Origin of the sequence: Aequorivita echinoideorum (genome assembly GCF_018476645.1) — a bacterium.
Taxonomy (GTDB): domain Bacteria; phylum Bacteroidota; class Bacteroidia; order Flavobacteriales; family Flavobacteriaceae; genus Aequorivita; species Aequorivita echinoideorum.
The window spans coordinates 692,057-749,727 of the sequence record NZ_JAHCTB010000001.1; the positions used below are offsets into that span (position 1 = coordinate 692,057).

Below are 57,671 nucleotides of genomic sequence, written 5' to 3' on the forward strand. Positions count from 1 at the left end.
GGGAAGTATTATCGGCTTGATTGAAGGGATAATTTACCTCACAAAAACCGATGAAGAATTTTACCAAACCTATCAAGTTGGGAAAAAAGGATGGTTTTAAAATTTTCAGTACTAAAGAAAATTTGAAATTAGAAAATGTAGGAATATCGAAAGCAATTGTAAGGCTTCGGAATTAATAATCTATTTCAGAAAAGTAAACTTAAAAGATAAAGCTATGAGAATAATATTTTCCATCCTTACCTCGCTTTTGCTTTGCATAGGGTGCAAAAATCCAAAAAGTGAAGAGCAATCACCAGATAAAGATGAAAGTGTGGCTATCGAAAAGTTGTGTTTCAGAAATGAATATCCTTTTCCCGATAGTACCGAAAATATAGATGTTCTTAGTCTTGACCTTAAAATACAGGGAGATTCTGTTACGGGAAATTATAATTGGCTTCCTGCATTAAAGGACCAGCGAAATGGAACATTGGTGGGAACAATAGAAAATACCGTTATAAGCGCTACGTATGAATATACGCAAGAGGGAATCGAAGAAAAGGCGGAAATAACAATCGTTCTTAAAGACGACAAAGCCGTTATTAAGGGAAATAACTCTGAATCTGGTTTAGATACAGAAGTTTCGAGAATTCCGTGCAATTGATTTCAAAATAATTTTTTCAAAGTTTTTGAACCGCACTATAGCTGAAGTACCGAGACTATCTTTGCAACATTCTTCTTTTCAAAGAAGTAAATGGTCTTCACTAAATATTTCAGAAGAAAACTTTTTTGAGTGATTATTTTTTCTGCCAGAAAACCAATGGCAGTGTCACGTTTTTTAAGACATTCCAATTTTTTTGGAGAAAAATGGTATTCATTGGCAAAAAGCCAAGCACCATCGCGCGCTATGTTTATGCTGAAGCTTACCAATTTATCCTCACGGCCTTTCCCCACTTTATCCAAAAGCCCAAACAGTGGTGAAACGGAAATGATCTTTGCTTCCACGCTGGCAATCATTGAGGCCAATATTTCATTGATTTTGTTGAAATCGTTTTCAAAATCCATCAACTCGCCATCTTTGCCCACGGTCTCCGCAACAGCAATGCCCAGGTCCAGATTTATGTGGGCGTTGATGCCCAAAAGTAGATGTTGCATAATGAGCATTTTTCCCGTTTTGGCGGCATCAAAGGCATTTTTCCAGCTTTTAGTGAAGGGTTTTTTGTCAATGGAATTTTGATAGGCTTCAATATATCTATTGGCAAATATTACATCCAGCTTTTCCATTCGCTGGTTGTTTTCAAATTCATTTTTCAGAATTCCCTCTTTGATGCGAACCGTAACTTTTCGGTATAAAATGGGAAAATACGCCATACACGAATTTTGGGCGCATTCAAAATTGATAATTTCATCCAGCTGAAAAATTACCTCGTCAATAGTTTTGGCAGGCATAACACATTGGGTTAGTTGCCACTAAGTTATACTATTTTGAAATTTTTTTGAGGAATGTTTCTAAGTAATTTTGGAACGGATTACTTATCGCCGTTTTGCGAGGAATCCGCATATTTTTTCTCGAGTTCTGCCTGAAATTCTTCCATAACGGGTTTTACGGTACTCTCCGGTAAATCTGCAATGCGTATGTACATTAAGCCGTCCACGGCATTGTTAAACAGCGGATCTACATTGAATGCCACCACTTTCGCGTTCTGTTTGATGTATTTTTTGATAAGCACCGGCAACCGAAGACTTCCAGGTTCCACTTCGTCAATTATTTTATCAAACTTATTCAAATCTGCCTCGCTTTCATCGAAGATAAAATCCTTGTCCGCATCTTTCAGCTTTACCTTAAATTCCTTTTTCGGATTAATGTATTGCGCTACGTACGGGTCATAATAATTGGATTTCATAAACTCAATCATCAAACTTTTAGAGAATTCAGAAAATTTATTGCTTATGCTGACCCCGCCAATCAAAAACCTGTGCTCTGGGTAGCGAAGTGTGGTGTGCACAATCCCCTTCCAAAGCAAAAATAGCGGCATAGGGCGTTGTTGGTATTCACTTATAATGAAGGCCCGACCCATCTCGATACTGGAGCTCATCATATCATACAATTCTGGCTCAAAACGGAAAAGGTCCTGCAAATAAAAACCGTCTATCCCAAAGCGTGAAAAAATTTCAGATCCCAGTCCCATCCGGTAAGCTCCGGCAATTTTTTGGGCATCGTTGTCCCAAAGAAACATGTGATGGTAATAGCTATCAAATTTGTCAAGATCCGTACTATTGTTGGTTCCTTCGCCCACCTCGCGAAAGGTAATCTCCCGCAAGCGCCCAATTTCCTGCAGAATATATGGAATGGTATTGGCGCGCGCCAAGAATACTTCGTAATTTTTGCTTACCAGCAAGCGCTTGTCATTCTCACGGAGTTTTTCAATTTCTGCCTCCATCGATTTCAGTGGAATGGGACCTGCAATCTTTTTTGGCGGCTTCGGAAATTTGAGGGTTTTTGGAATGTTATCCAGCAATTTTTTCTTCTGAAAAGCATTGGAAAGCATATAGGTTTTCTTCCGAAGAAATTCAGTAAAAACAGATAGCGACTCGTGTTCCTTTTGGTCTTCCACCGAAATGGGATTGCCTATTCGCACTTTTATGAGCCGTTCCTTTTGCGTCAACAATTCTGAGGGAAGTTTTGCCGTGCGCAAGGTGTCGCTCATTTTTGCCAAATGGTAGAAAAGTTTGCTGTTTTTGGCATGAAAATAAATGGGAACCACTGGAACTTCAGCCCTTTTTACCAGTTTCATCGCGGCTTCCTCCCACGGTTTGTCAACCAATAGTTTGCCATCCCGATACGTTGAAACCTCGCCCGCGGGAAAAATGCCCAATGGGTGACCGTCCTGTAAATGTTTCAAAGCTGCCTTAAAACCACTCACGCTGGATTTTACATCCTTTCTGTCCTCAAAAGGATTTACGGGCATTACATAAGGCTTCAAGGGTTCAATGCGGTGCAAGAGAAAATTGGCTACAATCTTGAAATCCGGGCGGTGTTCCAGTAATAATTTGAGCAACAAAATACCGTCAATTCCACCCAATGGATGGTTTGAAATAGTAATAAAAGCTCCTGTTTTTGGGATTCGGCGAAGGTCTTCTTCGGGAATTTCGAATTTGATTTCAAATTCCTCAATCAACCCATTTATGAAATCAAGATCTTTTAAATGCTTGTTTTCGTCATAAATTTTATTGAGCGTGGTAATGTTGAGAATTTTCATCAGTGACCAACCCATAAAAGTGCCAAAAATGCCGAATTTATCGACATTTATTGCTTTTGCAACTTCTTTGGCGTTGACCAATCCCATACCGTTTTTGAATAATTACTTTGGGCAAAGATAGCGAATCGAATCCATACTATTCTTGAATGACAAGTTGCACGGTCTCACGGCTTTCCTGTTTCAGCAATACTTTTTTATTTTCTGAAAGTGTTTTTATTTCAGTAGGGTTAAAATGCCGAACGGTATAGAGCGTCACATTTTCATTCCAGTTTACACTGAATTTTTCACGGAGTTTCGCCAAAAGCGCTTCAAGGTTTTTGAATTTATCATTGATGCACACCGAAAAACTAATGGCAGAATTTTGAATGAGCTCTACTTTCATTTTATGCTTATGCAACCACTTAAATACATCGCCAATGTTGTCTTCCATCATAAATGAAAAATCTAAAGATGAAAGCGAAATAAGTACCAAATCCTTTTTCAAGATAAAGCACGATATCATTGGATCCAGCGTTACGCCTTTGCCCACACAGGTTCCGGCGGCAGTGGGATTTAAAAATGACTTCACATAAAGTGGAATTTCCTTTCTTTGCAAAGGTTGCAGGGTTTTTGGGTGGATGACCGATGCGCCGTAAAATGCCAGCTCAATCGCCTCCCGATAGCTGATGTGGTTTAATAATTGCGTCTGGGCAAAGTATCGTGGGTCCGCATTTAAAACACCTGGAACATCTTTCCAAATAGTAACGTTTTCCGCATTTAAACAATACGCAAAAATTGCGGCGGTGTAATCGCTCCCCTCACGGCCCAGCGTGGTTGTAAAATTATTGGTGGTTTCTGAACCCAAAAAACCTTGGGTTATGGTTATGCCCGAATTGTGAACGTTTTTGAGAATTTCTGTTTGCGTTGCCTCCCAATCTACATTGGCATCACGGTAACTGGCATCCGTTTTTATGCATTTGCGAACGTCGAGTAATGTATTATGAATATGTATTTCTGAAAGATAGGCAGAAACAATGGTGCTTGAGACAATCTCCCCGAAACTTACTACTTGGTCATAGACAAATGCGTGATTGCTGGATTTATTGGTTTCCAAAAAAGAATTCAATTTTGAAAAAATTTCAGAAATATTTCCAAATATGGAATGATTTGGGTTTTCAAAAAGCCCGTTTAATATTTGAAAGTGGTTTTCCCTGAATTCCGAAACAAATTCCTTGCATAGTTCTGAGTTTTCCTTTAAATATTCGGTGACTACGTTTTCCAGCAGATTGGTGGTTTTTCCCATCGCCGAGACAACAATCAGTAAATTTTTTTCAGAAGTTATTTTTAAAACCTCTGCAAGATTTTGCACGCCCGCCGCATCTTTAATCGAGGCTCCCCCGAATTTGAAAACTTTCATGTATCGTTTACTTTATTAAGAATTTATATAATCCCGCAATCCTTTTTCGTCCATATGGACCACACGCCATGTTTTCAAAACATTGGCTCCACTGCGTTCATAAAACCGAATTGCTCCAGTGTTCCAGTCCAGCACATCCCAAGCTACGCGCTTCAGGCCGCGATCAAAAGCAAATTGCATCACTTTCTTGTATAATGCCTGGCCAATGCCCTTGCCGCGATGTGCTTCCTTCACAATTAAATCTTCAAGATGCAGCGTTCTGCCTTTCCAAGTTGAAAATCTGAAGTATACCAACGCAGCTCCCACCGTTTCTCCATCCATTTCAGCAACAAAGCACGTAAACAATGGGTTTTCACCGAAACCTTCCCTTTCTAAATCTGCCACGGAAATCTCCACGGCTTCCGGTTCTTTCTCAAATACCGCAAGCTCTTTTATCAATTCCAAAACTTGGGGCATGTCTTCTCTTAAAGCTTCTCTTACTATCATTTCCCAGAAAATTAATTAGAATTGCAAATATCGGTTCAATTTCTTAAAAATCCCGATATTTGCGTCTAAATTCAGAATACCAAAGCTTCACATGGCAAAGAAAAATCAGTCTCTCGGGGAATTTATTATTGAAAACCAAAATGAATTCAAATATTCTTCCGGAGAACTTTCGCGATTGATAAATTCAATTCGTTTGGCAGCAAAAGTGGTAAACCACGAAGTGAACAAAGCCGGTCTCGTAGATATTCTGGGCGCCGCCGGAGATTTGAATATTCAAGGGGAAGACCAGCAAAAACTGGATGTGTATGCAAATGAGGTTTTTATAAAAACATTGACAAATCGCGAAATCGTTTGCGGAATTGCCAGCGAAGAGGAGGACGATTACATAACGATAAAGGGCAGAAACGAGAAGAATGATAATAAATACGTGGTCTTGATTGATCCTTTGGACGGTTCTTCAAATATTGATGTAAACGTTTCGGTTGGCACCATTTTTTCCGTTTACCGCCGGGTAACCCCTTCCGGCACACCGGTTACAATGGATGATTTTCTACAGCCCGGGATCAATCAAGTTGCCGCTGGTTATATTGTTTACGGGACTTCCACGATGATTGTATACACAACTGGGCACGGTGTTAATGGTTTTACGTTGAATCCCGCCATTGGAACATACTATCTATCACATCCATTGATGAAATTTCCCGAAACCGGCACAATTTACTCTGTGAATGAAGGTAATTACATCCATTTTCCGCAGGGCGTGAAGGATTATATTAAATACTGCCAAAAAGAGGAAGAGGACAGGCCCTACACCTCGCGCTATATAGGTTCTTTGGTTTCAGATTTTCATAGGAATATGATAAAAGGCGGAATATACATTTATCCGAATACTTCAAAAAATCCAGATGGCAAACTACGGTTGTTATATGAATGTAACCCAATGGCAATGATTGCCGAACAGGCCGGCGGATTGGCTTCAAACGGTTTTAAACGTATTTTGGAAATTCAGCCTATATCACTCCACCAGCGTGTTCCCTTTTTCTGCGGAAGTAAAAAAATGGTAGAAAAAGCGGAGGAATTTATGGCAAATGCCAAATAAAAAAACCCGAAGCTTTCACAAAGGGTTTTATAAATTCGATAATCCAGAATTAATCTTTTCTATTCAATAAATAGCGATAGTCTTCTAAGCTTAGACCGCCGCTGTATATTTTAATGGATCTTTTTATCAAATCCTGCGCAATCTCTGCGGAATAGCCCAAGCCGATTGCATATTTTTCAATCAAGAAACGTTCGTGATCATCAATTTCATGATCTGCAAAAATCATTTCAAAAAGATCGTGAATTCGCTCTAAACGTCTTTCGGAATCGTTGGGCGGATTGATGGGATATTTGGAAGGATTTTTCAAAACCGCTTCATATTCCTGTTCATCAATATCCAGTTTTCTGGCAAAGCGCTTTAATAATTTTTCCTCTTCGGCATTAATTTCCCCATCAATGGAAGCAATATTCGCAATGGATGCGAAATGACCTAAGTTTCGGGAATGCTCCCCGCTCTCAAATAAATCTGTAAATGACATAATTTGGTTTTAATGTGCAAATATAAAACGAAATGGGAGCAAAGCGAAGCAATAACTTCACGTTTTTCACCATTTTCTTTCGAAACCCCGCACCCTAAACTTTTCTTAACGCTGAATGGTGTGAAATAATCCTTGAGTACTTTTAAAGTGCTACTGAAAAACTTCAGAAAAATTGAAAATGGACACACCCCTATTGGTCTTCAACGAGAAGGGAATATATTGCGAACAGGCAGACGTTTACATAGATGCCTGGCGGCCTGTGGACAAATGCATCGTCACCCACGGTCACGCAGACCACAGCCGTTGGGGGCATAAACAATACATTACCCAAACCAATAACGTTCCTATCATAAAACATCGGTTGGGCGAAATCTCCGTAACGGGAAAGGATTGGAACGAAACCTTCACGATAAATGGCGTAAAATTTTCATTGCATCCCGCTGGGCATATTATGGCATCGGCGCAGGTTCGCGTGGAATATAAAGGCGAAGTCTGGGTTTTTACGGGCGATTTTAAAACCGAGGATGACGGCTTGGCAGAAATTTACGAACCCGTGAAGTGCCACACGTTTATAACAGAATGCACGTTCGGCTTGCCTGCTTTTAAATGGGAACCGCAAGCGGAAGTTTTTAAGGATATCAATAATTGGTGGGCAACGAATAAATCTGAAGGCAGAACTTCGATTTTGTTCGGCTATAGTTTGGGAAAAGCCCAGCGTTTGCTGAAGCATTTGGACACTTCCATCGGAAAAATCTATACCCACGGCGCTGTTGAAAATATGACCGAAGTGGTTCGGGAACACTACAAACTGCCGGAAACCACAAGGATTACCCGAGATATTTCAAAAGAAGAAATTAAAGGAAACATCATCGTTGCCCCACCAAGTGCCCACGGCAGTACGTGGATTCGCCGATTTGTACCCTATGTAACAGCTTCCGCCAGCGGTTGGATGACGTTTCGCGGGGCACGGAGAAGACGCGCAATTGACCGCGGTTTTGTGCTCAGCGACCACGCAGATTGGGAAGGTTTGCTGAATGCAATTGATGCCACAGGCTGTGAAAAAGTAATCGCAACCCACGGGTATACCGATATTTTTGCGCGCTATTTACGGGAAGAATTAGGCTACGACGCCCGCACCGAAAAAACGCAATACGAAGAGGAAAGCGCCGAAATTGATAAAAAAATTGAAAATGAAGATTGAAAATGAAATAAAACTTCCCTCACCTTTTGGGGGAGGGATTGAGGGAGGGGGCTTATGAAACAATTTGCACAACTCATAAAAAAGCTCGACAGCACCAACAAAACCAATGAAAAGGTTTCGGCGCTAACCGAGTATTTCCAAAATGCGAATGATGCCGACAAGCTTTGGACCATCGCCATTCTTTCGCATCGTCGGCCGAAACGTCCCGTAAACACAACATTGCTTCGACTTTGGGCTACGGAAATAAGCGGGATTCCGCTTTGGCTTTTTGAGGAAAGCTACCATATTGTTGGTGATTTAGCCGAAACGATTGCGCTCGTTTTGCCTACTTCGGAAGAACATTCCGAGAAATCCCTTTCACAATTTGTTTCAGAAATTATTGAATTACGAACACTTCCCGATGCAGAAAAAAAGAAATACCTGCACGATAATTGGCTGGCACTGAATTATTTTGAACGCTTCGTTTTCAACAAAATCCTTACCGGGAGTTTCCGCATCGGCGTGAGCCAAAAATTGATGACGCGCGCCCTTTCAAAAGCTACGGGCATCGATGAGGATATTTTAGCCTATAAATTAATGGGCGATTGGACGCCGGAAAAGACCACATATAAAAAGCTGATTCTCGAGCAAAATGAGGAAGATTACCTCAGTAAACCCTATCCTTTTTATTTGGCGTATGCGGTGGAAGATAATTTTCAGGAGGATTTGGGACCGATTTCCAATTGGAGTTTTGAGCATAAATGGGATGGTATTCGCAGTCAGGTAATCATCAGAAATGATGAGGTTTTCGTGTGGTCGCGCGGTGAGGAACTGGTTACAGATAAATATCCCGAATTTCAAAATTTTCTGAAGGAAATTCCCAACGGTACTGTCATTGACGGCGAAATTCTGCCCTTCGGAAAAGGGGAAATTGGAAATTTCAATGCGCTTCAAACGCGAATTGGACGGAAAAACATTTCAAAAGCATTGCTGAAAAAAACGCCAGTAATCTTGAACGCGTACGATTTATTGGAATGGAATGGCGAGGATATTCGGCAAAAACCTTTTTCGGAACGAAGAAAGATTTTGGATGAATTGATTCAAAAATGCAACTGTAATGAAATAGGTCTTTTTTTGAGCGAAACGATGCATTTTGGATCGTGGGAGGAAGCTTCCGCGGAACGCGACCTTTCCCGAGAAAAACGAAGCGAAGGATTGATGCTGAAGCGAAAGGATTCGCCATATTTAGTGGGAAGAAAAAAAGGCGATTGGTGGAAATGGAAAATTGATCCCTTCACTATTGATGCAGTTTTAACCTATGCAATGCGAGGCCACGGAAGGCGCGCAAATCTTTATACAGACTATACTTTTGCGCTTTGGGACGAGGGCGAATTGGTAACGTTCGCAAAAGCGTATTCCGGCCTAACCGATGCCGAATTTCGGCAAGTGGATGCGTGGATTAAACGAAATACGTTGGAGCGTTTTGGTCCGGTGCGAAGTGTAACGCCACAACACGTTTTTGAAATTGCTTTTGAGGGAATCGCGGAAAGCAGTCGGCATAAAAGTGGCATCGCCACCCGTTTCCCGCGAATTCTTCGTTGGCGAAAAGACAAACCGATCGAAGAGGCCAATACGCTGGATGATTTAAAGGCATTGATCCCAAAATGAAACGGTCCGAGCTCATTTCTTTGGCCGAGAATTGGTTCCAATCCAAAAATTGGAAGTCCTTCCCCTTTCAACAAAAAACTTGGAAAGCGTTTCTCGATGGCAAACACGGACTGTTGAACGCTCCAACGGGAAGCGGAAAAACATACGCGCTTTGGGTGTCCATTGTACTTCAATATATAAAGGAAAATCCTGACTATAAAACGAAACATACCAAAGGATTAAAAGCAATTTGGATTACGCCATTGCGTGCACTTTCAGTAGAAATTCAGCAAGCGGCGCAACGTTTTGCGAACGATTTGGAAACGGGTTTGACCGTTGGAATCCGCACGGGCGATACCCCACAAAGTGAACGCGCAAAGCAAAAACGCCAAATGCCCGATTTGCTCATTACAACGCCCGAAAGTTTGATGCTGTTGCTGGCTTCCAAAGGCTATGAAAAAACTTTCAAAACCTTAACGGCCGTTGTGGTGGACGAATGGCACGAACTTTTGGGAAGCAAGCGTGGCGTACAAATGGAGCTCGCGCTTTCACGGTTGAAAACCGTTTCAAAAGAATTGAGGATTTGGGGAATTTCAGCCACAATTGGAAATCTCGAAGAAGCGCAGGATGTGCTGTTAGGGATGGATCCCGAATTCAGAAAAAATGCCGTTCTTATAAAATCTTCGGAAAAAAAGAAAATTGAAGTCCGCTCCATCATCCCGGAAAAAATGGAAACCTTCCCGTGGCGCGGGCATTTGGGTTTGCATCTTTTGGAAGAAATTGTTCCCATCATAAAAGCCAGTAAAACCACGCTTATTTTCACGAATACGCGTAGCCAAAGCGAAATCTGGTTTCAGAAAATATTGGAAAAACACCCTGAATTTGCCGGAGAAATCGCGATGCACCACGGAAGCATCGGCAAAGACACCCGGCTTTGGGTGGAACAGGCAATCAGAAATGAGTCGTTAAAGGCCGTTGTCGCCACTTCAAGCCTTGATTTGGGCGTTGATTTTGCTCCTGTGGAAACCATTATCCAAATCGGTGGGCCCAAAGGAATCGCAAAATTTCTGCAACGCGCCGGCCGAAGCAATCACCGCCCGGGCGAACCTTCGGTGATTTATTTTTTGCCCACGCACGCGCTGGAATTGGTGGAAGCTTCGGCATTAAAACGCGCGGTGAAAGAAGAAGTGATGGAAGATAGAATCCCATATTTGCTGAGTTTTGACGTGCTTATTCAATATTTGGTGACGCTCGCTATCAGCAACGGCTTTTTTCCGAAGGAAATTTTCCCCGAAATAAAAAGCACGTTTTGTTTTCAGGGAATTACGGAAGAACAATGGAATTGGTGCCTCAATTTTATCACCTTGGGAAGCCAAAGTTTGCAAGCCTACGACGAATATAAAAAAGTAGAGGTTACAGAGGAAGGCCTTTTTAAAGTGGAAAGCCGGCAAATTGCAATGATGCACCGTTTGAGCATCGGCACGATTGTGAGCGATAGTATGATGCTGGTAAAATACGTTTCCGGCGGATTTATAGGGACTATCGAAGAATGGTTTTTAAGTAAAATGAAACCTGGCGATACTTTTGTTTTTGCGGGACGAACGTTGGAATTGGTACGGCTTCGGCAAATGCAGGCGCAAGTTCGAAAATCGAGTAAAAGAACTGCAAAAGTGGTGAGTTTTATGGGCGGACGATTGCCACTTTCTTCACAAATGAGTAAAATTCTTAGGGAAGAATTGCAAAGCGAAGCGGATCACAAACGGAATACGCCGGAATTAAAAGCGCTGAGCCACATTTTTGACAGACAGGAAAAGGAAAGCATCGTTCCCGGCGAAAATGAATTCTTGATTGAAACCTTCAAAACCCGCGAAGGGTATCACACGCTTTTTTATCCGTTTGAAGGGCGATTTGTGCACGAGGCGATGAGCAGTTTGTTGGCGTACCGAATTAGTTTGTTGGTGCCAATCACATTTTCTTTGGCGTATAATGATTACGGTTTTGAATTGTTGAGCGACCAATTTCTGGACGTTCAAAACGTGATTGATAACAATCTTTTTTCTTCGGAATATCTGTTTGACGACCTTCAAAAAAGCTTGAATGCTACCGAATTGGCGCGTCGAAAATTCCGTGATATTGCTGTTATCAGCGGAATGGTCTTTCAGGGTTATCCAAACAAAGTGATTAAAACGAAGCATTTACAGAGCAATAGCCAATTGCTATTTGATGTTTTTAGGGATTATGAACCGGACAACCTTTTGTACCTGCAAGCCTATCGCGAAACGTTTGAGCATCAATTGGAAGAAGGCCGATTGCGCTTGGCCTTAGAGCGCATCAACTCACAAAAAATAATTTGGAAACAATGCAAAAAAGCAACGCCTTTCAGCTTCCCGATAATCACGGACAGACTTCGTGAAAAGCTTTCTTCAGAGAAATTGGCGGATAGAATTAAGAAAATGACATTGAAATTGATGAAGTAATATCAATTTCAATAAAGAATATTTCAGAAATATACTACAACGCATTATCAATAATCTCCTGCACCACTTCCGGATTCAATAATGTGCTGGTATCGCCCAGATCCTTAATATCTTTTGAAGCGATTTTCCGAAGAATTCTACGCATAATTTTCCCCGAACGGGTTTTTGGCAACCCGCTTGTAAATTGAATTTTATCCAGTTTCGCAATGGGCCCAATTCGGTCCGAGATCATTTGGTTTATCTCCTTTCGAAGATTATCCTGATTTCTGGATTCGCCAGATTCCTTTAAAATCACGTAGCCATAAAGCGCATTTCCCTTCACCTCGTGCGGAAATCCAACAATCGCGCTTTCCGCAACAGCCGGATGTTCATTAATGGCATCTTCTATGGGCGCAGTTCCCAAATTATGGCCAGAAACGATTATAACATCATCCACACGCCCCGTAATTCTGTAAAAGCCCGTGCTATTGCGCAATGCGCCATCACCCGTAAAATAACTATTTTCAAAAGTTGAAAAATAAGTTTCGCGGTAGCGTTCGTGGTTGCCCCAAATGGTTCGCGCCATTGCTGGCCACGGAAATTTAATGCAAAGCCTTCCGCTTACCTGATTTCCTTCTAATTCTTTCCCGTTTTCATCCATCAGTGCGGGTTGAATTCCCGGTAACGGTAATGTGGCGAACGTAGGTATGGCAGGGGTTGCGTACGGTATGGGCGAAATCATAATCCCGCCCGTTTCGGTTTGCCACCACGTATCAACAATTGGGCATTTTTGATGGCCGATTGCATCGTTGTACCAGTGCCACGCTTCCTCGTTTATGGGTTCGCCAACGGTTCCCAATACTTTAAGCGAGGAAAGGTCGTGTTTTTCAACAAAATCTATTTTCTCTTTTGCCAAAGCACGAATCGCGGTAGGCGCGGTGTAAAACTGTGTAATTTTATGTTTTTCAACTATTTCCCAAAACCTGCCGTGATTGGGATAGCTGGGAACCCCTTCAAACATTACAGTTGTTGCGCCGTTTGCCAAGGGGCCGTAAACAATATAGCTGTGGCCAGTAATCCAGCCAATATCTGCAGTGCACCAATAAACATCCGCTTCGCGGTATTGAAAAACATTTTTAAAAGTATATGCCGAGTAAACCATATATCCGGCGGTGGTATGCACCATTCCTTTAGGTTTTCCCGTGGAACCGGAGGTGTAAAGTATAAATAGCGGATCTTCCGCATCCATCATTTCTGCGGGACAGTTTGATGAAGCCTCATCTAATAATGGTTGTAGCCAGACATCGCAACCTTCCTTCATTTGTACTTCGGTGTTTGTTCTTTTCGCCACTAAAACGGAACTTACGCCGTCGCAGGATTTAAGCGCTTCGTCCACGATTCCTTTTAAATCGATGCTTTTGCTTCCGCGGAAAGACCCATCACTGCTTATTACAATTTTACAATCGCAATCGTTTATTCTCGTGGCCAGCGCGCTTGCGGAAAAGCCCGCAAAAACCACAGAATGTATGGCGCCAATGCGCGCGCAGGCCAAAACTGAAACAGCTAATTCCGGTATCATTGGCAAATAAATACACACCCTATCGCCCTTTTTAACTCCCTGGTTTTTTAGCACATTTGCAAATTTGCAAACGCGTTCGTGCAATTCGTTATAGGTTATGTGCTGCGCTTTTTCGGAAGGGTCATTCGGTTCAAATATAATTGCGGTTTTTTCTCCCCGCGAAAATAAGTGGCGATCTATGCAATTTTCGGTGATGTTCAATTTTGCACCTTTAAACCACGAAACTTCGGGTTTGCTGAGGTCATATTCCAAAACCTTGTCCCACGTTTTTCGCCAAAGGAAATTTTCTTCGGCAATTTCGCCCCAAAAATTTTCAGGGTTTTGGACGGATTTTCTATATACCTGAAAATATTCTTCCAGGTTTTTGATGTGGTAATTGCTCATATGCGTAAAAAACTATTTCAAAAAAAATGAGGGTATAAATTACAAAGAATTTTTTCTGAACTAATCGTAAAACGTAATTTTATGTCGTGCAAATAACGATAGAAATAAGTCAAAACCATTTTTCGCTTCACCCCAGTGGTGCCATTTTTTGGGAAGAGAAAGCTATGTTGCTTATTGCCGATGTGCACTTGGGAAAAGTTTCCCATTTTCGAAAACACGGATCGGCCATCCCCGCACACGTGGCGTATAAAAATTTGGAAAAACTGACGGAAATCGCCAATCAATTCCAGCCGAAAACCATTTGCTTTTTGGGCGATCTTTTCCACAGTAAATTGAATGAAGAGTGGCAGGATTTTGAGAAATGGGTGGAATATACAAAGGCCGGAGTGATTTTAATTTCGGGCAACCACGATATTATCCCAAATTATTTATATGAAGATTTGGGCATAAGGGTTTATGACGAATGGGTATTGGATGGATTTCATTTAACGCATCATCCTTCAGAATTGACGGGTACTTTTAATTTTTCCGGCCACGTGCATCCCGGAATTATGATGAAGGGAGTGGGACGGCATTTTTTGAAATTCCCGTGTTTTTATAAAACCGAAAGTCAGCTTATTTTGCCCGCATTTGGTAACTTTACGGGGAAGTACATTTTAACACCCACTGAAATGGATGAGGTTTTTGCGATCGTGGAGGGCGAGGTGATTTGTGTCTCAAAAAAATAATGTCTGGTCGAGCGCAGTCAAGACTTAAAAAATAATCGCAAAAAGTTCTCGACTGCGCTCGAACGGACACTAAATTCACTCTATGAAAAAAACGCTACAAATTGCGAATATAATTGCGTTCATCACTACTGTTTTCATCAATTATCTCGGAAGTTCCGGTGCCATCAACGGAACGACAATGGGCGATATTTCTGATCCGCTCAAAAATCTTTTTACGCCCGCAGATTATGCCTTCTCCATTTGGGGATTTATCTATATGTTGCTTTTGGGCTTTATTATTTACCAAAGCCGAAGTCTTTTCACCAAAGTGCGCGACGATGCATTTATTATCCAAACCGGCTGGTGGTTCGTGCTGTCCTGCTTTGCCAATATTATGTGGATTATTTTCTGGCTCTATGGTTATATCGAATTTTCAATTATTGCCATTTTTGTATTGCTTTTTGCACTTTTGAAAATCGTCATGAAAAACCGAATGGAACTTTGGGATGCGCCCATTTCAGTAATTGCATTTCTTTGGTGGCCGTTCGTGTTTTACAGTGGTTGGGTTACCGTTGCAGCCATAACAAATGTTTCCGCCTATCTCGTCAGTATTGATTGGGATGCTTGGGGTTATAGTGAAAGCTCTTGGGCAATTACGATGATCATTATCGCCGGAATAATAAATATGGTGGTAACTTGGAAGCGCAACATGCGGGAATTTGCATTGGTGGGAGCTTGGGCCTTGGCTGCCATTGCCGTCACAGATTGGGAAATTAGCCGAAGCGCTTCTTACGCGGCAATTGCGGTAGCTGCGGTTTTATTTGTAAGTAGCGGCTATCACGGTTTTAAAAATCGCGGAACAAGCCCGGTGAATAAGTGCAAGGAATATTTTAAAAAGACCTAAGACGTAAGACCGCTTTGCTGAAAGACAAAAAACAAAAGGACAAAAGGACAAAAGAGAAAAAGACAAATAATTCAAAAATCGTAAATCAACAATTCCCCTACACCATTCCTTTTATATCATTTCCCCACGTGGGGTAAGCAAAAATCATCTCTTTTATATTTTCGCAGGTCAGTTTGCCGCACATCGCGAGCACAAATAAATTAATCATTTCGCCCGCTTCCGGAGCAATGATGTGGGCACCTAAAATTAAGTTCCGCTTTTTGTCGACCAACGTTTTATAGGCATACGTCTTCTCGTTTACACGCTTAGCGTTGAACCACTTGGGGACACTTTTATATTCTACCACAAAGTCATATCCTTTTTTCTTTGCTTCTTCTTCTGTTAACCCTATTGAGGCAACTTGCGGAATGGTAAAAACGACGGAAGGTACGGGCGGAAAATCCATTTTGGTGTGGTTCCCTTTTCTTATATTTTCTGAAACAATTCGCGCTTCCTGTGAAGAAACAGGCGTTAACGGCAAACTTCCGCTCGCCGAAACATCGCCGCAGGCATACACGGATGGATTTTTGGTATTTTGAAGAAATTCATTAACCGAAATTCCTTCTTTTTGGTAGGCAACATTTCCTTTTTCCAAATCGAGCTCGCCAATGGAAGGCACACGTCCCGCAGTATTGAAAACCATTCGGGCGTCAATCGATTCGGTTTTTCCATTTTTTTCGAAAGAAACACGGAAATTCTTTTGAAGTTTTTCCACTTCGGAAACTTTTGCGTTGAAAATAAATTTGATTCCAATTTCTTCAGAAGATTGTACCAAATGTGAAACAATGTCTGCATCAAATGGTGCAAGCGGATACTCCCCAAATTCAACGACCGTTACTTTTGCACCGCAACGTGCCGCGATATGCGCAAATTCCATCCCTATGTAACCAGCGCCTACAAAAACAATGCTTTCAGGCAGTTCTTCCAAATCCAGAAAATCATCGCTTTCTTTTAGATGTTCCCGACCAGGGATTTTTAGTGCCATTGGTTTTTGTCCGGTCGCGATCACAATTTTTTTTGCTTTCACAGTTTTTCCTTCCACGGAAAGTGTGTTTTCATCCAAGAATTTGGGGGATTGATGGTACATCTCAATGCCTGCTTCTTTCAAGTCGCGTTCCGTGGAATAGGGAATGGCATCGGTAAAAGTTGACTTGAATTTTTGAAGTTCCTGCCAATTTATTTCCGGTACTGAGGCAATTCCTTTTCCCTTTAAATTTTCAGAAAGATGTAGGGCTTCGGTAATTCCAACCAATACCTTTTTAGGATCGCAACCGCGGTTTGCACACGTTCCGCCAAATTCGCGATTATCAGCGATGGCGACTTTCATTCCTTCCGCGGCACAATCGTACGCTACGGTTTTTCCGGCAGTTCCGGTTCCTATTACAAAAACATCATATTCTTTAAAAGCCATAAAATTCAATAAATAGTTTTAACCACACCGCCATCTACGCGCAATGATGCGCCATTTGTGGCCGAGGAAAGCGGGCTCGCCACATAGGCAATCATATTTGCTATTTCCTGTGGATCTGTGAAACGTTGAAGTAAACTTGTGGGCCGTTCTGTTTTGAAAAATCGCTTTTCTACTTGCTTTCTGGATTTTCCATCTTCAATTCCGGTCATTTCCTTTACCCCATCAGAAAAAGTTGGTCCTGGCAACACGCTGTTTACGGTAACATTTGTGCCTTTTGTGGTCTCTGCAATGCCGCGGGAGATTGCAAGTTGCGCTGTTTTTGTCATTCCGTAATGAATCATTTCCACGGGAATATTCACACCGCTTTCCGAAGAAATAAAAATGATGCGCCCCCAATTATTTTCCATCATTTTTGGCAAAAAAGCGCGAGAGAGCCTTACACCGCTCATCACGTTTACCTCAAAGAAATTTTGCCAATCGCTGTCGGGGATTTCCAGAAATTCCTTCGGATCAAAAATACCTACATTGTTTATCAAAATATCGACCGAACCCATTTCCTCGATAAGTTTTCCTACTTCCACGGTATTTCCAAAATCGCAAGCAATCCCGTTAATTTTCCCGTTGGCAACTTCTTTTTTTAGCGATTTTAAAGCCTTGTTTACTGAATCCTCACTTCTTCCGTTAATAATAACCTCAGCGCCCTCTTGAGCAAGTGTTTTTGCAGTTGCATATCCTATTCCTTTGGTAGAGCCGGTAATCAGGGCTTTTTTATTCGATAATTGTAAATCCATTTTATTTTTTGTCAAGCGCTAATGCGTTGTGATTTAAGTTTTTAATAAGCAAAAAGATGAAAATCGCATAGACCATTTGCGTGCTTACAGCCGTCCAATCTTCCTTGATTCCAGAGCCAAAAATGAGAATGGCAATGAGAAATCCTGATGCCGTTAGCGAATTGCGTGTTTTATGACCGAGTAACAGTAAAAAACCTAAAATCAATTCTACAAAAGGAAGAATGTACGCAAACGGCAACACCAAAAATTCTGGAAGCGGACTTGTTTCAAAACCTTTTGCCATTCCTTCGGCAAAACCGGAAAGTTTCGGGATTCTAATTGCACCGTGAACAAATAGATTGATTCCCAGAATTATTCTTCCCAAGAAAAAGGCAAGCTGGTCGTTAGTTAGATTTTTCATCTGCCATAAAATTATACATTCAGAATTGCGGATGATGTTAGTGAAATGATAAAGTTCCACATTTCTATTTTCAGAAATTACGGAACATACTATATTTGCCGATCGATGAGTAAAAGTCTTGTAACTGCCCTGTACGCACAGTCTCCCCAAACACGGAAACTGGGGGGATCTATTGCTTCTTCTGAAAATAAAATCGAGGTTTCGGGCCTCGTGGGTTCATCGGTTTCGCTGGTTTTGGCTGAAGTTTTTACCTCCGAATTACTCGGAGCGGAAGCTCCTTTTCTTTTAATTTTGAATGACAAAGAGGAAGCCGCCTACCATTTGAACGATCTCGAAAATCTTCTTGGCGAAAAAAATGTGCTTTTCTATCCGGCAAGCTACCGAAGACCATACGATATTGAAGAGACCGACAATGCCAATGTGCTGTTGCGGAGCGAGGTCTTGAACCGGATCAATTCCCGAAAAAAACCGGCGTTCATCGTCACCTATCCCGAAGCGCTTTTTGAAAAAGTGGTCACGCGGAAGGAACTGGAGCGGAATACGCTGAAAATTGCCGTAAACGACCAACTTTCCATTGATTTTGTGAATGAGGTTTTATTCGAATACCGTTTCAAAAGAACTGATTTTGTTACCGAGCCGGGTGAGTTTTCGGTACGTGGGGGAATTTTGGATGTTTTCAGTTTTAGCAATGACGAGCCGTACCGCATTGAGTTTTTTGGCGATGATGTGGACAGCATCCGCACGTTTGATGTGGAAACGCAACTTTCCAAAGAGCAAGTGAAAAAAGTTTCCATTATTCCGAATGTGGAAAACAAAATGGTGGATGAAAGCCGCGAGAGTTTTCTGAAATATATCGCTTCCAAAACCGTGGTTTTTCTGAAAAACGAGGAACTTTTCAAAAGTGCCATCGACAATCTTTTTAAAAAAGCGACCGAGGCTTACAACAAAATCGATTCTGAAATAAAGCGCGCAAAACCTTCGGATTTGTTCTCTACTTCAGAATTGTTGAAAGAACAATTGAATGATTTCACGAAAATTCAATTAAAGAATACCCTTCGACAAGCTCAGGATAACACGATAGTATTTTCCACCAAACCCCAGCCATCTTTCAACAAACAATTCAATTTACTGATTGAAAATTTGAATGAAAATTCTGAGAAAGGCTATAGAAACTACATTTTCTGCAGTACCGAACAGCAGGCAAAACGTTTCCACGATATTTTTGAGGATGCACAGCAAAATGTGCAACAGTTTGAAACCATTGTGTTCCCACTATTTCAAGGGTTTATAGATGATGATTTAAAGATTGTTTGCTACACCGACCATCAAATTTTTGAGCGCTACCATAAATTTCAACTGAAAAACGGCTATGCCAAAAAACAGGCGATCACTTTAAAGGAAATAACCAATCTTGAAGTGGGCGATTATGTAACGCACATTGACCACGGCATCGGGAAATTTGGCGGTCTTCAGAAAATTGAGGTTGAAGGAAAAATGCAAGAAGCCATCAAACTTTTTTACGGCGAGCGAGATATTCTCTACCTAAGCATCCATTCGTTGCATAAGATTTCAAAATACAATGGCAAGGACGGAAAGGAGCCCAAAATCTACAAACTGGGCAGTGACGCGTGGAAAAAACTGAAGCAGAAAACCAAAACGCGCGTCAAGGAAATCGCTTTCAATTTAATTGAATTATACGCCAAACGCCGCACGCTAAAAGGCTTTGCGTTCGATCCCGATAGTTATTTGCAGGCAGAGTTGGAATCTTCTTTTATTTATGAAGATACGCCAGATCAAAGCTCCGCCACCGAAGACGTAAAAAAAGATATGGAAAACGAGCGCCCAATGGACCGATTGGTTTGTGGCGACGTGGGTTTCGGGAAAACGGAGGTTGCTGTTCGCGCAGCTTTTAAGGCGGTAGACAATGGGAAACAAGTGGCGGTTTTGGTGCCTACCACCATTTTGGCGTTTCAGCATTTTAAAACTTTCAGCGAACGTTTGTCCGAAATGCCCGTAAAAGTTGATTATCTCAACCGTTTTCGGACTGCCAAAGAACGAAAAACAGTTTTGGAGGAATTGAAAAACGGCAAGCTCGACATTGTAATCGGCACGCATCAATTGGTAAACAAATCGGTTGAATTTAAGGATTTGGGACTTTTAATTATTGACGAAGAGCAGAAATTTGGCGTGGCCGTAAAAGATAAATTGAAGACCATCAAAGAAAATGTGGATACGCTCACGCTCACGGCGACGCCCATACCGCGTACGTTGCAGTTCAGTTTGATGGCCGCGCGCGACCTTTCGGTCATTACCACGCCACCGCCCAACCGTTACCCCGTGGAAACGCACGTGATTCGATTTGGAGAGGAAAGCATTCGCGATGCCATTCGGTATGAAATCTCGCGCGGCGGACAGGTTTTCTTCGTTCACAACAGGATTGAAAACATAAAAGAAGTCGCCGGAATGCTCCAACGTTTGGTGCCGGATGCGAAAATTGGCATCGGTCACGGGCAAATGGACGGTAAGAAATTGGAAGATTTGATGCTTCGGTTTATGAACAATGAATTCGACGTTTTGGTTTCAACCACCATAATTGAAAGCGGACTCGACGTGCCAAATGCGAACACCATTTTCATCAATAATGCGAATAATTTCGGTCTTTCCGATTTGCACCAAATGCGCGGTCGTGTGGGCCGAAGCAACAAAAAAGCATTCTGTTATTTCATCACTCCGGATTATTCGGCGATGACGGACGAGGCGCGAAAACGCATTACGGCTTTGGAACAATTTAGTGAATTGGGAAGCGGGATCAACATTGCGATGAAAGATTTGGAAATCCGCGGTGCGGGTGATTTGTTGGGTGGCGAACAAAGCGGGTTTATCAATGAAATCGGTTTTGAAACCTATCAAAAAATTCTTGCCGAAGCCATTGAGGAATTGAAAGACAAAGAATTCAAAAGTCTTTATGAAGAAACGGAAGGGCCGAAGAAAAATTTTGTCAAGGAAATGACTATCGATACCGATTTCGAATTACTGTTTCCCGATGATTACGTCAATAATATTACGGAAAGACTCAATCTCTACACGAAACTCAACGAGCTTAAAAACGAGGCCGAACTTCAGAAATTTGAAAAGGAATTGCTGGATCGTTTCGGCGAAATGCCCAAACAGGCCGAGGATTTGCTGAACAGCGTTCGCATAAAATGGATTGCTATTGCAATGGGCTTGGAACGCGTAATTATGAAACAGAAAAAATTGGTCGGTTATTTTGTGGCAGACCAGCAAAGCAGTTTTTACCAAAGCGAAGCATTTACAAAAGTGTTGCAATACGTGCAAAGCCATCCCCAAAAAGTAACGATGAAGGAAAAACAGACCCGTACCGGATTGCGACTGTTGTTGACTTTTGAAGAAATTTCTTCCGTTGAAAAAGCTCTTCGGGCACTGGAGCCATTTGTTTAAAAATGATAGAAAGCATTTTCGAAATGCTGCAACTTTTCTTCTTTTTGGTTCTTCAGAACGGCAATAATATCGAAACGCACTTCGGCATTTAGGTTGTTTGAAATTATATATTCATTGGCGGCCTTAACCAAAAGTTTGATTTTATTTTTGGTTACAAATTCCTGCGGATCTCCAAAAAATGCGCTGTTTCGCGTTTTTACTTCCACCATTACAACGGTATCTTTTTCTTTTTGGGCAATGATGTCAATTTCGGCTTTATCAAAATAAAAATTTCGGCGCAGAATACTGTAACCATTCTTCAGAAGATATTGGGCGGCTATTTCCTCGCCAATTTTTCCAAGTTCGTTATGTGTTGCCATAGTTCGATTTCTTCTTTAAAGCATTTATAAAGTGTTTGTTCCTTTGCCCAAAAATTGTTCAACACTATTAAATATTAGTTAAACATTATTTTTTGATAGTATTACTTTTAATTTTGCAAGTTCAAAAGTGATTTGTGTGAAATTATCGTGTATAAATATAAGCGTTGATGATTCATTATTCATCAAAAATCCAGAAACTACTGATCTTGGAAAGAAGATAGTGGAAAATGGGATTTCATTGATGGTGGAACTGGGGTATGAAGCGTTTACTTTTAAAAAGCTGGGCGAGGCCATTGGTTCCAATGAAAGTTCCATTTATCGGTATTTTGAAAGCAAACATTCCCTGCTGTTATATTTTGTAAACTGGTATTGGTCGTGGATTGAGTACCGTCTTGTGTTACAGACCCACGCTTTGCAAGATAAACAGGAAAAACTGAAAATTGCTATTAAAATACTTACCGAAAAAGTCACCGAGGACAAGCAGATTTCATTTGTAGATGAGGCGAAGCTATACAAAATTATTATGTGCGAAGCTACAAAGGCCTATTACATCAAGGAAGTAGATCAAGAAAATAAAAAGGGATATTACAGAGCATACAAAAGAGTGGTGCAACGTGTAAGCGATATGGTTCTGGAAATAAACCCAGAATTTAAATTTCCGCATATGTTGATTTCGACCATAATTGAAGGCTCACATAACCAATATTATTTTTCAGAACATCTGCCATCATTGACTGATGTTAACAATAAAAACACGAATGTAGTTGAATTTTACACCACGCTGGTCCAAAAAGTAATCTCATAATTTATGGAAAAAGAAATAACCCCTTGGAGGCGCTTTGTGAACCTCTTAAAAATGGATAGACGCGATATATATCAAATCGTGTTTTATGCCACTTTTGCTGGGCTTGTAAGCCTTACGTTGCCTTTGGGGATACAGGCTATCATCAATTTAATTCAAGGCGCGCAGGTAAGCACCTCGTGGATTGTTCTTGTTGTGCTGGTGACGCTGGGCGTGGCTTTTCAAGGAACCCTGCAGATAATGCAAATTCGAATTTTGGAAAATGTACAGCAGAAAATCTTTATGCGTTCTTCCTTTGAATTTGCATACCGTTTCCCGAAAATAAAACTGAAGGAACTCGTTAATTCCTATCCCCCAGAAATGGCCAATCGATTTTTTGATACGTTGACCATTCAAAAAGGTTTGGCAAAGTTGCTGTTAGACTTTCCCACGGCGATTATTCAGATTGTGTTTGGGCTTATACTTCTTTCCCTTTATCATCCATTCTTTATTTTATACGGCTTTCTTCTTATTCTATTTATCACTTTGGTTTTTCAGTTTACATCCAAAAAGGGACTCAGCACGAGTTTGAAGGGAAGCAAATTGAAATACAAAGTAGCCTACTGGTTGCAGGAAGTGGCACGATCGCTTCTTACCTTTAAACTTTCAGGAAAAACTAGCCTTGCCATGGACAGAAATGATACCCTCACGGATTCATATCTATTTGAACGCGAAAAGCATTTTAAGGTTTTGCTGGTTCAGTTTTCCATGATGGTGGTGTTCAAGGTATTGGTAACAGCTGGATTGTTGTTAATTGGCGGTATGCTCGTGCTTAATCAACAAATGAATATTGGTCAATTTGTAGCGGCAGAAATCATTATTCTTCTGGTCATTACCTCCGTTGAAAAATTAATTACAGGGCTGGAAATTTTTTACGATGTACTCACCTCATTAGAGAAAATGGGAGAAGTTGTGGATAAAGAACTAGAGCCCCAAGAAGGAATAAATCCATTTCAGAACAATGGCGAAGTAAATCTTGAACTGAAGAATATTTCTTTCACAAACCATTACGGAAATGAAATTCTGAAAAATATAGATTTTATGGTGCGCCCACAGGACCGAATATTTATTGATGGCGATCCCGGCGCAGGCAAGGCGACGTTTTTTAAGATACTTGCGGGATTGATTTCCCCAACGTTTGGCAGTATTTACATCAATGATAACTCGGTAAAGGGAATCCACCCCAATGCTTACCGTTCTGTGGTTGGGCTGGTTTTGCCGGAGCAACTTCCATTCGAGGGGACTATACGTGAGAACATCTGCTTGGGAAACCAAGAGATAGATCAGGATTATTTAAATGAAATCTTGAAAAACACCCGTTTGCTGAAATTTTTAAAACAACAACCCAATGGGCTAAATACCATTTTGCAACCGGACGGGCAGGAAATACCCAGAAGTGTTTCCAGCCGCATCGCGCTTGCCAGGGCTATTATAAATAAACCGAAAATCCTTGTGCTCAAGGATACGCTCACTTATTTTGACAAGGATGAAGCCAAGGAAGTGGCGGAATATCTCGCTTCAAAAGATAGACCGTGGACGCTTATTATTTCAGATTCTAGAAATCATTGGAAGCGCCACTGCAACAGATTTTATTTATTGAAGGATCAAACCTTAAAACCGATAGAAAAAGATGCTTAACATTGCTAAAGAATCGATTCATAGATTTGTAGATCTATCGAAGTATAATGCTGCCAAAAGAGTTTCAAGGCCTAATCATTATAAATATTTCAATAGGTTTTTGCTGGTATTTATGCTAATAGCCATCATAGTACTGTTTCTTCCGTGGACACAGAACGTGAGCGGCAATGGGTATGTTACCACACTTACGCCGGGACAGCGGCCGCAGACCATCCAATCTCCCATTCCGGGACGTATAGAAGAATGGTACGTAAACGAAGGCGATTTTGTGAAAAAAGGCGATACTATTTTACATATTTCAGAAATTGTGAACCAGTATCAAGATCCCTATCTGGTTGAAAGAACCATTGAACAGCAAGAAGCTAAATCACGTTCGGCATCATCTTATTCAAATAAAATTATCGCCTTGGAAAATAGAATAAATGCACTTGGGCAAGAACGTAATTTAAAATTGAGTCAGGGAGAAAATATGGTACGGCAACTTGAATTTACTATCATTAGCGATAGCACAGACTTGATTGCCATGCGGAATAATTTGGAAATCGCCCAGCGGCAGTATGAGCGATTCAGGCAATTGAATGAAGAGGGATTAAAATCACTGTCTGACGTTGAAGCCAAAAGGTTGAAACAGCAGGAACTTTTGGCAAAAGTGGTTTCACAAGAAAATAAATTGCTCACAAGTAAAAATCGCCTTTCAAACGCTATTACAGAGTTGAACCGGATAAAAGCGGAGTACAGCGATAAAATTTCCAGTGCACAGAGCGATATAGCATCGGCAGCATCGTCCCAATTTGAGGCAGAAGCAGAAGTTTCAAAATTGGCTAATCAGTCCACTAATTACAGCATACGGCAGTCTTTTTATTACGTAACCGCCCCTCAAAGTGGTTATATTAACAAGGCTTTGCGAAGCGGTCTCGGTGAAACTTTTAATGAAGGCGAACAACTTGTGGGCATTATGCCTGCCAATTATGACCTTGCTGTTGAAGCCTATGTGGACCCACTCAATCTGCCGTTGCTCCACACGGGTGAAAACGTACGTTTGCAGTTTGATGGTTGGCCCGCTATATTTTTTAGCGGTTGGCCCAATGCTTCCTATGGGACCTACGGCGGAAAAATAGTAGTGGTGGAAACCTTTAGAAGCCCCAACGGAAAATTCAGGATTCTTATCGCTCCAAATGAATCTGAAAAAGAATGGCCAGATAGATTGCGTGTAGGCAGCGGTGCTTATATGATAGCTCTGTTGGAAGATGTGCCCATTTGGTATGAAATATGGCGAAAGCTCAACGGTTTCCCACCAAATTATTACCAACCCGCAAATTCTGGTGATCCATCTATTCTCGATGGTTCAACAAAATCAATGAAACCAAAAAATTCAAAATAATGTCAATGCAACGGTTCATTTTATTGGCACTTTTCGGTTTATTAATGTCCCTTGCTGGACGTTCGCAGGAGCGGGTTTTGAACGACTCCATTCTTTCTTTTGAAGAATATATTGCATACATAAAAGAGTACAACCCGCTGGTAAAACAGGCAAACCTAAAACTTACCGAGGGAGAGGCCACATTGCTTGCGGCACGAGGTGGTTTTGATCCCAAAGCAGAAGTATACACGGACAGAAAGGATTTTAAGGATACCGAATATTGGGATAAACTTAAAGGTACCTTCAGCATTCCTACATGGTACGGCGTGGAATTCAAGGCAAATTACGAAGATTACACAGGCACCTATCTCAATAACGAATTGACGGTTCCCGAGGACGGATTGTATTCGGCAGGGGTTTCACTCAACCTCGCCCGGGATTTGCTCATCAATAAGCGAATGGCAGATTTAAAAAGCGCCAGAGCATACGTAAACCAAACACAGGCAGAGCGGGATTTGCTGGTCAACAATTTTATTTATGAAGCCGGCCTCGCATACCTCAAGTGGGTTGAAGCATTTACGGAACGTGAAATTTATCGCTCCTTCGTTGAAAACGCCCAAGAACGTTTGAACAATATCGAAATTAGCGTAAGGGCCGGAGATATGGCGCGTATTGATATTACCGAAGCTAGAATCCAGCTTAAAAATAGACAGTTGAGTTTGGAGATGGCAAATCTAAATACACGGAAAGCGTTATTGGAAGCTTCTTCCTATTTATGGTTTGAGGAAGTCCCACTGGAAATTGAGCCAAATGTGGTTCCGGCATTGCCGGCGCCAACGGTTCTATCCTCTTCGCTGCAAGTTCTCATTTCTGAAGACGAAGCGAGTTTAAATGAAAATCATCCAAAACTCCGTAGCCTTAACGCAAAAATTGAAGGTCTTGAAGTGGATAGAAATTTGAAAAGAAACAATCTTCTCCCTAAAATTACTCTAGATTACTATTTTCTTTCAGATGAAGTTGAGCAGCTTTCAGAATTTAATACCCAAAATTACAAAACGGGACTTACCTTTTCCATGCCGTTATTTTTAAGAAAGGAACGCGGGGAATTGAAATTGGCAAATGCCAAATTACAATCCACAATCTTTGAAAGACAGAGCACACTGCTTACGTTACAGAACAAAATAAAAGCAATCAATCAAGAAATAAATTCTATCCAAACCCAACAACAATTGATTGGTGAAATAATTACGGGGTACGATGAGCTTGTGATTGCTGAGGTACGAAAATTCGAAATTGGCGAAAGTTCCCTTTTTTTGATAAACCAGCGGGAAGTGAATTTGATAGAAGCATTTCTGAAAGAAAACAATTTAAATATTAAGGAATTGCAGGCCATCTTTACCTTATTCAATACATTGGGTACGCAAGTTAGGACCTAATATGAAGAATTTCTAAAGATATTTTAATTCAATTTTTTCTGAAATTTCCAGTTTAATTTTTCTCCCGAAAATCAAGGCACGGTTGTCGTCAATATGGCCGGCAGGAAAATTGAAACAAACGGGATAATTGTATTCTGAAATGGCATCAGTTATAATTTCTTCCGCCGTTTTCCCAAATGGAATTTTGCTGTCGTGCATAGTAGTCATTCCGCCCACAATAAGTCCTGCAAGATTTTTCAGCATTCCATTTCGTTTTAAATTCAGCATCATCCTATCCACGTGGTACAAATATTCATCAAGATCTTCAATAAAAAGAATTTTCCCGCGCGTATCAATTGCAGAAGCGCTTCCGCAAAGCGAATATAAAATTGAAAGATTACCGCCTACCAACTGGCCTTCAGCCGTGCCAAATTTGTTGCCGGAATGTTTTTCAGAAATATAATTAAGGGATGCATTTTCGCCGAAAAGCGAAGCATAAAGCGTCCTTCGCGCCTCCTCACTTTTCTTTTCAATATTCTCACAAATCTGGGCGTGCAAAGTCTCGATCCCCAATGTATGTATGTGCGAATGCAGCACCGTAACATCGCTGTAGCCAACAATCCATTTCGGGTTTTTTACGAATTCGGAAAAATCCAATCCATCGAGCATCCGCACCGTTCCATAACCGCCCTTGGCGCACCAAATCGCAGAAATGCTGGGATCGTCCATCATATTTTGAAAATCTTTTTTACGAAGTGCATCACTACCCGCAAATTGATTTTCCTCGGCGCCAATTGTTTCGCCCAAAACATACTTTAACCCCCATTTTTCCAGTAAATGCAATGCAGGTTCAATGGTTTCTTTTGAAATTTTTCGGGCCGTGGAGACGATGGCAACGGTATCTCCCTTCTTTAGATAAGCCGGAGTTTTCACAATTGATTGGATTTTGAAGGTTCAAAAATGATTTTATTCACATAAAGATCCAGCTTGGCAGCTTTTGCTTGCTCAAAGGTGTGTGGCGTATCTCCCATTAATGATTTATCAATTTTTTTATCCGTTTTTAAATAGACACTGATGTTCTGCGCTTCTAGTTGTCCATCATTAAATTTTACGGCACCTGCAAAATCCCACCCAAACCCATAGAAATCAACTGGTTTTCGGTTTACGGAATTCAGCCCATCAATGGTCATACCCGGTTTTACGCCCGTCTGTGAAGCATATTTATTTTCTTTGCCTTCCACCGTTACCCGAAAAACCTTAGTGGAATCCTTCGGCTGAAAATCGATTCGCACTTCGTTTTTACTGCCTTTATTCACATAAATAACTTTTACGTTGCCCATTCCCTCATTTATTGAAACCATTTCTGTATTTATTTCGGCGTCGCCAAATGCCTCAAAAAGCATTTTAGCATTGGCCAATTCAGCAATTTTTTCAATGGTGAAAGATTCTTCCTCTATGGGAATTTCTGTGATTGGATTTTCAGTATTTTCAATACTTTCAGCGGGTATGGTTTCTTTTTTCATATTTTGATTGCAACCAAAAAAAAGGAAAATCCCAATAAAAAATAGAATAGAAAAACGTTTCATAGCATTGTTTTTTTAAAGATAAAAATCTTCAGCGTTTAGCAAAATATCTTTTATCTATTTCTTTTTGAAAGCAGTACCTTTGCGCATTAAAATTTGAATATGAATTCACCTCAAAAACCCGCCACGGCGGACAAATATACCATTACCGCCGCTTTGCCCTACACAAACGGCCCTGTGCACATTGGCCATTTGGCTGGCGTTTACGTTCCGGCAGATATTTATGCGCGCTATCAACGCCTTCAAAATAAGGATGTTGCCTTTATCTGCGGAAGCGATGAGCACGGTGTTGCCATAACGTTAAAGGCGAAAAAGGAAGGAATTACGCCACAGGAAGTGGTGGATAAATACCACGCCATCATCAAAAAAAGCTTTGAAGATTTCGGGATTTCATTTGATAATTATTCGCGCACTTCGGCGGAAATACACCATAAAACCGCTTCGGAATTTTTCAGAAAAATGTACGATGCCGGACAATTTATAGAGGAGGTTACCGAGCAGCTTTTTGACGCAGAAGCCAACCAATTTTTGGCAGACAGATTTGTAGTTGGTACCTGCCCTAAATGTGGTTTTGAGGAAGCCTATGGCGATCAATGCGAAAAATGCGGAACCAGCCATAATGCTACGGATTTAATTAATCCGCGCAGCGTAATTTCTGGAAATAAACCCGTTTTAAAAGAAACAAAACACTGGTTTTTACCATTGGAAAACTACGAGGATTTTCTGAAACAGTGGATTTTGGTCGATCATAAAAAAGATTGGAAAACCAATGTGCTTGGCCAATGCAAAAGCTGGCTGGATGATGGACTGCGACCGCGAGCCGTAACCCGCGATTTGGATTGGGGAATTCCCGTGCCGGTAAAAGGCGCGGATGGAAAAGTGCTTTACGTTTGGTTTGATGCGCCCATTGGTTATATTTCTTCAACCAAGGAATGGGCGGAGCGCGAAGGCAAAAATTGGGAAGATTATTGGAAAGACGAAAACACCAAACTTCTACATTTTATAGGGAAAGACAACATCGTTTTCCATTGCATTATTTTTCCGGCAATGCTGAAAGCGGAAGGAAGTTACATTTTGCCAACAAATGTTCCCGCAAATGAATTTTTGAATCTCGAGGGAAATAAAATTTCGACCAGTAAAAATTGGGCGGTTTGGCTGCATGAATATTTGGAGGATTTTTCAAACCAACAAGATGTTTTGCGTTACGCGTTGACTGCGAATGCGCCGGAAACAAAGGATAACGATTTTACTTGGGCCGATTTTCAGGCGAGAAATAACAACGAATTGGTTGCCATTTTTGGGAATTTCATCAATCGCGTGATGGTTTTGACCGATAAATATTACGAAGGTATTATTCCCGAACCAGCAACTTTTTCTGAAGTAGACGAGCAAACTTTAGCGGAATTGAAAGCCTATCCCGAAGTGATTGCGAGTTCTTTGGAACGTTATCGCTTCCGCGAAGCGCAAGCAGAATTGATGAATGTTGCCAGACTCGGGAATAAATATTTGGCAGACGAAGAACCGTGGAAAACCATCAAGATTGACGAAGAACGCACCAAAACCGTAATGTATGTGGCGTTGCAGATTGCTTCGGCGTTGGCGGTTTTAAGCGAACCGTTTTTGCCGTTTACGAGTCAAAAACTCAAAGAAATGTTGGGTCACGCTGCGCTTGTCGAAGCGCTTTCGTGGAACGACATTTCCACAAAACCGGAATTGCTAAAACCCGGTCACAAAATAAATAAGGCCGAATTGCTATTCAGCAAAATTGAAGATGAACAGATTGAAAACCAATTGAATAAATTGAAACAAACTAAAATGGAGAACACAGAAAATAAGGAAAAGATTGCTTCGGCTGAAGCCTCGCAAGTTACTCCGCAAAAGGAGACTATTCAATATGATGATTTCGCAAAACTCGATTTGCGCGTGGGAACAATCATTGAAGCCGAAAAAATGCCCAAGGCAGATAAACTTTTAGTCTTAAAAATTGACACAGGAATCGATGTTCGCACCATTGTTTCCGGTATCGCCGAAAGTTTTAAACCCGAGGAAATCATTGGAAAAAAAGTTACAGTTTTGGCAAATCTTGCACCGCGTGCGCTTCGTGGCGTGGAAAGCCAAGGAATGATTTTAATGACTGAAAATGCTGACGGGAAATTGGTTTTTGTAAATCCGGGCGAAGATGGCGTTGAAAATGGGGCTACGATTAACTAAAAATATTAAAATTTTGAAACAGTTATTTAGGCTATTTTTCATTGTTTCACTTCCGCTTTTTGCGCAAAAACAAGTGGTACAATTAGAAAATATTGAATATTCCAATTTTATAAAAGATGAAACGGCTTTTTCACTTTCCAATTCAGAAACGGGTGAACTGGCATTGGTTATTCCTGATAAAAGGAGTGTGACGGCATATCTTTTTGATGAAAATTTTGAAAGAACAGATTCTATAACAGCTGAGAGTCTTCGGATAAAATTTAAAGATATAATTGGGTATCGAGTAACTAATAAACATTATACAACCTTATTTTCTACTGAAAACAAACAGTTTTTTGGGGTAGTGGATTTCGATTTTAAAACAGGAAAGACCGTAACGGAGCAACTGGACATAGATTTGAAAAATGAGCAGCTTTTAGAAACTGTGACTTACGACAATCGTTTTTTTCTTTTAACTCTGGATGATGATTATAATGGTATTGTAATACGTGAGCTTTTAGAAGATAGAACATTTGCCACACACAAAATAGAAATAAACGGGCCGGTCTCCTTTGAGGATATGTTGCGGCTGCGCAATAAAGCAGATGATCTTGGAGAGCTCAAAGGCAGTGTTTTTAACGATGTTTTGCCGCCTCAAATAATAGAAATCGATCATAAAAACCCAAATTCTTTAGAGACAACTTCTAGGCTGAATAAACTGTATGCCAAAGACAATAACCTAATCTTGACATTCGATAATTTTCAAGAATTCACATTAGCCTATTTTATTGACCTCGAGAATTTCTCGGTTTCAGAAAAGAGATTTCAGAAACAACTAATTGATAATCAAAATTTAGAAAAAAGTAATTCATTTATATACCAAAACTATTTTTTTCAGATAGTAGTAGATAATGATCGAATGGTTTTAACGATTGATGATTTTGTCACAGGTAATAATATTAAAACATATAGAGCAACAAAAGAGCAAAATATAAATTTTAAAAATTCTGAAATTTTACAAAAAAATGGTGCTTTTATGGCAAGCGATGGTGTTAGGGAATTGAACATGACTTCCCAATACTTGCGAAAAATTGCTAACGGTCAGCCGGGTATTGCAATCCAACAAATCAATGGTATTTACCAAGCAACAATTGGCGGGTTACAAAGTTCACAAGATGGAGGTTCGAGTAATGCAATTGTGATAGGTGTTACGGTTGCTGGTCTGGCTGGAGGAATGATAGGCGGAATGGCTATTACACCTTTTTATAATCCCACTTATGCGAGTTTCGGAAGTTATGCTACTACAAAATCCATTTATGTTGAATCACTTTTTGATACAGATTTTAATCACATTGAAGGATATCCAGTTGAGAACGTTTTCGATAAAATTGAAACTTTCCAAGAATCCTTGAAAAAAGTTGATGCTGAAGAAGTTTTCTCGCATAATGGGAAAGTTTTTTTCGGGTATTTTGAGAAGAGAACGCACACCTATAACATTATCAGTTTCAGCACTGAAGAATAAGACTCAAGCGTCGTACAATGTATAAACTTTTTGATTATATAACCTCCCACACCCAGCTCCCCCAAAAAAGTGTTGAAAATACAGTAAAACTTTTAAACGAAGACTGCACCATTCCCTTCATTTCGCGCTATCGAAAAGAACTGACGGGCAATCTCGATGAGGTTCAAATTGGCGAAATTGTAAAATTCAAAGAGCAATTTGAAGCGTTGGAAAAGCGAAAAGCCGCAATCCTAAAATCGTTGGAAGAGCAGGAGGTCTTGACTGCGGAGCTTCAAAAGAAAATTGAGGAGACAACAGATTTAATCGCTTTGGAAGATTTGTATCTTCCCTATAAAAAGAAGCGCAAAACCAAAGCCGACACCGCACGCGAAAACGGTTTGGAGCCATTGGCGAAAATAATAATGGCGCAATCCAGAACCCTCGGGACTTCCGACATCTCTTCCATTGCCTTAAAATATGTAAAAGGTGAAGTAAATTCCGAAGAGGAAGCGTTGGAAGGCGCGCGCCACATAATTGCAGAATGGATCAACGAGCGCACCGATATTCGGAATATGCTTCGAAACCAGTTGGAACGCTTTGCCGTGGTTTCAACCAAAGTGGTAAAGAAGTTTGAAGATGATGAAAAAGCACAAAAATTCCGGGATTACTTCGACTGGAACGAAGCGTTGAACAAAATTCCATCGCACAGATTATTGGCAATTCTCCGTGCCACTTCAGAAGGATTTATTCGTCTCAAAATTGATCCCGATAGCTATCGGGATGACGACGAAAAGGCACTTTCAAAAATTGAAAAGCGCATCATAAAATCAAATAATGCCACTTCAGAACAAATAAAACTTGCCATTGAAGACAGTTATAAGCGACTGTTGTTTCCAGCGATTTCAAACGAAATTTTAACTACCGCAAAGGAAAAAGCAGATGAAACCGCGATCCAAGTTTTTGCTAAAAATCTGAAACAATTGTTGTTGGGTTCTCCTTTAGGCGAAAAGCGGGTGTTGGCAATCGATCCCGGTTTTAGGACTGGTTGCAAAGTGGTTTGCCTCGATGCGCAGGGAAATTTACAGCACAACGAAACCATTTTTCCGCATCCGCCAAAAAACGATACTTCCACAGCAATAAAAAAAATAAGTTCGCTCGCCGATGCCCATAAAATTGAGGCAATTGCGATTGGCAACGGAACGGCTTCGCGCGAAACGGAACAATTTATAAAACGAATCCATTTTAAAAATGCGATGCAGGTTTTTGTGGTAAGCGAAGCTGGGGCATCCATTTATTCGGCTTCCAAAATTGCGCGGGATGAATTCCCAAACTATGATGTTACGGTTCGTGGTGCGGTTTCCATAGGTCGGCGTTTGCAGGATCCGTTGGCGGAATTGGTGAAAATTGATGCAAAATCCATTGGCGTTGGGCAATATCAACACGATGTTGACCAAGCAAAACTGAAGCGTTCGCTGGATACTTCTGTGGAATTGTGCGTAAATGCCGTGGGCGTAAATGTGAATACGGCAAGTGTTCCGCTGTTGAGTTATGTTTCGGGAATTGGTCCAAAATTGGCTGAAAACGTTGTGAATTATCGAGAAGAGAATGGGGCATTTTCTTCCCGTGAAGCCATTAAAAATGTAGCGCGCTTGGGCGGAAAAGCCTTTGAGCAAGCCGCTGGATTTCTTCGAATAAAAAATGGTAATAACCCGCTCGATGATTCTTCGGTGCATCCGGAAAGTTATGCGGTAGTTTCAAAAATGGCGAAAGATGAAAATGTAAAAGTATCAGAATTGATTGGAAACAAAGCGCTTCTTCAAAAAATAAATCTGGAAAAATACATTTCAGAAAAAATTGGGCTGCCGACTTTAAAAGATATCATTAAAGAACTTGAAAAACCGGGGCTCGACATTCGCGAAGAGGCAAAAGTGTTTACTTTCAACCAAAATATAAAAACCATAAATGATTTACGGGAAGGGCAATTGCTTCCCGGGATTGTGAACAACATCACCAATTTTGGGGCTTTTGTGGATATTGGGATTAAAGAAAGTGGCCTCATTCACGTTTCCAATCTTTCAGATTCTTTTGTGAAAGATGTAAATGAACACGTGCATCTGCAGCAACAGATTGTGGTAAAAGTGCTGGATGTTGATGTTCCGCGCAAGCGAATTCAGTTGAAATTGCATCATTTAAATTAAATTTTATTCAGAAATAATCATCGACTTTTAATGAAAAACGGAATTGTACTAATCGTCCTATTGTTTGCAGCCCAGTTAGCAAACGCTCAGTTTATCAAAGAAAAATCTATCAATGCCCAAATTGGACTCGGTCTGAGTTATCCGTACGAAAGTAGCGATAACATTGCTAGTTTTGGGTTTTTCACACAAGGTGAATTGGTTTTAAAAATTACTTCGTGGTTTGCTTTAAGACCTTATGCTGGCTTGATTATCACAAATTCTGACGGAACGGACTTAAACGATAACCCCACAAATGAAAGAACAGAAACAAAGGCTTTTCTGTTAGGCGGAAAAGCTAGAGTTAGAGCGCCAATACCTTGGGTTGCTCCCTACATTGAATTGGGATTAGGAGCTTCAGTAGGAAAATTTGAGACTTTCACCATTTACGATTCTATAGACAAAGGTGGTATAATCTATCATATTCCAGTATCTTTTGGATTGGAGTTGGGAAGAAACCATAATGTGGATTTGGGATTATATTATTTTTACCAACCCACTGTTCGTCAATATTTGGGGAGTTTAGCGGTTGGGGTAACTTTTCCTATTTAATTTTTTGAATTGATCTTTTGCTTAAAATAGCATTCCATCCCATTTACAAATACCAATTGCCACCGGGCCATCGCTTCCCGATGGAAAAATATGAGCTATTGCCACAACAATTGTTGCACGAAGGCACTTGTAAAGCCGAAAATTTTTTTGAGCCGAAAATCCTTTCCGAAGAAAATATTCTGGCTGTCCATACAAAAGAATATTTTGAAAGTTTATTGAATTTAACTTTGGATAAAAGCGCTGCAAGAAAAATTGGCTTTCCGCTTTCTGAAACGCTTGTAAAAAGAGGAAGAATTATTTCGCAGGGAACAATAGACTGTTGTGAATTTGCCCTGAATTATGGAATTGCGATGAATATTGCGGGAGGCACGCACCACTCCTATGCAGACCACGGCGAGGGTTTTTGCCTGTTTAACGACCAAGCAATAGCGGCAAAATATCTTTTGAAAAAAGGATTTGCAAAACGTATATTAATTGTGGATTTGGACGTGCACCAAGGCAACGGAACAGCAAAAATTTTTGAAAATAACGATTCCGTTTTTACATTTTCCATGCACGGCGCGGGCAATTATCCTTTCAAAAAAGAAAAAAGCAATTTGGATATCGCAGTACCCGACGGAAGTGGTGATGCTGTTTATCTTCAAATTTTAAAAAAGACCTTGCCGAAATTAATAGAAGAACAAAAACCAGATTTCATTTTTTATTTAAGCGGAGTCGATATTTTGGAAACCGATAAATTGGGAAGATTGAATTGTACGGTTGAAGGCTGCAAAGAGCGCGATCGGTTTGTGCTGCAAACGTGCAAGGATTTACATATTCCCGTGGAAGTGAGTATGGGCGGCGGCTATTCGCCAGAAATAAAGATAATTATCGAGGCACACGCAAACACGTTTCGGTTGGCGCAGGAAATTTTCTTTTGAATTATGGGAAAAGATAAAAAGGACCTAAAAGACCTAAAAGACAAAAAGGACAAAAAGGACAAAAAGGACAGAAAAGATAAAAGGAAAAAGGATAAAAAAATTTTCAAAACTGAATGCTGCGAAAAGTATCTCAAAAAAGGAGAGCACAAACGTTGCAAACGCTGTCCTTGTTTTGATCTTCCAGAGGCAGAACGGAAAAAAAGAAAGGCCGCCCTTTTGGACGACCTTTTAGAGTAGGTTATTTACCCGAGGCAAATATTTCCTTTAACTGCTTCACCATACCTCCGTTTCCGGAAACTGTGATTTCGCCAATTTTGTCGGCGATGGTTTCAACAAATTCCATTTCCTTAAGCTTGTAAAGCATTTCGTTTTCTTCCATCAATTTGGCGGTGTTCAACAAGCTTCTGGTTGAAGCTGTTTCTTCACGCCTAGTGATTACGTTGGCTTGCGCTTTCTTTTGCGCCACCAATACTTGGTTCATAATATCCTTCATTTCACCGGTCAAAATTACATCACGGATACCGCAGTTCAATACCGCTACACCCAACTTAGCCGCGGCTGTCTTTGTGTCTTCAAACACAGCTTTCGCAATTTGCGCTTTGTTTTCCAAAAGCTCATCAAGTGTATATGTTCCCACGTACGCACGCAGCGCGAGCTGCAACGCAACGTACAATTGCTTTTCAAAATCCTTGTTTTCCAACAACGCTTTCTCAATATCTATTACTTTGTACTGCGTGTCAAAGTTGATACGGATTGCAGCTTTGTCTTTGGTCAACAATTCCTGTCCGGCAACCTCAAATTGCAATTGACGCAAATCTACCTTTGCGATTTTAATGGTTGTGTCATTTCTCCAGAAACGGTATGTACCGCTTTCCAAAGTTTTTACATACACATCGTCCACAATGAATACCGCTTTTTCAAAAGCCGCCACCTCAAAAACCCTGATGTATTTGCTTAATTCAACATTGCTGAAAAGCGCTTTATCAATTTTTTCGGTGATGTAGATTTTGCTCAAATCCGCAGTTGTGAATTCATACTCCATCAAACCTTTCCAAAAAGCGTAGCGTCCGGATTTCAAAACTTGGCTAAAGCGTCCATTTTTGTAAACCAAAACCAATTCGTTATCCTTCACTTCAATGATGTGAAGCATTGCTTTCAATTTTTCATCTTTCAGCAAAATTTCCAATTCCTTGGGTGCGTTAAAGGCTGCCGCCATGCTATATTGCAGCACCGTTTTGCCAAAACCCAACCAGTGGATACCTTGGGTGATTACGCCTTGGTAATCGCCCCTTTTAAAAACCAAACCTACATTTCCCGCGTTGATTCTTACTCTTTTCATCATTTCTACTTTTTATTATTCAACATTAATTTGACTGCGCCCGTCAAGGCATGTCCACTTACTTTTCAAGCTACCGGTGCTGCTTTTGGGTAAGTTTATTTTGGGCGTTCCCCAGAGATTGCTTCGTTTCTCGCAATTCTGGGTCGGGCTTTCGGCACTCGCTTTTATTTTTATTTTCAAAAAAAATAAAGAGCTCAAACAAAGCCTTAATCCCTAACGCACTTCATCTTCAATAATACCTACAAGGTTTTGAAAACCTTGCAGGAAAGGAAAACAGTAAAGGAAAACCATCCTTCCGGCACGGAAATACTGAGAATTTAAAAGAAAACTAATTGGTTTTATGCGAAGGGATTCAGCCGAAAGATTATTCAAAAAAGCGAACAATCCTTTCAAAAGAACCCGATTGCGAAAAGCAACTACTTTCGGTTTTTAAATTTGTCAGTATTTCAAAGTACTTTTTGGACTGTTTTTATTTCCGAAGAAATAGCAACCGATTTTCCATTTACTCTTTTCATCACAATTTTTACAGCGTGACAGGCTGTTGGTCTGTTTTTAAAAGTTGACCTTCTTTGTTGAATGGTGGATTTTTAATCCTTTTCATAGATGCTAGAACCTAAATCTAGTGCGTTTACCATTTCGCCATCCGCCAAATTGCGGAGCAGGAATCGAACCTGCAATCTACTCCTGTTGTTCTAACCAAACTGAACTAACTCAAATCAAAATTGAGTGTGGGAGTCGAACCCACGACCTACAGCGTGTGATCGTTTTTTGGGAAACAACCAAAACCTTCAAGTCAAGTTGGATATAAAACCGCAATGTATTGCTGCAACGGTTTATACAATGGTGCTATACTGAAACACGCAACAAGACTTACTTGATAACTTAAATTCCAAATACCTGAAACTTTTAACTTGAAACTTGAAACTACTTTCGCAGTACCGATGGGACTCGAACCCATACCTTCCCCATAGACAGTGGGGCGCTCTAGCCTTTGAACTACGGTACTAAATTCCTGCGAAAGCAGGAATCTCTTTATTTTTTCTCCTTTCTTTTAGTTTTACTTTTTTTCTTTGCCTTCCTTTTTTTCGGAAGCTTTTTCTTTATTCGTTCAATTTCGTTTTCCGCGAAAGTGATAAAATGATTGTTCAGCCCCAATTTTAGTCCGCACTTGTATGCTTTCAACGCTTTTTTGTTGCGCTTTTGAGCTTCAAAAAGTTGACCTTGCAAAAGGTTTAATAATGCTTTGTCTGCACCTTTTAATAGTAATGCGTAATCCAAAACTTTTTGTGCTTCGTCAAAATCCTCGTTACGTATCAACGTGTAAACGTAATCTGGATAAATTCTTGGAAGCTCCATTTTGCTGGCAACCGCGGCTTCAAAATAATGCTTGGCAGCTTCAAAATCGTTTAGTTGATCAGCTTGTAAATTCGCCATTAAGCAAAGTGCCTGTACATTTTTTTCGTCATAAGACAAAGCGTAGTTTAAGGCTTCAATCGCTTCTTCCAAAGCAAAAGGATATGCGTCCAGCGCCTTGAACAAATAAATATTTTGTGTATTTGTGTCCATTACAGTTTTGTTATTACTAGTTTTATCAGAATTGATTCTGAATTCATTTTTCCACTGTAACGGAGAGGGATACGTCAAAAATTGACATAAAAAAATCCGAAACAGTTTTGTTTGCTTCGGATTTTCATAGAAGAGTTTATTTTCTAACTATAATAGTTCCGAAGCTGGTTCTCTGGCGAATCATCTATCCAGTTTTGTCCTTTTGTGATCGTTAGGTAAAACATAGCTTCTTAGTTTATATATTATTATTTCGTTTTGCAGTTGAAATGTTTTTCTCTAAAACTGCGGTGCAAATATTAAATGCATTTTTGAATTACACAAATAAAATTTTAATTTATTTCGTTGAAAATTAAATAGTTATATTGAATTTAGGGTGAAGAATTCCTGTTCGGTTTTTCACGAACTTTGGAATAATCTGCAACGTACTGTCTATCATTTGCTTATTACTCAACTGCTATTTTGGCTTAGATACTTTTCAAATACAATTAATTTTTAAAAAAAATCCATAAAAAAAGGCGCCCGATGTATCGAGCGCCTGTAAAAATCTTTTTATAGGTGTTAAATCACTTCAAAAATAATTACATAACGCTCCGTATCGTAAAAATGGATCAACCATTTTGCGATATTCAGACTGAAAAATTAGTCCTTTGGGTGTATTATGTAAACTTATGCTTTTCATTATGGTGCAAATATGCGGTAAATTTTGGCTAATTACCAAATGATTAGTGAATGGATTTTATAAATAAAGTCCCATTTTTATTTTCCAATACTGAAATTTTCCTTCGAAATATTCAAAATATGGTTTTAATGCCTCAGTGTTTTCAAGTATTTTTTGAGCATTTTTTATTTGTTCGATTTCTTCGGAAGAAATAAATTCAGAAAAGTCAAAATCTTTGCCCGATTGATGCATTTTTATGAAATGTCCATAAATGGAATCTTCGGAAAGCCCACGTTTTGCTGCAATTTGAGAAGGTGAAAGATTTTCTATTTTAAACATTCTATAACTTTTTTCGTGTGAAGGCAAGTCCTTTTCCTGTGCGTCCAAATGTTTATTGATCACTTTTAGAAAATCATCAGCATATTTTTCAAGTTTCGCATCGCCCACTCCGGAAACCTCGGCAAATTCCTCACGTGTCCGTGGTTTTTTAAATTCCATATCTTCCAAAGTAGCATCGCTGAAAATTACGAATGCGGGTTTGTCTATTTCCTGTGCTAATTTCATTCGTAAATTGCGCAATTGGTCAAATAATTCGGCACGTTTGCGCGGCGTTTTTTCTGAAGCAACTTGGTTTTTCTCCTGATTTATATGAGCCAACCGTACTTTTTTTCCTTCAAATAAAACTTTTTTGGCGGAAGGCGAAAGCAACAATCTCCCGTTTTCGTGAAAATGGATTTCAAGAATTCCCTGATTCAAAAGTTGAATAATGTATTGTTGCAGATCACGCCAGGAAATATCTTTTGCCGCGCCAAAAGTTTTAATATTTTGATATCCTTTTTCAAAAACCTGCGCGTTTTGCGAACCACGAAGTACGTCTAAAACCATTCCCAATGCTTCCTGTTCCTGCAATCGAGCTACTGCAGAACAAACTTTTTGGGCGATGAGCGTACCGTCAAAATACTTAGGTGGCGTTTTACAGATATCGCAATTGCCGCAATCTTCGGTTATGTGTTCCCCAAAATAACCGAGCAATGCTCTTCTTCGGCAGCTCAAGGCTTCGGCATATTGTTGCATTCTTTCCAGTTTTGCCAGTTGATATTCTTCATTGGCGGCACCTTCGGTGAATTTCCGAAGCATAATTATATCTGAAAAACTATAAAAAAGAATGGTGTGCGCAGCGAGGCCATCACGTCCACTTCTACCGATTTCCTGATAATACCCATCAATATTCTTGGGCATATTATAATGGATTACCCAGCGCACGTTGCTCTTGTCGATGCCCATTCCAAAGGCAATTGTGGCTACGATAATGGGTGTAGTGTCGTTCAAAAAAGCATCTTGAACCGTATTCCTTTCTTCCGAAGTTAAACCTGCGTGATAGGCTTCAGCTTTGTATCCTTTCGCTTTTAGGGTTGAAGCGAGTTTCTCTGTGCTTTTTCTGCTCAAACAGTAAATTATGCCGCTCTGTTCTCCACGCTTTGAAAGAAAATTTAAAATTTGTTTGTTGCGATTTTGTCCTGGGCGAACGTCTAAATATAAATTTGGCCTATCAAACGAAGCTATAAAAGTATTGGCGTTCGGGATCGAAAGTTGGTTGGCAATATCTATCCGGGTGGCGCGATCTGCCGTTGCGGTGAGTGCGATTATAGGGGTATTGGGAAATTGCTTTTTTAAATTTCCAAGCTGAGTGTAAGCAGGCCTAAAATCGTGGCCCCAACTGGAAATACAATGTGCTTCATCAATTGCGAAAAGACTGATTTTAATTGAATTTAAGATGAAATTCAACTGCGGAAGACTTTCTGGAGCAACATAAAGTAATTTCAATTCTCCTTTCTGAAAATTTTTTAAAACGGTTTGCTGTTCTTCGGAAGGTTGTGAACTGTTGAAAAAAGATGCTGAAATTCCATTAGCTTTTAAAGCGTCAACTTGGTCTTTCATCAAAGCAATTAATGGTGAAATTATAACAGCCGTGCCCTCTAAAGCCAAGGCCGGGAGCTGAAAGCACAATGATTTGCCACCGCCAGTAGGCATAATGGCAATGGTGTCTTTTTTATTTAAAACGTTATTGATTATTTCTTCTTGATTTGGAAGAAACCTATCATAACCAAAATAAGTTTTGAGCAAATCGTTCGTTGTATGCTTTGTGTCTGTTTTCATTGCTGTAAAAATAATAGTTCACAAATAAAAAGCCCCCATATAAATGGGGGCTTGATTGGCCAGTCATTTTTTATTTACTCCCCAGCATGACTAGCTCATTGCATACTACCTCAGTTATATATCGCTTTACTCCATCTTTGTCATCATAAGATCTTGACGTTAATTTACCTTCGACTGCAATTTCTTTTCCTTTGGACACATATTTTTCAATAATTTCGGCAGTTTTTCCCCAAGCTACAATATTGTGCCATTGCGTATCTGTTACGCGGTCACCCTTTTGGTTTTTGTAGGTTTCATTGGTTGCAATACTGAATTTTGCCAATTTTTTTCCACCGTCAAGATTAATAATTTCTGGGTCGTTCCCTAAATTTCCAATCAACTGTACTTTGTTTTTTAGCGTGCTCATAATAATAAATTTTAATGTTAAACAATTGATGCTATCGAAGTTGTTATGACTCGACAGGACAAATGTATTTTACGCCCCAAAAATTAGCTGGTAGTTACCCATTTACTATCGTTTATAAATGATTGTAAATGTTTGAAAACGGATAAAATTCAGAAATTCAAACTATTATAAATAAAAAAATCTCAGATTTCTCTGAGATTTTTTTCAAGTTAATTTTTGAAATATTTACTTACGCAATAAATATACTTGCTATCGCATTTACTTCGGCCATTGTTAGTGGCTCATCAAATGCAGCAGTTGTTGCATCATCACCACCAAAACTTCCAAACATTCCGGAAAGATTTACTCCACCTTGCGATAAGTTGTCCTCACCAGCATATATTGCAGCAAAATCATCTGGAAGGGTATTATTATCTTGAATGATCCAACCTCTTTCTTGACGCATTCTTCTTACTTGTGATGCATGACGTGCTTCAACGGAGTGAATTTGAAGGGCATATCGCAATAATTCGTTACTGTTTGCCAATGCACCCGCTTGTCCTTTATAAGCGCGAACGCCTGTATCTTCAAATCCTTGAGCTAAAGCCATAAATGTGGGGTAATCGTTGAAAGGGTCTAACATTAGGTCACCACCTGTAAAGTCAAAAGTTGGCTTTTCGATGGCGTCGTCACCCAATGCAGCTACAAGAAATGCAACGTGAGAATCTTCGTGTTTCGAAATTTGATTGAAAACAGCTTGATCCTCAGCTGGAATTACACCGCTGTCCAATCCCATTTGGTAAAAATCTGCTTCTAAATATTCTAAAGTAAGTGCAAAATTCAAAACATCTGTGTTTGATGCTTGAAACGCTGCAGTCGCCATAGAGCTAGTCGCGGCTTTAGTTTTTGAACTGGTAGCTGCCAAACCAAATGGAATAGAAGCTAATGCTATACCTTTACCTACGTTCTTAAATTGTTGAAATGAATCTCTTCTCGAACCTTTTTCATTTAAAAGTTCTTTGTTTGAGAGAATATCTAATATTTTTATAAAATTCATGATTTTGTTTTTTTTAGTTGATAATTAATTACGAGTTAGGTAAGTTGTTTGCCGTAAATGGCGTTACAACAAAACCGGTGTTAACCACAGCTGTTAAAACATCTGCCGGAGGCGTAGCTTTATCGTAAGCTAGTCCACTTCCACCAATATCAACCAATACCATATCACTTGCAAAATTGGTAGAACCTGGGCTAATTAAATCTCTAATTGCAGAGGCATGACGAGCTTCTACTGAAACTATTTTGCCAGCAAGTGTCAAATAAGTTAGACCTGCTGAATCGCTTACATCTATTAGTTCCCCAGCACCATTATAGGCACTAACACCAGTGTCTTCCAGAATTTGAGAAATATTTAATACGTTGTCTCTGCTTCCGAAGTCAACAGTAGAAAAATCAAATTCCAAATCTGGAAGAACCAAACTTGTATCACTACCTACTGCCGCAGTAATAGCAGTTTTAAAGAATTCTCTATGGATAACTTCGTGATTTCTAAGGTCTTCAAAGATTTGCTTTTCACTTGAAGGAGCACCTGCCCAATAAGAACCATCCAAAACACGCTCGTAAAAAGCGGCTTCAAGTTGTTCTAATGCATATGCGTAATTAAGAATCCCTAAATTACCAGGGCCTAAATCGAATACTTCTGGATCCGGTTCTGGCATAGGCTGATCATCGTCATCGCTACATCCTGTCATAAACAGAAATCCTGATCCTACGATTGCAGCACCACTTAATTTTAGGAAATTCCTTCGATCATTTCGGATCGAATTCTGTAAATTGTTACTCTTCATTTTTTTCATAACGGTTCTACTTTTTAGTTAATTGTTAAATGTACGTTCATAACTTCCGCACAGTTTTTATATTTCAGTTAAACTTTTGTTACAACAATCACATTCTATGTTAAAAGGATTTTGTTTTTCTTAATAATTGTTAAAAAAAAGCCTTATCAACATCATTTCGAAAACATTTAGAATGAAATCTTAATATTTCAAATCAAACGTGAATGTGTAATATGTACGAATAAGTTGCTGACCTTGGTTTTCAAAAACTAAAAGAATCTTTCAAAATGACTGATTTCTATATTATGAAATATTGAGATTATATAATTCGTATTTTTAAAACTTAAAACGTAGGATGAAATTTTTTAGCGCAATTCTTTCAGCAGTTATAATCGTTGCACTGGTTTATTTGAGTTTTTTCTGCCTTATGCCAAATAACGGCAGTGATGCTGCTACGCCTAGTACCGAATTTTCAACGGAACGTGCTTTGGTACCATTGCAAACCATTTCATCCGCGCAACACTATATAGGTACGGAGGCACACGAAGGGGTTCGTCAATTTTTGGTTTCAGAATTTGAGAAAATGGGATTGGAAGTAGAGATCCAAGAAGATTTTGTACTTAACAATAAGTCTCGCAGCCTGGATAAGCCAAAAAATATTATTGCCAGAATAAAAGGGAGCGGTACAGGAAAATCCCTTCTTCTGCTATCACATTACGATAGTGCGCTAACCCCTTCCTATGGTGCGAGTGATGCGGGAAGCGGTATTGTTACTATTCTTGAAAGCTTGCGGGCATATTTGGCGGGAGGCAATAAACCTATTAATGATATTATCATTCTGTTTACCGATGCAGAGGAAATAGGTTTGGACGGCGCCTATCTTTTTGTAACGGAACATCGCTGGGCAAAAAATGTGGGACTGGCATTGAATTTTGAAGCACGCGGAAGTGGCGGTCCCAGTAATATGATTTTGGAAACGAATGGTGGAAATAAAAATTTAATCAACGCTTTCATAGAAGCAAATCCAGATTTTCCGGTTGCGTCTTCTTTGATGTATAGCGTTTATAAAATGCTCCCGAATGACACCGATAGCACAGTTTTGAGGGAAGAAGCAGATGTTGACGGTTTCTTTTTTGCTTTTATTGATGATCATTTTGATTATCATACCGCAAATGACACGGTCGAAAATCTTGATATTAATACATTACAACATCAAGGGAGTTATTTATTGCCTCTTTTAAAATATTTTTCCAATGCAGATCTCTCCCAATTAAAATCTGCGGAAGATGATGTTTACGTCAATTTTCCTCTCGTTAAAATGATCAGTTATCCATTTTCGTGGATTTTACCAATGCTTATCATCGCGATCATAATTTTTCTTTTTCTCATTTTTTATGGCTTCTTCAAAAGAAAGCTGGATCTTAAAATTGTAGGAAAAGGATTTGCTACTTTTTTGGGTGCCTTGCTTTTGTGTGGGTCACTGGGATTTTTTGGATGGAAACTTTTATTGAATATTTATCCGCATTATAACGAAATTTTACACGGCTTCAAATACAATGGTCATAGTTACGTCGCTTTTTTCGTGCTCTTTTCTATTTCCATTTTATTCGCATTATATAAAAATTACGGAAGAAGGGATCAGATTGCTAGCTTGTTAGTGGCCCCCGTAACCTTTTGGTTAATTATAAACGCGCTGGTATTTTGGAAATTGAAAGGCGCAGCTTTTTTTATCATTCCCGTGTTTTTTTCGCTGATTGCATTATTTCTATTGATACGCCAAGAAAAGCCAAATCTATTTGTAATGGTTTTTTTGGCAATTCCGGCAATTTTTCTCTTTTCTCCACTTATTCAGTTTTTTCCGGTGGGTCTAGGCTCTTCAATGGTGGTAATAAGTTCTGTTTTTACCGTGCTCTTATTTGGACTTTTACTACCGGTCTTCGGATTTTATAAATGGAAAAACACCCTCGCAGCTCTTTGTTTTCTTTCTGCTGTTGGTTTTCTAATTAAAGCCCATATAACAAGTGATTTTTCTGAAAATAGACAAAAGCCGAACAGTTTAAACTATTTTGAGGATAAGGATTCCAATCAAAGTTATTGGCTTACGTATGATGGGATTCTGGACAGTTGGACTCAAAATTATTTGGGTGAAAATCCGGAGGATGCAACTAAATTTATCAAGAATTTTTCCACGAGCAAATATAATTCTGGATATACCTTTGCCGCTCCGGCACCTTTTAAGAATCTGGAACATTTCGAAATTATTTTAGAAAAGGACTCTGTAGGCACAGCGAATAAATACGCTGCTTTCACAATTTTTCCAAAGAAGAATAGCAACCAAATAGAACTCTATGTGCCGAAAAATATAGAATTCAAAAACTTGGAGTTTAATGGAAAACAAGCCGAATTCAGCAAACGGGAATCTAATTTATTGCTTCGCTACTATATTTCAGATAGCGATTCGCTTCATATTAATTATAGCATTTCTAAAGATATTCCCGTGGCATTCACAGTTTTTGAATCCTCATTCGATTTATTAAAAAACAGAAATTTCTCAATCCCCAAAAGACCAAAAAGTATGATGCCAAAGCCTTTTGTGGTGACAGATGCCGTAATTGCAAAACGAAGTTTTACGCCGGATACGCTTCAAAAAAAGAAAAGGGATTCCATATTTATTTTATCTGAAATTCTTTCAACCCAATGATCAAAAATATTGCTATTGTAGGCTTGGGATGGCTCGGCCAGCCCTTGGCAGTGCGTCTTTCCACAATCGGTTACATCGTAATAGGTTCTGTCACCACCTTGGAAAAAGCCAAAACGCTCCAACAAAATGGAATCAATGCCTTCAAGCTTGAAATCTCTGAAAATGGAATTTCAGGTGAAATAAAAGTCCTCATGAAAAATACGGATTGCCTAATTATTATGGTTCCACCGGGACTTCGGAAAAACACGGGAGCAAATTATGTATTGAAAATGAAACACTTGCTAAAAGTAATCGAGGCTTCCGAAGAAAAAAAAGTAATTTTTATAAGCAGTACTTCCGTTTATGGCGATGCACAGGGGAAAGTTACCGAAAATGATGCGCCGAAACCGGAAACCAATGCCGGCCAACAATTATTGGAAGCGCAAAATTTATTTGCTGATTCAAAAAAAATTGAAACTGCCATAGTGCGTTTCGGTGGTTTGTACGGTGGGAGCCGGGAACCTGCAAGGTTTCTGGCAGGAAGAAAAGATTTAAATGATGGAAATGCCCCGGTAAATTTGATTCATAGAAAGGATTGCATCGCCATTATTGAAGAGATTTTGAAAAGGGAATCATTCGGTTATGTCTTTAATGCCGTAAATCCACAACATCCCAAAAAATCAGACTATTATATAATGAGAGCGAAAGCGTTGGGCCTGGAACCTCCCACTTTTTCCGAAGCCAACGAAGGTGAAACTTTTAAGCAAGTGGATTCGGAAAACCTGCAAGAAATTTTAAAATATCAATTTACAAGTACTCTTGTTTAAATAAAAAAAGGAGCCCAATAAAGGCTCCTTTTTCAATCAATAATTTTATTAAATTACCAAATGCGCACGCGATCTTCGGGAGCCAAATACATTGGGTCTCCTTCTTTTATATCAAAGGCTTCGTAAAAAGCATCCACATTTTGTAATGGTTGCGTTGCTCTATAGCGGCCCGGCGAATGTGGATCCGTTTTTACCTGGTTGCGCAAGGCTTCTTCGCGGGCTTTGGTTCTCCAAACGGTTGCCCAACTCATAAAGAAACGTTGCTCTGGAGTGAACCCGTCAATGTTTTCAGGTCTTCCATTTTCTTTGTAAAAACGTTGCAAACCATCGTAAGCTGCAAGAACGCCGCCAAGGTCACCAATGTTTTCACCCAAGGTAAATTTTCCATTGATATAAACGCTGTCCAAAACGGCAACATTGCTGTATTGGTCTGCCAATTTATTTCCACGGGCGGTGAAATTTTCAAGGTCTTTTTCGGTCCACCAGTTTACTAGATTTCCATTGGCATCAAAACGGGCGCCGCTGTCATCAAACGCGTGCGATATTTCGTGACCTATCACGGCTCCCATTCCGCCATAATTTACAGCTTCATCTGCTTTGTAATCATAAAACGGTGGCTGAAGAATTGCAGCTGGGAAAACAATTTCATTGTTGAACGGATTGAAATATGCATTTACCGTTTGCGGGCTCATTCCCCATTCGGTGCGGTCCACGGGCTCATCAATTCTGTCAAGATTATCCTTTTTGTTCCATTTTTGAACAGCAACCATATTGTCGTAGAAAGTATTTCCTGGTTTTACTTCCATAGCGCTGTAATCTTTCCATTTGTCTGGGTAACCAATTTTAACGGTGAATTTATCCAGCTTTTCGATAGCTTTCGTTTTGGTACTATCAGTCATCCAGTCCAGTGCTTGAATTCTGTCTTTATAGGCTGCAATTACGTTTGCAATCATTTTTTCAGCCTTTTCTTTTGCTTCCGGAGGAAACATTTCATCAACATACAGTTTTCCAAGCGCTTCGCCCACACTTCCGTTCACGGTTTCCAGCGCGCGCTCATCTGCAGGCTTCTGTTTTTTGGAACCATTCAACGTTGCGCTGTAAAAATCCCAGTTCGCTTTTTCCATTTCTGGAGTGAGCATGCCGGCGGCATCATTTAGTGTAGACCAGCGAAGCACTGTTTTCCAGGTTTCCACATCATTCTTAGCTAAAATATTCTGAACCGTCTCCATATACTTTGGCTGCATTACAAAAATGGTATCCGGAATTTTTTTGATGTCAAGATTTTTCAAAACCTGTTCCCACTGGAAGGCAGGAACCATTTTTTGAACCTCGGCAAGCGTTCTTGGATTATTGAAATTTCTGAAATCACGGCTAGCAACTTTATCCAGTCGGGGGGTAGCAAGCTTGGTTTCAAAATCCAAAATTGTTTTTGCCTGGGTACGTGCAGATTCTTCCGAATCTCCCAAAAACTGAAGCATTCGTGTAATATGGTCTACATACTGCTCACGAATTTTTACAGAGGCAGGATCTGTATTTGTGTAAAAATCACGGTCCGGCAATCCAAGTCCGCCCGGTGCAAGATAAGCCGAATTCATTGAGCTGTCATTGGGATTTGAAGTTGCGAAGAGCCCAAAGAATGGCTGTGAAATGGTTACTGAATTTTCAGAAATTACCTTTTGCAAATCTGCCGCGGTTTTAATGGAAGCAATTTTGTCAAGCTCAGGCTGTAGCGGTGCAATTCCTGCTTTTTCTCTGGCAACGGTATCAAGCTCAGATTCGTAGATCATTATTGCTTTTGCTTGGTCTGTATTTTCTCCGTATTTATCGCTCTTTTTTGCGCGGTCAAGAATATCCAGCACATTGGCCGCGGTTTGTTTGCGTAGAATTGTAAATCCACCCCAGCTGGTCTGATCGTCTGGAATTTCATTATTCTTCATCCAGTTTCCGTTTACGTAATTGTAGAAATCTACTTTTGGGCTTACGGTGGTGTCCATATTTGCCAAAATAATTCCGTGTGGTTCGGTATCCGCTTTTGCAACTTCGGTTTTTTCCTTGCAGGCCATAACTGAAACAGCAAGCGCAGCCGTTGCAAGCATTGGTTTTAGAAAATTGTTTTTCATTGGATTATATTTCATTTTATCTATTTGGGTAATGTTCAATTGTATATTAGTTGTGAAAAATCTAAAAAGTTACAAATCATCTGTTTTTATTATCCTGAAGCTCAAGTCTGTAAATGGAATCCGAAAATTGCTTCTGTTTTTTTAGTTCATTTTCCTCATCTTCCCTTCGTTCATAATCTATCATTTGCTTTCGGAATTTTTCATTCAACTGAATGACGAAATTTTCTACCGAAGTATTGAATTCCAAAATGGAATTTTGCACCTGCGCCGAATCTATTCTGGACTCATGCGCGACTTGGTATAACAGGCTGGTACGTGTTTTTATTACTTTTAGCCTACTTTGTATAAAATTAGTGTTTAACGTATCCGGAATCATTTTTATTACCGAATCTGCATATTCCTGCAACCTTTCAGAACGATTTTTCAGCGCTTCAAAATTACTGCCGTTTACATTATTTGCTTCCGCAAGCAGGTCTTCAAGTCCTCCCCATTTCAGCATTTCCTCCCGCGCTGGGGCAGAGAGTTGGGGCAGGGAAAAGTTTTTTTCACCAAAAACAATGGAAAAATCTGGTGATGTATCCTCGGGCAAGGTTTGCTGGCTGTTGTTTCTGCAGGAATAAAGCAGAAATAAACAAAGGAATAGTGGAAATAAAAACTTCATATTTAATATAAGAGCACAAATATACTTGATATAAAGAATATGGTACATTATTTTTTGATGTGAAAAAGCCTTTGGAATGGCTATATTTACACTCGATTATTTCAAAAATTATTATGAAAAAGAGAATTCTCATCATTGGAGCTTGCGGACAGATAGGCACGGAGTTAACGGCGTATTTAAGAAGTATTCACGGAAATCACAAGGTTATAGCAAGCGATATTCGTGAAGGAGATGCTGCTATGATGCAATCCGGACCTTTTGAGGTATTGGACGCAATGGATTACGATGCGGTTGAAGAGGTGGTAATTCGCCATGAGATAACCGATGTATATTTAATGGCCGCCATGCTATCCGCAACCGCTGAGAAATTCCCAATGAAAGGATGGAACCTAAATATGGATTCCCTTTTTCACGTGCTCAATTTAGCAAAGGACAAAAAAGTAGATAAGGTTTTTTGGCCTTCCAGCATCGCGGTATTTGGTCCATCAACCCCCAAAACCGATACGCCCCAGCGCACAGTGATGGAGCCAACAACCGTTTATGGAATCAGCAAACAAACAGGAGAGCGCTGGTGCGAATATTATTATAATCGATACGGTGTGGACGTGCGCAGTATACGTTATCCGGGATTGATTAGTTACAAAACATTGCCCGGCGGTGGTACAACAGATTATGCCGTGGATATTTATCATAAAGCGCTTAAACACAAAAAATATATTTGTTTTCTGAATAGTGAAACCACGCTTCCTATGATGTTTATGGACGATGCCATTAAAGCGACCGTTGGGATTATGGATGCGCCAAAAGAAAATATCAAAATAAGATGCTCATACAATCTTGCCTCTATGAGTTTCAACCCTGAGGAAATTGCCGAAAGTATAAAAAAACATATACCTGAATTCCAAATAAGCTATGAGCCGGATTTTCGGCAGGCAATAGCAGATAGTTGGCCACAAAGTATTGATGACAGCGAAGCGCAAAGAGATTGGGGTTGGAAAAGTGAATTTACACTGGATGAAATGACCAAAACAATGCTCGATAATTTATAGTCGAATAAATTTTTTTATTCGTTCTTTTCCTCTTCAAATTCAACTTCGAGGATAGTTGCAGTGCCATTTTTACCTTCGTTTGAAATAAAAATAGCTCCCTCGGCACCAAAGTCAATACCTTCTGGTTGCGGAAAGGCTTCAGCATCCAGCGGATGCAATTCTATAGGTTTTCCAGTAGCATCTGTAATCAAGAGTCTGGCGGGATTGCTTTGCAAAATGTAGATATTGTTTGTGGTAGGGTGTACAGCAATATCTGAAGGATAAAAGGAAGGGTCAATTTCATCGTCATCGTCCGCATCCTTACTTTGAAATATTGGGTCATTTAATGAAATACGAATTATGGGGTTGGTTTCTACGGCTTTATTTTCCAGATTAAAAGCATAGATGCCTTTATGGCCGTCATCTTCGGGACCTTTGTTCTTTGTAATCAAAAGAAGCCTATTGTTTTTCTTGTCCAGCGTCAATGATTCCATATTATTTTTTCCGGTAAAAGCAGTCTTATGTTGTGTTACGCTGAAATTTGGATTTAGATAATTGGCAACTTCAAAAAGAACACCATCGCTTCGTAGCACATAGGCCGTACTGTCTACAATGGACAATGCTTCGTAATCGCCAGGCTTTCCGAAATTTATCTGCTTTTCAACCAAAGAGGTTGAGAGATTATATATAAAGATAATTCCCTCCTCATCCTGAACGCAGGCAATATTGTTCTCATCAACAACTGAAATTCCGGAGATTTCATCTAGCGGCACCGGCATATTCCACTTTCTGCTAATTACGTAGCTTACTTCTTCTAGTCGGGGATTTAGCGCGGGGTTTTCAAACATATACCACATTACCCCTACAAATGCCAAGACTCCCACAATTATTGCCGCTGCTATCCCGTTTTCTTTCATTATTAGTTAAACTATTTTAAGTTGAAAAGATGGATAAAATAAAGGAAAATATACGTTTCTTTACTTAAAATTTTTATAAAAAGCGAAAGATTGGATTTTGGGTTCACACAATTGCGATGAATTTATTGTAGCCTCACCAACCGCGAGGCTTAGGGGGAAGGTGGAATCTGGGTCTATGGGACTTTGTAGCCTCACCAGCCCTGAGGCTTCGGGGGAACGTGGGATCTGGGTCTATGGAATTTTGTAGCCTCACCAAGAATCGAACTTGGATCTAAAGTTTAGGAAACTTCTATTCTATCCATTGAACTATGAGGCCCAAACAAAAAATCCCAACAGAAATGTTGGGATTTTTGCTCCTCCTCTTGGGCTCGAACCAAGGACCCTCTGATTAACAGTCAGATGCTCTAACCAACTGAGCTAAGGAGGAATATTTCTTTTTATTACACCATCCCGAAGGCTGTTTGTAATGCTAAATATATGGCTTTTCTCATTTAGCGGTTGCAAATATACCTATTTTTTAATTCCATCAAAATAAAAAATAGAACTTTCTGAAAATTTTGAAATCTTTTCTGCCAATGCTTATTCCAAATCTTTCAATCGTTGTAGCAACGAAACACTTTCCGAAGTATTTATGTGTTCCAAAATTGTCTTTGCCTCGCTTATTTTTCCATCGTTAATTTTACTCAAAGCCAAATAGTATCGGGCATCGTCGTTGAAGATGCTGTTTTTTTTAATGGTTACATTTTCCAAGAAACCAGATGCTTGGCTCGAGTTACCCTTTGCCAGATACGCCACGCCTACAAAATAATTCAAAGTATCACTTTCTTTATTTTTTTGAAGAAGCGGTTGCCATTTTTCTAAAGCCTCATCATATTTTTTTCTTTTGTAATCTACCATTCCTTCATAGAAAACATAATCTTCTGAAGGGCCCATTGTAGTGGGTAGGCCAGGGTCCGGTCTAAAATTTTCAGCAAATACGGACTGTGGTGTTTCATTTTGAAAAAAAAGCGCCCAACTTGTGACTCCAATAATTACAAGGATGGCAGCCGCTGCGGCAAACCAAAACGAGCGATTTTTTGTTGAATTTTCCGTATACATTTCACGATGGAAAACGTCAAGAGAATCACGCAAAAAATATTCCTCCGCGCCATCTGTAATAGCTTTCTGTTCTTCAACCGCCGCTTTCAAAATAGTATCGCTCTCCAATCTTTTCTCGAACGCATCAAGCTGGTTTGCTGGCAATTCTCCGCGCAGATATTGATCAATTTGATCTTGAATAAGCTGCGCTCTGTGTTTGTTTTTATCGGTTTCCATTTGGGGTGGACTCTGTTTTTTTTCTAAGTTGCTCTAGGCAACGATATTTTGCATTTTTTGCGGAAGCTTCATCTATTGAAAGAATTTCGGCAATAATTTTAAAGGATTTCTTTTCAAAATAAAATAGTTTTAAAATCAATTGGCATTTTTCACCCAAATGCGAAATGGCTTCAAGAATTTTTTCAATTTGTTTATTTTTGATTCGGATCTCTTCGGTTTCCGGCTCATAGAATTCAATTTCCCTATTGATGAACGTCTTGTTTTTATAGGCCGCCGAACGTAAATGGTCCAGCCATTTGTTTTTGGCAATCTGAAAAAGATAGCCATTTATCGCTGTTGGACTTTCCGCGGTAAATTTGTTTGCCTTTACATTTTTCCACATCGCCACAAACGCCTCTTGGTAAATGTCCTTTGCCTCGGCAATACTTCCGTTATTTTTGAGGATATAGGTTTTTACTTTTGAAAAATTGGTTGTGTACACTTTTTTAAGTGTAGCGCTGTCATTCTGTATAATTAGCGCAACAATTTGGTTTGATTGGTCTTGTGTTCGGGAAATTTTCAATTCCTGTGAAATTTTTTAAACAGAACAGAAAGATACAATTTATCCCGTGTGCATTCCAAAAATTTAATAGTACCAATATTTTTTTCTAATAAATTTTCAATCCTCTAAAATAGAATCGAAAATAGGAATGAAATGTCATCAATAAAAAAACCCCGGAATATTCCGGGGCTTTTTTATAATACAAAGAAATTTTTATCCGAATAACCAACGGTAAATATCATTTCCGTTTGCGAACAAAACAAGGGCAATCAATATGAAGAAACCTACCATTTGCGCATATTCCATAAATTTATCGTTCGGTTTTCTGCCAGTCACTATTTCATACAGCAGAAACATAACGTGCCCGCCATCCAGCGCTGGGATGGGAAGAATGTTCATAAAGGCCAAAATGATTGAAATGAGTGCAGTGGTTTCCCAAAAACGGCCCCAGTCCCAAGCATCGGGGAACAAATTGCCAATGGCGCCAAAACCGCCAACCTGGGTTGCGCCTTTTTTCGTGAAAACATATTTAAACTGTTTAACATAGTCCACCAAAATATTGGTCCCGTACCCTATGCCACCGGCAATGCTTTCACCCAACGAATATTCTACTTTTGTCTCGCCCAATTTCAATTCCTTCCCGAAGGACATAAAACCAAATTTCCCTTCTTCATTTGGCTTCACCTGAATGGTTTCCAATTGATTATTTCTAGAGACTACAAAAGTGTTTTCAGCATCCTTATTTACATAGGTGTCAATTTGGTTATAGTGGTCTATTGGTTGGCCGTTTACCTCCACTATTTTGTCGCCCACCTTAAATCCTGCCTTTGCGGCCGGATAATCGGGGAAGAGGGTGTCCATTACCGCCAATCTCATAGGCTCAAAAGGGCGCAACACATCGTTTTTGAACATTTGGGTTCCGGCATCTTCAGGCACAGCAATAGTTTCGGTACTTCCATCAGCATGCCGTACTTCAATATTTTCAACATCCCTTAAAAAAAGATATTTGTTTACATCCATCACATTGGTGAGTTCTTCACCATTCACCTTTAAAACATGGTCGCCATCTTGAAAACCATATTTCTTGAATTGTTCAGCCACCGCAAAACCTTTTGGAAGGTCATCATTCGTTGTTATATCGCGGCCGTAGAAATATAAAATTCCCATATAAATAACAAATCCCACGATAATATTTACCGTAACACCGCCAAGCATAATTATCAATCGTTGCCAAGCTGGTTTGCTGCGGAATTCCCACGGCTGTGGCGGTTGGGCCATTTGCTCCTTGTCCATGCTCTCGTCAATCATCCCAGAAATTTTCACATAACCACCAAGCGGCAACCAACCTATACCATAAACGGTTTCGCCTATTTTCTTTTTGAAAAGTGAAAATTTGACATCAAAAAAAAGATAGAATTTCTCGACCCGGGTCTTAAAAAGTTTTGCGGGAATAAAATGCCCCAACTCGTGAAGGACAATTAATATGGACAAGCTTAAAATAAGCTGAATAGCTTTAACAGCGAATGGACTCATAGGTATCTAAATATATTCTTTATAAAATATCAGACTCAATTGTAAGCAATACGTTACCAAAAACGAGTCCATAAAAACGTACGCTTCAATCATTTTCTGAAGCCGTAAAAATGAAGGCACAAAAGTAATCTTTTACAACGTGCAAAAAAAATAAGCCAAAGCGTTTACTCGGTATTTTATGATTCAGAAATTTAATGTGAAAAAATTAGGGCGTATTTTTGCCAAAATATATAGCTTCATCGCCTAAATAGTTGAAAATGCTCACGTTTTTCAGAAAATATAAATTCTTCGGAATTGTCCTTCTCATTCTTTCCGTTATTATTATTTCCATCATCTACTCCATAATGAAACCGAAGCCGGTGTTAAAAATCTTCCAGCCGGCCGATGTTGCCACGGAACTTGTTGATACCACCATTCAATACGTAAAAAAATACCACACCATTGCCGATTTTTCGCTTACAAACCAAAATGGTAAAACCATTACCCAAAAGGATTATGAGGGAAAGATTTATGTGGCGGACTTTTTCTTCACAACCTGCCAGAGTATTTGCCCAATTATGACAGATCACATGGCTAAAATTCAGCAAAAAATAGAAAATGATGATGAGGTGCTGCTGCTCTCACATACCGTAACACCAGAAATTGATACCGTGGCGCAATTAAAAAGGTACGCGCTGGAAAAAGGGGTGAACGATAAAAAATGGAATTTGGTGACCGGCGATAAAAAGGAAATTTACAATTTGGCACGAAAATCATACTTGGTCGCCAAAGACGCACAATACAATCCATACGATTTAATACATACCGAAAATTTTGTGCTCGTAGATAAGAAAAAACGAATACGCGGATTTTACGACGGCACAAACCCAGAGGAAATTGAAAAACTATTGGAGGATTTAAAAATTCTAAAGCGGGAGGATTGATTCCAGTAATCCTCAAAAAAACTGCCTTGCCTTTTTCTACGTCCTTTTTTTCAGTTACTTTTGCTTGTTTAAAATCAATCTAAATAATTTCCTCAGAATGCTTACCATTGCGTCCCTCAAAAAAGGCCAGCGCGCCATCATCAAGGAATTTTCCGTGGATGTAGTGCCCTTAAAACTTTTGGAAATGGGCTGTCTTCCCGGAAACGAAGTCCATTTGGTCCAGACCGCGCCTTTTCAGGATCCACTGTATCTAAACATCAATGGGAGCCACCTCGCCATACGCCGGGAAACCGCGAGTAAGATTGAAATTGAATTGATTTAACAGAATGGCAAAACAAATAAATGTTGCCCTTATTGGAAACCCAAATACAGGAAAAACCTCGGTATTCAACAGGCTCACGGGGCTTAACCAAAAAGTGGGCAATTATCCTGGAATTACCGTTGAAAAAAAACAGGGAATCTATAAATACGGCCGCGGCAGAAAAGTACATATCCTCGATCTGCCCGGAACATACAGCCTCAACGCCTCTTCGGTTGATGAAAATGTGGTTATTGAATTATTACTGAATAAAAACGATAAAGATTTTCCCGATGTTGCCGTGGTAGTGGCAGATGTTGAAAATCTAAAACGAAATTTATTACTATTTACCCAAATTAAAGATTTGGGAATACCCACCATCCTCGCCATAAACATGGCAGATAGAATGAAGCGAAAAGCCATAACGCTTGATGTTCAGTTGCTTGAGGAAAAGCTGAAAACCAAAATTGCACTAATTAGCTCCCGCAAGAATGAAGGTTTTGACAACCTGAAGGATTTGATTGAAAACTATGCTACTCTTTCAACCAAGCCAAGTTTGAACGCTTCGCGGATTGCGCCCGAATATTTTGATAGATTGCGCAAAGCCTTTCCGCAGCAAGATCTTTACAAACTTTGGCTCGTTATTA

General features: G+C 39.8%; 50 protein-coding genes and 3 tRNA genes (2 of these 53 running past the window's edge). 26 read left to right on the top strand and 27 right to left on the bottom strand.

All coding sequences use genetic code 11. From position 1 onward, the window contains the following. Together KIV10_RS03295 and KIV10_RS03300 are read left to right on the top strand one after the other, a co-directional pair. On the top strand, positions 1-100 hold the 3' portion of the coding sequence (locus KIV10_RS03295; protein ID WP_214112053.1) for a TM2 domain-containing protein. The gene continues 260 nt to the left of window position 1, outside the view; the window shows 100 of its 360 coding nt (coding positions 261-360); its start codon lies off the left edge, out of view; the stop codon is at positions 98-100. A gap of 114 nt (positions 101-214) precedes the next feature. Continuing rightward, positions 215-640, top strand: a complete 426-nt coding sequence (locus KIV10_RS03300) for a hypothetical protein (RefSeq protein ID WP_214112054.1) — start codon at positions 215-217, stop codon at positions 638-640. Between the two features lie 35 nt (positions 641-675). On the opposite strand, the gene KIV10_RS03305 is transcribed toward KIV10_RS03300, so the two are convergent. The 4 genes from KIV10_RS03305 to KIV10_RS03320 all read right to left on the bottom strand — a co-directional run bounded on the left by KIV10_RS03305 (position 676) and on the right by KIV10_RS03320 (position 5,118). Further along, positions 676-1,425 carry a DUF5995 family protein gene (locus KIV10_RS03305; RefSeq protein ID WP_214112055.1) on the bottom strand — a complete coding sequence of 250 codons (750 nt, stop codon included), beginning with the start codon at positions 1,423-1,425 and terminating at the stop codon, positions 676-678. An 80-nt stretch (positions 1,426-1,505) separates the two neighbouring features. Beyond that, positions 1,506-3,323 carry a GNAT family N-acyltransferase gene (locus KIV10_RS03310; RefSeq protein WP_214112056.1) on the bottom strand — a complete coding sequence of 606 codons (1,818 nt, stop codon included), beginning with the start codon at positions 3,321-3,323 and terminating at the stop codon, positions 1,506-1,508. A 49-nt stretch (positions 3,324-3,372) separates the two neighbouring features. Then, complete coding sequence (locus KIV10_RS03315; RefSeq protein WP_214112057.1) at positions 3,373-4,632, bottom strand: aspartate kinase; 1,260 nt, start codon at positions 4,630-4,632, stop codon at positions 3,373-3,375. A gap of 15 nt (positions 4,633-4,647) precedes the next feature. Beyond that, positions 4,648-5,118, bottom strand: a complete 471-nt coding sequence (locus tag KIV10_RS03320; protein ID WP_214112058.1) for a GNAT family N-acetyltransferase — start codon at positions 5,116-5,118, stop codon at positions 4,648-4,650. Positions 5,119-5,209: 91 nt separating this feature from the next. Here KIV10_RS03320 and fbp point away from each other — a divergent pair, with 91 nt between their 5' ends. Beyond that, positions 5,210-6,217 carry a class 1 fructose-bisphosphatase gene (fbp, locus tag KIV10_RS03325; protein WP_214112059.1) on the top strand — a complete coding sequence of 336 codons (1,008 nt, stop codon included), beginning with the start codon at positions 5,210-5,212 and terminating at the stop codon, positions 6,215-6,217. Positions 6,218-6,266: 49 nt separating this feature from the next. On the opposite strand, the gene KIV10_RS03330 is transcribed toward fbp, so the two are convergent. After that, positions 6,267-6,695, bottom strand: coding sequence for a TerB family tellurite resistance protein (locus tag KIV10_RS03330; protein ID WP_214112060.1), 429 nt, complete (start codon positions 6,693-6,695; stop codon positions 6,267-6,269). Positions 6,696-6,873: 178 nt separating this feature from the next. Here KIV10_RS03330 and KIV10_RS03335 point away from each other — a divergent pair, with 178 nt between their 5' ends. The 3 genes from KIV10_RS03335 to KIV10_RS03345 are packed head-to-tail and all read left to right on the top strand — an operon-like array spanning position 6,874 to position 11,999. Then, positions 6,874-7,896 carry a ligase-associated DNA damage response exonuclease gene (locus KIV10_RS03335; RefSeq protein WP_214112061.1) on the top strand — a complete coding sequence of 341 codons (1,023 nt, stop codon included), beginning with the start codon at positions 6,874-6,876 and terminating at the stop codon, positions 7,894-7,896. 54 nt (positions 7,897-7,950) lie between these two features. Next, positions 7,951-9,543, top strand: a complete 1,593-nt coding sequence (locus tag KIV10_RS03340; protein ID WP_214112062.1) for an ATP-dependent DNA ligase — start codon at positions 7,951-7,953, stop codon at positions 9,541-9,543. After that, positions 9,540-11,999 (top strand): ligase-associated DNA damage response DEXH box helicase, encoded by a 2,460-nt coding sequence (locus KIV10_RS03345; protein ID WP_214112063.1) that lies wholly within the window; start codon positions 9,540-9,542, stop codon positions 11,997-11,999. Before KIV10_RS03340 ends, KIV10_RS03345 begins: the two co-directional genes overlap by 4 nt. Before the next feature lie 34 nt (positions 12,000-12,033). On the opposite strand, the gene acs is transcribed toward KIV10_RS03345, so the two are convergent. Then, on the bottom strand, positions 12,034-13,941 hold the full coding sequence (gene acs / locus KIV10_RS03350; protein ID WP_214112064.1) for an acetate--CoA ligase: 1,908 nt from the start codon (positions 13,939-13,941) through the stop codon (positions 12,034-12,036). Positions 13,942-14,027: 86 nt separating this feature from the next. Between acs and pdeM the strand changes: the two genes are divergently transcribed. Further along, a complete protein-coding gene (gene pdeM / locus KIV10_RS03355) occupies positions 14,028-14,669 on the top strand; it encodes a ligase-associated DNA damage response endonuclease PdeM (RefSeq protein ID WP_214112065.1) in 642 nt (213 codons plus the stop codon). 82 nt (positions 14,670-14,751) lie between these two features. Next, positions 14,752-15,552, top strand: a complete 801-nt coding sequence (locus KIV10_RS03360; protein ID WP_214112066.1) for a tryptophan-rich sensory protein — start codon at positions 14,752-14,754, stop codon at positions 15,550-15,552. Between the two features lie 97 nt (positions 15,553-15,649). Here KIV10_RS03360 and KIV10_RS03365 read toward each other — a convergent pair whose 3' ends face one another. From KIV10_RS03365 to KIV10_RS03375, 3 genes are read right to left on the bottom strand one after another with little or no spacing between them, the layout of a single operon-like run. Next, a complete protein-coding gene (locus KIV10_RS03365) occupies positions 15,650-17,002 on the bottom strand; it encodes a dihydrolipoyl dehydrogenase family protein (RefSeq protein ID WP_214112067.1) in 1,353 nt (450 codons plus the stop codon). A 5-nt stretch (positions 17,003-17,007) separates the two neighbouring features. Then, positions 17,008-17,793: an SDR family NAD(P)-dependent oxidoreductase gene (locus KIV10_RS03370; RefSeq protein WP_214112068.1), complete on the bottom strand. Its 786-nt coding sequence runs from the start codon at positions 17,791-17,793 to the stop codon at positions 17,008-17,010. A 1-nt stretch (position 17,794) separates the two neighbouring features. Then, positions 17,795-18,193 carry a MauE/DoxX family redox-associated membrane protein gene (locus KIV10_RS03375; RefSeq protein WP_214112069.1) on the bottom strand — a complete coding sequence of 133 codons (399 nt, stop codon included), beginning with the start codon at positions 18,191-18,193 and terminating at the stop codon, positions 17,795-17,797. Between the two features lie 105 nt (positions 18,194-18,298). Between KIV10_RS03375 and mfd the strand changes: the two genes are divergently transcribed. After that, positions 18,299-21,652: a transcription-repair coupling factor gene (gene mfd / locus KIV10_RS03380; RefSeq protein ID WP_214112151.1), complete on the top strand. Its 3,354-nt coding sequence runs from the start codon at positions 18,299-18,301 to the stop codon at positions 21,650-21,652. Here the strand turns inward: mfd and KIV10_RS03385 are convergent. Continuing rightward, positions 21,649-22,011, bottom strand: a complete 363-nt coding sequence (locus tag KIV10_RS03385) for a YraN family protein (protein WP_214112070.1) — start codon at positions 22,009-22,011, stop codon at positions 21,649-21,651. The two genes, mfd and KIV10_RS03385, sit on opposite strands and share 4 nt — an antisense overlap. A 136-nt stretch (positions 22,012-22,147) precedes the next feature. On the opposite strand from KIV10_RS03385, the gene KIV10_RS03390 reads away from it, so the two are divergent. From KIV10_RS03390 to KIV10_RS03405, 4 genes are read left to right on the top strand one after another with little or no spacing between them, the layout of a single operon-like run. Next, positions 22,148-22,816, top strand: a complete 669-nt coding sequence (locus KIV10_RS03390; RefSeq protein WP_214112071.1) for a TetR/AcrR family transcriptional regulator — start codon at positions 22,148-22,150, stop codon at positions 22,814-22,816. A gap of 3 nt (positions 22,817-22,819) precedes the next feature. Then, positions 22,820-24,490: a peptidase domain-containing ABC transporter gene (locus KIV10_RS03395; protein ID WP_214112072.1), complete on the top strand. Its 1,671-nt coding sequence runs from the start codon at positions 22,820-22,822 to the stop codon at positions 24,488-24,490. Beyond that, positions 24,483-25,871, top strand: coding sequence for an HlyD family secretion protein (locus KIV10_RS03400; protein ID WP_214112073.1), 1,389 nt, complete (start codon positions 24,483-24,485; stop codon positions 25,869-25,871). The genes KIV10_RS03395 and KIV10_RS03400 overlap by 8 nt, the downstream gene beginning before the upstream one ends. After that, positions 25,871-27,286, top strand: coding sequence for a TolC family protein (locus KIV10_RS03405; RefSeq protein WP_214112074.1), 1,416 nt, complete (start codon positions 25,871-25,873; stop codon positions 27,284-27,286). The genes KIV10_RS03400 and KIV10_RS03405 overlap by 1 nt, the downstream gene beginning before the upstream one ends. A gap of 12 nt (positions 27,287-27,298) precedes the next feature. Here KIV10_RS03405 and KIV10_RS03410 read toward each other — a convergent pair whose 3' ends face one another. Both KIV10_RS03410 and KIV10_RS03415 read right to left on the bottom strand, forming a co-directional pair. Next, entirely contained in the window at positions 27,299-28,198 is a 900-nt protein-coding gene (locus KIV10_RS03410) for a S66 peptidase family protein (RefSeq protein ID WP_407650144.1), read from the bottom strand. After that, positions 28,195-28,788 carry a hypothetical protein gene (locus KIV10_RS03415; protein ID WP_214112075.1) on the bottom strand — a complete coding sequence of 198 codons (594 nt, stop codon included), beginning with the start codon at positions 28,786-28,788 and terminating at the stop codon, positions 28,195-28,197. Before KIV10_RS03415 ends, KIV10_RS03410 begins: the two co-directional genes overlap by 4 nt. Before the next feature lie 162 nt (positions 28,789-28,950). Here KIV10_RS03415 and metG point away from each other — a divergent pair, with 162 nt between their 5' ends. From metG to KIV10_RS03445, 6 genes are read left to right on the top strand one after another with little or no spacing between them, the layout of a single operon-like run. Beyond that, positions 28,951-31,059, top strand: a complete 2,109-nt coding sequence (metG, locus tag KIV10_RS03420) for a methionine--tRNA ligase (RefSeq protein ID WP_214112076.1) — start codon at positions 28,951-28,953, stop codon at positions 31,057-31,059. 13 nt (positions 31,060-31,072) lie between these two features. After that, complete coding sequence (locus tag KIV10_RS03425) at positions 31,073-32,560, top strand: hypothetical protein (RefSeq protein WP_214112077.1); 1,488 nt, start codon at positions 31,073-31,075, stop codon at positions 32,558-32,560. A 17-nt stretch (positions 32,561-32,577) separates the two neighbouring features. Further along, positions 32,578-34,737, top strand: coding sequence for a Tex family protein (locus tag KIV10_RS03430; protein WP_214112078.1), 2,160 nt, complete (start codon positions 32,578-32,580; stop codon positions 34,735-34,737). A gap of 30 nt (positions 34,738-34,767) precedes the next feature. Further along, entirely contained in the window at positions 34,768-35,325 is a 558-nt protein-coding gene (locus tag KIV10_RS03435; protein WP_214112079.1) for an outer membrane beta-barrel protein, read from the top strand. A 17-nt stretch (positions 35,326-35,342) separates the two neighbouring features. After that, positions 35,343-36,245 carry a histone deacetylase family protein gene (locus tag KIV10_RS03440; RefSeq protein ID WP_214112080.1) on the top strand — a complete coding sequence of 301 codons (903 nt, stop codon included), beginning with the start codon at positions 35,343-35,345 and terminating at the stop codon, positions 36,243-36,245. A 3-nt stretch (positions 36,246-36,248) separates the two neighbouring features. Then, on the top strand, positions 36,249-36,482 hold the full coding sequence (locus KIV10_RS03445; RefSeq protein WP_214112081.1) for a hypothetical protein: 234 nt from the start codon (positions 36,249-36,251) through the stop codon (positions 36,480-36,482). A gap of 1 nt (position 36,483) precedes the next feature. Here the strand turns inward: KIV10_RS03445 and KIV10_RS03450 are convergent, their stop codons facing one another. The 7 genes from KIV10_RS03450 to KIV10_RS03480 all read right to left on the bottom strand — a co-directional run bounded on the left by KIV10_RS03450 (position 36,484) and on the right by KIV10_RS03480 (position 44,203). Continuing rightward, positions 36,484-37,587 (bottom strand): slipin family protein, encoded by a 1,104-nt coding sequence (locus tag KIV10_RS03450; protein ID WP_317194697.1) that lies wholly within the window; start codon positions 37,585-37,587, stop codon positions 36,484-36,486. A gap of 930 nt (positions 37,588-38,517) precedes the next feature. Continuing rightward, positions 38,518-38,590 (bottom strand) — tRNA-Asp (locus tag KIV10_RS03455). Positions 38,591-38,616: 26 nt separating this feature from the next. Further along, a complete protein-coding gene (locus KIV10_RS03460; protein WP_214112082.1) occupies positions 38,617-39,150 on the bottom strand; it encodes a hypothetical protein in 534 nt (177 codons plus the stop codon). 736 nt (positions 39,151-39,886) lie between these two features. Beyond that, positions 39,887-41,965 carry a DNA helicase RecQ gene (gene recQ, locus KIV10_RS03465; protein WP_214112083.1) on the bottom strand — a complete coding sequence of 693 codons (2,079 nt, stop codon included), beginning with the start codon at positions 41,963-41,965 and terminating at the stop codon, positions 39,887-39,889. A 70-nt stretch (positions 41,966-42,035) separates the two neighbouring features. Beyond that, entirely contained in the window at positions 42,036-42,371 is a 336-nt protein-coding gene (locus tag KIV10_RS03470) for a single-stranded DNA-binding protein (protein WP_214112084.1), read from the bottom strand. Positions 42,372-42,600: 229 nt separating this feature from the next. After that, positions 42,601-43,407: a ferritin-like domain-containing protein gene (locus tag KIV10_RS03475; protein WP_214112085.1), complete on the bottom strand. Its 807-nt coding sequence runs from the start codon at positions 43,405-43,407 to the stop codon at positions 42,601-42,603. Between the two features lie 28 nt (positions 43,408-43,435). Next, on the bottom strand, positions 43,436-44,203 hold the full coding sequence (locus KIV10_RS03480; RefSeq protein WP_214112086.1) for a ferritin-like domain-containing protein: 768 nt from the start codon (positions 44,201-44,203) through the stop codon (positions 43,436-43,438). A gap of 334 nt (positions 44,204-44,537) precedes the next feature. Here KIV10_RS03480 and KIV10_RS03485 point away from each other — a divergent pair, with 334 nt between their 5' ends. Together KIV10_RS03485 and KIV10_RS03490 are read left to right on the top strand one after the other, a co-directional pair. Further along, positions 44,538-46,883 carry a M28 family peptidase gene (locus KIV10_RS03485; protein WP_214112087.1) on the top strand — a complete coding sequence of 782 codons (2,346 nt, stop codon included), beginning with the start codon at positions 44,538-44,540 and terminating at the stop codon, positions 46,881-46,883. Continuing rightward, the gene (locus KIV10_RS03490; protein ID WP_214112088.1) at positions 46,880-47,689 is read left to right on the top strand and encodes an SDR family oxidoreductase; all 810 of its coding nucleotides are present in this window, start codon (positions 46,880-46,882) and stop codon (positions 47,687-47,689) included. Before KIV10_RS03485 ends, KIV10_RS03490 begins: the two co-directional genes overlap by 4 nt. Positions 47,690-47,742: 53 nt before the next feature. Here the strand turns inward: KIV10_RS03490 and KIV10_RS03495 are convergent, their stop codons facing one another. Then, on the bottom strand, positions 47,743-49,809 hold the full coding sequence (locus KIV10_RS03495; protein WP_214112089.1) for a M13 family metallopeptidase: 2,067 nt from the start codon (positions 49,807-49,809) through the stop codon (positions 47,743-47,745). Positions 49,810-49,885: 76 nt separating this feature from the next. Further along, positions 49,886-50,470: a hypothetical protein gene (locus KIV10_RS03500; protein ID WP_214112090.1), complete on the bottom strand. Its 585-nt coding sequence runs from the start codon at positions 50,468-50,470 to the stop codon at positions 49,886-49,888. Positions 50,471-50,583: 113 nt separating this feature from the next. Here KIV10_RS03500 and KIV10_RS03505 point away from each other — a divergent pair, with 113 nt between their 5' ends. Next, complete coding sequence (locus tag KIV10_RS03505; RefSeq protein WP_214112091.1) at positions 50,584-51,519, top strand: NAD-dependent epimerase/dehydratase family protein; 936 nt, start codon at positions 50,584-50,586, stop codon at positions 51,517-51,519. A gap of 14 nt (positions 51,520-51,533) precedes the next feature. Here KIV10_RS03505 and KIV10_RS03510 read toward each other — a convergent pair whose 3' ends face one another. Further along, a complete protein-coding gene (locus KIV10_RS03510) occupies positions 51,534-52,415 on the bottom strand; it encodes a hypothetical protein (protein WP_214112092.1) in 882 nt (293 codons plus the stop codon). A 97-nt stretch (positions 52,416-52,512) separates the two neighbouring features. On the opposite strand from KIV10_RS03510, the gene KIV10_RS03515 reads away from it, so the two are divergent. Continuing rightward, complete coding sequence (locus tag KIV10_RS03515) at positions 52,513-52,662, top strand: hypothetical protein (protein WP_214112093.1); 150 nt, start codon at positions 52,513-52,515, stop codon at positions 52,660-52,662. Here the strand turns inward: KIV10_RS03515 and KIV10_RS03520 are convergent. From KIV10_RS03520 to rseP, 5 genes are all read right to left on the bottom strand, one after another. Next, a tRNA-Arg gene (locus KIV10_RS03520) sits at positions 52,660-52,731 on the bottom strand. The two genes, KIV10_RS03515 and KIV10_RS03520, sit on opposite strands and share 3 nt — an antisense overlap. Before the next feature lie 37 nt (positions 52,732-52,768). Beyond that, a tRNA-Asn gene (locus tag KIV10_RS03525) sits at positions 52,769-52,842 on the bottom strand. A gap of 152 nt (positions 52,843-52,994) precedes the next feature. Further along, positions 52,995-53,729 carry a hypothetical protein gene (locus tag KIV10_RS03530; protein WP_214112094.1) on the bottom strand — a complete coding sequence of 245 codons (735 nt, stop codon included), beginning with the start codon at positions 53,727-53,729 and terminating at the stop codon, positions 52,995-52,997. After that, positions 53,716-54,291, bottom strand: coding sequence for an RNA polymerase sigma factor (locus tag KIV10_RS03535; RefSeq protein WP_214112095.1), 576 nt, complete (start codon positions 54,289-54,291; stop codon positions 53,716-53,718). Before KIV10_RS03535 ends, KIV10_RS03530 begins: the two co-directional genes overlap by 14 nt. 192 nt (positions 54,292-54,483) lie before the next feature. Beyond that, positions 54,484-55,803, bottom strand: a complete 1,320-nt coding sequence (gene rseP, locus KIV10_RS03540) for an RIP metalloprotease RseP (protein WP_214112096.1) — start codon at positions 55,801-55,803, stop codon at positions 54,484-54,486. 257 nt (positions 55,804-56,060) lie between these two features. On the opposite strand from rseP, the gene KIV10_RS03545 reads away from it, so the two are divergent. The 3 genes from KIV10_RS03545 to feoB form a co-directional block, all read left to right on the top strand. Beyond that, positions 56,061-56,726 carry an SCO family protein gene (locus tag KIV10_RS03545; protein WP_214112097.1) on the top strand — a complete coding sequence of 222 codons (666 nt, stop codon included), beginning with the start codon at positions 56,061-56,063 and terminating at the stop codon, positions 56,724-56,726. A 97-nt stretch (positions 56,727-56,823) separates the two neighbouring features. Beyond that, positions 56,824-57,048, top strand: coding sequence for a FeoA family protein (locus KIV10_RS03550; protein ID WP_214112098.1), 225 nt, complete (start codon positions 56,824-56,826; stop codon positions 57,046-57,048). Between the two features lie 4 nt (positions 57,049-57,052). Continuing rightward, positions 57,053-57,671: the start of a ferrous iron transport protein B gene (gene feoB, locus KIV10_RS03555; RefSeq protein WP_214112099.1), read on the top strand. It continues 1,481 nt past the right edge of the window; 619 of the gene's 2,100 nt are visible here — the first part of the coding sequence; the start codon lies at positions 57,053-57,055; its stop codon lies off the right edge, out of view.

Bases quoted from the DNA above. Each gene is read 5' to 3' on its own strand.
- KIV10_RS03300 (WP_214112054.1), top strand. From the start codon at position 215: ATGAGAATAATATTTTCCATCCTTACCTCGCTTTTGCTTTGCATAGGG.
- KIV10_RS03305 (WP_214112055.1), bottom strand. From the start codon at position 1,425: ATGCCTGCCAAAACTATTGACGAGGTAATTTTTCAGCTGGATGAAATT.
- KIV10_RS03310 (WP_214112056.1), bottom strand. From the start codon at position 3,323: ATGGGATTGGTCAACGCCAAAGAAGTTGCAAAAGCAATAAATGTCGAT.
- KIV10_RS03315 (WP_214112057.1), bottom strand. From the start codon at position 4,632: ATGAAAGTTTTCAAATTCGGGGGAGCCTCGATTAAAGATGCGGCGGGC.
- KIV10_RS03320 (WP_214112058.1), bottom strand. From the start codon at position 5,118: ATGATAGTAAGAGAAGCTTTAAGAGAAGACATGCCCCAAGTTTTGGAA.
- fbp (WP_214112059.1), top strand. From the start codon at position 5,210: ATGGCAAAGAAAAATCAGTCTCTCGGGGAATTTATTATTGAAAACCAA.
- KIV10_RS03330 (WP_214112060.1), bottom strand. From the start codon at position 6,695: ATGTCATTTACAGATTTATTTGAGAGCGGGGAGCATTCCCGAAACTTA.
- KIV10_RS03335 (WP_214112061.1), top strand. From the start codon at position 6,874: ATGGACACACCCCTATTGGTCTTCAACGAGAAGGGAATATATTGCGAA.
- KIV10_RS03340 (WP_214112062.1), top strand. From the start codon at position 7,951: ATGAAACAATTTGCACAACTCATAAAAAAGCTCGACAGCACCAACAAA.
- KIV10_RS03345 (WP_214112063.1), top strand. From the start codon at position 9,540: ATGAAACGGTCCGAGCTCATTTCTTTGGCCGAGAATTGGTTCCAATCC.
- acs (WP_214112064.1), bottom strand. From the start codon at position 13,941: ATGAGCAATTACCACATCAAAAACCTGGAAGAATATTTTCAGGTATAT.
- KIV10_RS03360 (WP_214112066.1), top strand. From the start codon at position 14,752: ATGAAAAAAACGCTACAAATTGCGAATATAATTGCGTTCATCACTACT.
- KIV10_RS03365 (WP_214112067.1), bottom strand. From the start codon at position 17,002: ATGGCTTTTAAAGAATATGATGTTTTTGTAATAGGAACCGGAACTGCC.
- KIV10_RS03370 (WP_214112068.1), bottom strand. From the start codon at position 17,793: ATGGATTTACAATTATCGAATAAAAAAGCCCTGATTACCGGCTCTACC.
- KIV10_RS03375 (WP_214112069.1), bottom strand. From the start codon at position 18,193: ATGAAAAATCTAACTAACGACCAGCTTGCCTTTTTCTTGGGAAGAATA.
- mfd (WP_214112151.1), top strand. From the start codon at position 18,299: ATGAGTAAAAGTCTTGTAACTGCCCTGTACGCACAGTCTCCCCAAACA.
- KIV10_RS03385 (WP_214112070.1), bottom strand. From the start codon at position 22,011: ATGGCAACACATAACGAACTTGGAAAAATTGGCGAGGAAATAGCCGCC.
- KIV10_RS03395 (WP_214112072.1), top strand. From the start codon at position 22,820: ATGGAAAAAGAAATAACCCCTTGGAGGCGCTTTGTGAACCTCTTAAAA.
- KIV10_RS03400 (WP_214112073.1), top strand. From the start codon at position 24,483: ATGCTTAACATTGCTAAAGAATCGATTCATAGATTTGTAGATCTATCG.
- KIV10_RS03405 (WP_214112074.1), top strand. From the start codon at position 25,871: ATGTCAATGCAACGGTTCATTTTATTGGCACTTTTCGGTTTATTAATG.
- KIV10_RS03415 (WP_214112075.1), bottom strand. From the start codon at position 28,788: ATGAAAAAAGAAACCATACCCGCTGAAAGTATTGAAAATACTGAAAAT.
- metG (WP_214112076.1), top strand. From the start codon at position 28,951: ATGAATTCACCTCAAAAACCCGCCACGGCGGACAAATATACCATTACC.
- KIV10_RS03430 (WP_214112078.1), top strand. From the start codon at position 32,578: ATGTATAAACTTTTTGATTATATAACCTCCCACACCCAGCTCCCCCAA.
- KIV10_RS03435 (WP_214112079.1), top strand. From the start codon at position 34,768: ATGAAAAACGGAATTGTACTAATCGTCCTATTGTTTGCAGCCCAGTTA.
- KIV10_RS03445 (WP_214112081.1), top strand. From the start codon at position 36,249: ATGGGAAAAGATAAAAAGGACCTAAAAGACCTAAAAGACAAAAAGGAC.
- KIV10_RS03450 (WP_317194697.1), bottom strand. From the start codon at position 37,587: ATGATGAAAAGAGTAAGAATCAACGCGGGAAATGTAGGTTTGGTTTTT.
- KIV10_RS03460 (WP_214112082.1), bottom strand. From the start codon at position 39,150: ATGGACACAAATACACAAAATATTTATTTGTTCAAGGCGCTGGACGCA.
- recQ (WP_214112083.1), bottom strand. From the start codon at position 41,965: ATGAAAACAGACACAAAGCATACAACGAACGATTTGCTCAAAACTTAT.
- KIV10_RS03470 (WP_214112084.1), bottom strand. From the start codon at position 42,371: ATGAGCACGCTAAAAAACAAAGTACAGTTGATTGGAAATTTAGGGAAC.
- KIV10_RS03475 (WP_214112085.1), bottom strand. From the start codon at position 43,407: ATGAATTTTATAAAAATATTAGATATTCTCTCAAACAAAGAACTTTTA.
- KIV10_RS03480 (WP_214112086.1), bottom strand. From the start codon at position 44,203: ATGAAAAAAATGAAGAGTAACAATTTACAGAATTCGATCCGAAATGAT.
- KIV10_RS03485 (WP_214112087.1), top strand. From the start codon at position 44,538: ATGAAATTTTTTAGCGCAATTCTTTCAGCAGTTATAATCGTTGCACTG.
- KIV10_RS03490 (WP_214112088.1), top strand. From the start codon at position 46,880: ATGATCAAAAATATTGCTATTGTAGGCTTGGGATGGCTCGGCCAGCCC.
- KIV10_RS03495 (WP_214112089.1), bottom strand. From the start codon at position 49,809: ATGAAAAACAATTTTCTAAAACCAATGCTTGCAACGGCTGCGCTTGCT.
- KIV10_RS03500 (WP_214112090.1), bottom strand. From the start codon at position 50,470: ATGAAGTTTTTATTTCCACTATTCCTTTGTTTATTTCTGCTTTATTCC.
- KIV10_RS03505 (WP_214112091.1), top strand. From the start codon at position 50,584: ATGAAAAAGAGAATTCTCATCATTGGAGCTTGCGGACAGATAGGCACG.
- KIV10_RS03510 (WP_214112092.1), bottom strand. From the start codon at position 52,415: ATGAAAGAAAACGGGATAGCAGCGGCAATAATTGTGGGAGTCTTGGCA.
- KIV10_RS03530 (WP_214112094.1), bottom strand. From the start codon at position 53,729: ATGGAAACCGATAAAAACAAACACAGAGCGCAGCTTATTCAAGATCAA.
- rseP (WP_214112096.1), bottom strand. From the start codon at position 55,803: ATGAGTCCATTCGCTGTTAAAGCTATTCAGCTTATTTTAAGCTTGTCC.
- KIV10_RS03545 (WP_214112097.1), top strand. From the start codon at position 56,061: ATGCTCACGTTTTTCAGAAAATATAAATTCTTCGGAATTGTCCTTCTC.
- KIV10_RS03550 (WP_214112098.1), top strand. From the start codon at position 56,824: ATGCTTACCATTGCGTCCCTCAAAAAAGGCCAGCGCGCCATCATCAAG.